Source organism: Terasakiispira papahanaumokuakeensis (genome assembly GCF_001709345.1).
GTDB lineage: Bacteria > Pseudomonadota > Gammaproteobacteria > Pseudomonadales > Halomonadaceae > Terasakiispira > Terasakiispira papahanaumokuakeensis.
On record NZ_MDTQ01000001.1, the window covers coordinates 920666 to 972716 of the forward strand.

General features: G+C 52.2%; 37 protein-coding genes and 1 riboswitch (1 of these 38 only partly in view). Of the genes, 29 read left to right on the forward strand and 8 right to left on the reverse strand.

Annotated features, from left to right (window positions below; all coding sequences use genetic code 11):
- The 3 genes in view from BFW38_RS04090 to araH are tightly spaced (at most 26 nt apart) and all read left to right on the forward strand, a layout consistent with a single transcriptional unit that may run on beyond the window.
- Nucleotides 1-921, forward strand: partial view of an arabinose ABC transporter substrate-binding protein gene (locus tag BFW38_RS04090; protein WP_068997249.1) — the 3' portion only. Its footprint begins 72 nt before the window's first position; only the last 921 of its 993 coding nucleotides appear in the window; its start codon lies off the left edge, out of view; the stop codon is at nt 919-921.
- A 26-nt stretch (nt 922-947) separates the two neighbouring features.
- Nucleotides 948-2441: an L-arabinose ABC transporter ATP-binding protein AraG gene (gene araG / locus BFW38_RS04095; RefSeq protein ID WP_069000189.1), complete on the forward strand. Its 1494-nt coding sequence runs from the start codon at nt 948-950 to the stop codon at nt 2439-2441.
- 24 nt (nt 2442-2465) lie between these two features.
- Entirely contained in the window at nt 2466-3476 is a 1011-nt protein-coding gene (gene araH / locus BFW38_RS04100) for an L-arabinose ABC transporter permease AraH (RefSeq protein WP_068997250.1), read from the forward strand.
- 112 nt (nt 3477-3588) lie between these two features.
- On the opposite strand, the gene BFW38_RS04105 is transcribed toward araH, so the two are convergent.
- A complete protein-coding gene (locus BFW38_RS04105; protein WP_068997251.1) occupies nt 3589-5601 on the reverse strand; it encodes a BCCT family transporter in 2013 nt (670 codons plus the stop codon).
- Between the two features lie 219 nt (nt 5602-5820).
- Between BFW38_RS04105 and BFW38_RS04110 the strand changes: the two genes are divergently transcribed.
- Entirely contained in the window at nt 5821-6720 is a 900-nt protein-coding gene (locus BFW38_RS04110) for a LysR substrate-binding domain-containing protein (RefSeq protein ID WP_068997252.1), read from the forward strand.
- Nucleotides 6721-6775: 55 nt separating this feature from the next.
- Here BFW38_RS04110 and BFW38_RS04115 read toward each other — a convergent pair whose 3' ends face one another.
- Nucleotides 6776-7219, reverse strand: coding sequence for a DciA family protein (locus tag BFW38_RS04115; RefSeq protein WP_068997253.1), 444 nt, complete (start codon nt 7217-7219; stop codon nt 6776-6778).
- A gap of 322 nt (nt 7220-7541) precedes the next feature.
- Here BFW38_RS04115 and BFW38_RS04120 point away from each other — a divergent pair, with 322 nt between their 5' ends.
- The 8 genes from BFW38_RS04120 (at nt 7542) to BFW38_RS04155 (ending at nt 20306) form a co-directional block, all read left to right on the forward strand.
- Nucleotides 7542-8474: a M23 family metallopeptidase gene (locus tag BFW38_RS04120; protein WP_139116553.1), complete on the forward strand. Its 933-nt coding sequence runs from the start codon at nt 7542-7544 to the stop codon at nt 8472-8474.
- 543 nt (nt 8475-9017) lie between these two features.
- Entirely contained in the window at nt 9018-11738 is a 2721-nt protein-coding gene (secA, locus tag BFW38_RS04125; RefSeq protein ID WP_068997254.1) for a preprotein translocase subunit SecA, read from the forward strand.
- 171 nt (nt 11739-11909) lie between these two features.
- Nucleotides 11910-13127, forward strand: a complete 1218-nt coding sequence (gene argJ, locus BFW38_RS04130; protein WP_068997255.1) for a bifunctional glutamate N-acetyltransferase/amino-acid acetyltransferase ArgJ — start codon at nt 11910-11912, stop codon at nt 13125-13127.
- 92 nt (nt 13128-13219) lie between these two features.
- Nucleotides 13220-14161 (forward strand): Nudix family hydrolase, encoded by a 942-nt coding sequence (locus BFW38_RS04135; protein ID WP_068997256.1) that lies wholly within the window; start codon nt 13220-13222, stop codon nt 14159-14161.
- A 242-nt stretch (nt 14162-14403) separates the two neighbouring features.
- Nucleotides 14404-17880 carry a type VI secretion system tip protein TssI/VgrG gene (locus tag BFW38_RS04140; protein WP_084004443.1) on the forward strand — a complete coding sequence of 1159 codons (3477 nt, stop codon included), beginning with the start codon at nt 14404-14406 and terminating at the stop codon, nt 17878-17880.
- Entirely contained in the window at nt 17877-18602 is a 726-nt protein-coding gene (locus BFW38_RS04145; RefSeq protein WP_068997257.1) for an ankyrin repeat domain-containing protein, read from the forward strand. The genes BFW38_RS04140 and BFW38_RS04145 overlap by 4 nt, the downstream gene beginning before the upstream one ends.
- 142 nt (nt 18603-18744) lie before the next feature.
- Nucleotides 18745-19461 (forward strand): ankyrin repeat domain-containing protein, encoded by a 717-nt coding sequence (locus BFW38_RS04150; RefSeq protein WP_068997258.1) that lies wholly within the window; start codon nt 18745-18747, stop codon nt 19459-19461.
- Nucleotides 19462-19589: 128 nt separating this feature from the next.
- Complete coding sequence (locus BFW38_RS04155) at nt 19590-20306, forward strand: ankyrin repeat domain-containing protein (RefSeq protein ID WP_068997259.1); 717 nt, start codon at nt 19590-19592, stop codon at nt 20304-20306.
- A gap of 65 nt (nt 20307-20371) precedes the next feature.
- Here BFW38_RS04155 and yacG read toward each other — a convergent pair whose 3' ends face one another.
- The 4 genes from yacG to BFW38_RS04175 form a co-directional block, all read right to left on the reverse strand.
- A complete protein-coding gene (yacG, locus tag BFW38_RS04160) occupies nt 20372-20593 on the reverse strand; it encodes a DNA gyrase inhibitor YacG (RefSeq protein WP_068997260.1) in 222 nt (73 codons plus the stop codon).
- A 39-nt stretch (nt 20594-20632) separates the two neighbouring features.
- Nucleotides 20633-21226, reverse strand: a complete 594-nt coding sequence (gene coaE / locus BFW38_RS04165) for a dephospho-CoA kinase (protein ID WP_068997261.1) — start codon at nt 21224-21226, stop codon at nt 20633-20635.
- Between the two features lie 199 nt (nt 21227-21425).
- Nucleotides 21426-22598, reverse strand: coding sequence for a type II secretion system F family protein (locus tag BFW38_RS04170; RefSeq protein WP_068997262.1), 1173 nt, complete (start codon nt 22596-22598; stop codon nt 21426-21428).
- Nucleotides 22598-24295 carry a GspE/PulE family protein gene (locus tag BFW38_RS04175; RefSeq protein WP_175400929.1) on the reverse strand — a complete coding sequence of 566 codons (1698 nt, stop codon included), beginning with the start codon at nt 24293-24295 and terminating at the stop codon, nt 22598-22600. The genes BFW38_RS04170 and BFW38_RS04175 overlap by 1 nt, the downstream gene beginning before the upstream one ends.
- A 309-nt stretch (nt 24296-24604) precedes the next feature.
- On the opposite strand from BFW38_RS04175, the gene BFW38_RS04180 reads away from it, so the two are divergent.
- The 10 genes from BFW38_RS04180 (at nt 24605) to BFW38_RS04225 (ending at nt 38105) form a co-directional block, all read left to right on the forward strand.
- A complete protein-coding gene (locus BFW38_RS04180) occupies nt 24605-25072 on the forward strand; it encodes a pilin (protein WP_068997263.1) in 468 nt (155 codons plus the stop codon).
- A 131-nt stretch (nt 25073-25203) separates the two neighbouring features.
- Entirely contained in the window at nt 25204-27876 is a 2673-nt protein-coding gene (ppc, locus tag BFW38_RS04185; protein ID WP_068997264.1) for a phosphoenolpyruvate carboxylase, read from the forward strand.
- 136 nt (nt 27877-28012) lie between these two features.
- Nucleotides 28013-28537, forward strand: coding sequence for a DUF2489 domain-containing protein (locus tag BFW38_RS04190; protein ID WP_175400930.1), 525 nt, complete (start codon nt 28013-28015; stop codon nt 28535-28537).
- A gap of 2 nt (nt 28538-28539) precedes the next feature.
- A complete protein-coding gene (locus tag BFW38_RS04195; protein WP_068997266.1) occupies nt 28540-29007 on the forward strand; it encodes a DUF327 family protein in 468 nt (155 codons plus the stop codon).
- A 7-nt stretch (nt 29008-29014) separates the two neighbouring features.
- Nucleotides 29015-29593, forward strand: a complete 579-nt coding sequence (locus BFW38_RS04200) for a GNAT family N-acetyltransferase (RefSeq protein ID WP_068997267.1) — start codon at nt 29015-29017, stop codon at nt 29591-29593.
- 283 nt (nt 29594-29876) lie between these two features.
- The gene (gene cysM, locus BFW38_RS04205) at nt 29877-30779 is read left to right on the forward strand and encodes a cysteine synthase CysM (RefSeq protein WP_068997268.1); all 903 of its coding nucleotides are present in this window, start codon (nt 29877-29879) and stop codon (nt 30777-30779) included.
- 227 nt (nt 30780-31006) lie between these two features.
- The gene (gene relA, locus BFW38_RS04210; RefSeq protein ID WP_068997269.1) at nt 31007-33268 is read left to right on the forward strand and encodes a GTP diphosphokinase; all 2262 of its coding nucleotides are present in this window, start codon (nt 31007-31009) and stop codon (nt 33266-33268) included.
- A 45-nt stretch (nt 33269-33313) separates the two neighbouring features.
- Entirely contained in the window at nt 33314-34216 is a 903-nt protein-coding gene (mazG, locus tag BFW38_RS04215) for a nucleoside triphosphate pyrophosphohydrolase (RefSeq protein WP_068997270.1), read from the forward strand.
- Nucleotides 34217-34305: 89 nt separating this feature from the next.
- The gene (locus BFW38_RS04220) at nt 34306-37161 is read left to right on the forward strand and encodes a response regulator (protein WP_068997271.1); all 2856 of its coding nucleotides are present in this window, start codon (nt 34306-34308) and stop codon (nt 37159-37161) included.
- The gene (locus BFW38_RS04225) at nt 37161-38105 is read left to right on the forward strand and encodes a cobalamin-binding protein (protein ID WP_084004445.1); all 945 of its coding nucleotides are present in this window, start codon (nt 37161-37163) and stop codon (nt 38103-38105) included. The genes BFW38_RS04220 and BFW38_RS04225 overlap by 1 nt, the downstream gene beginning before the upstream one ends.
- 129 nt (nt 38106-38234) lie before the next feature.
- Here BFW38_RS04225 and BFW38_RS04230 read toward each other — a convergent pair whose 3' ends face one another.
- Entirely contained in the window at nt 38235-40049 is a 1815-nt protein-coding gene (locus BFW38_RS04230) for a TonB-dependent receptor domain-containing protein (RefSeq protein ID WP_068997272.1), read from the reverse strand.
- 121 nt (nt 40050-40170) lie between these two features.
- A riboswitch (cobalamin riboswitch) is annotated at nt 40171-40462 on the reverse strand.
- A 342-nt stretch (nt 40463-40804) separates the two neighbouring features.
- Between BFW38_RS04230 and BFW38_RS04235 the strand changes: the two genes are divergently transcribed.
- Nucleotides 40805-42094: a D-amino acid dehydrogenase gene (locus BFW38_RS04235; protein WP_068997273.1), complete on the forward strand. Its 1290-nt coding sequence runs from the start codon at nt 40805-40807 to the stop codon at nt 42092-42094.
- Between the two features lie 183 nt (nt 42095-42277).
- On the opposite strand, the gene pabB is transcribed toward BFW38_RS04235, so the two are convergent.
- A complete protein-coding gene (gene pabB / locus BFW38_RS04240) occupies nt 42278-43639 on the reverse strand; it encodes an aminodeoxychorismate synthase component I (protein WP_069000193.1) in 1362 nt (453 codons plus the stop codon).
- Nucleotides 43640-43869: 230 nt separating this feature from the next.
- On the opposite strand from pabB, the gene BFW38_RS04245 reads away from it, so the two are divergent.
- The 6 genes from BFW38_RS04245 to prpF all read left to right on the forward strand — a co-directional run bounded on the left by BFW38_RS04245 (nt 43870) and on the right by prpF (nt 51960).
- Complete coding sequence (locus BFW38_RS04245; RefSeq protein ID WP_068997274.1) at nt 43870-44754, forward strand: alpha/beta fold hydrolase; 885 nt, start codon at nt 43870-43872, stop codon at nt 44752-44754.
- A gap of 179 nt (nt 44755-44933) precedes the next feature.
- Nucleotides 44934-45665, forward strand: coding sequence for a GntR family transcriptional regulator (locus tag BFW38_RS04250; RefSeq protein WP_068997275.1), 732 nt, complete (start codon nt 44934-44936; stop codon nt 45663-45665).
- A gap of 164 nt (nt 45666-45829) precedes the next feature.
- A complete protein-coding gene (prpB, locus tag BFW38_RS04255; RefSeq protein WP_068997276.1) occupies nt 45830-46735 on the forward strand; it encodes a methylisocitrate lyase in 906 nt (301 codons plus the stop codon).
- 69 nt (nt 46736-46804) lie between these two features.
- Entirely contained in the window at nt 46805-47935 is a 1131-nt protein-coding gene (gene prpC / locus BFW38_RS04260) for a bifunctional 2-methylcitrate synthase/citrate synthase (RefSeq protein ID WP_068997277.1), read from the forward strand.
- A 199-nt stretch (nt 47936-48134) separates the two neighbouring features.
- A complete protein-coding gene (acnD, locus tag BFW38_RS04265) occupies nt 48135-50753 on the forward strand; it encodes a Fe/S-dependent 2-methylisocitrate dehydratase AcnD (protein WP_068997278.1) in 2619 nt (872 codons plus the stop codon).
- 34 nt (nt 50754-50787) lie between these two features.
- On the forward strand, nt 50788-51960 hold the full coding sequence (gene prpF, locus BFW38_RS04270; RefSeq protein ID WP_068997279.1) for a 2-methylaconitate cis-trans isomerase PrpF: 1173 nt from the start codon (nt 50788-50790) through the stop codon (nt 51958-51960).
- Nucleotides 51961-52051: the final 91 nt, after the last annotated feature.

A 52051-nucleotide genomic window follows, 5' to 3' on the forward strand; every position in this document is an offset into this window, starting at 1 on the left:
CAGGCACAAGAGGATATCAAGATAGGCTTTATCGTGAAGAAACCCGAGCAGGCGTGGTTTATCAATGAACAGCGGGCTGCGAGCGAAATGGGTAACAAATTAGGGTTCGAGGTGGTCCGTCTAGGTGGTGAGGATGGCCAAGCAGTATTAAGCGCGATTGATAACTTGTATGCCCAAAATGCACAGGGATTTGTCATTTGCCCGCCCGATGTCCGTCTTGGGCCTGCGATTATGCATCGGGCCAGACAATATGACATGAAAGTCATTACCGTGGACGATCAGTTTGTGACCGCTGATGGTCAGCCGATCGAGGATGTGCCTCACCTCGGGATGTCGGGGACTAAAATTGGTCAACAGGTGGGCGAGGCCATTGTTGTCGAAATGAAGACCCGAGGCTGGGATCCTAAAGAAGTCGCAGCCTTACGTATCTCCAATAATGAATTACCGACTGCTGTTGAGCGTACCGATGGTGCGACCCAGTCGTTATTAGCCGCAGGCTTCCCTGAAGATCATATTTTTGATGCGCCTCAGCAAAATACCGATACCAGTAGCGCTTTTTCTGCCGCATCGCCGGTATTGGCGCAACACAGTGATTATAAACACTGGGTGATTTATGCGCTGAATGAAGAAAGTGTACTCGGTGGTGTACGGGCGACTGAGCAGTATGGCCTGGACGCACAAGATGTTATCGGTGTGGGGATTAACGGTTCTGGGGCCGCTTTTGCTGAGTTCTCCCGGGAAAAACCGACCGGTTTTTTTGGCACTGTGGCAGTGAGTTCGACCATGCATGGCCGTCAAACGGCTGAAAATCTCTACTACTGGATTACCGAAGGCAAAGTACCTAAGGCCAATACTGAAACCGCAGGGACCTTGATGACGCGTGACAACTGGCAGGCGGTGCGCAAAGCACTGGGCCTGTAATTGAGACATCAATGGAGGCGGCCGGTATGTCTGATCCTTATCTGCGTTTTGATCATATCAGTGTGATCTTTCCCGGTGTACGTGCTTTGGATGGTGTGAGCTTCGCTGCCCATGCCGGGCAAGTCCATGCCCTGATGGGCGAAAATGGGGCCGGAAAATCGACCTTATTGAAAGTCTTAAGTGGTGTTAATCAACCGGCAGAAGGCGCGCTCTGGATTGATGGGCACCGCCATGTCTTTAGCAATACCCGAGAAGCCTTGAGTGAAGGGGTTGCCATCATTTATCAGGAGTTGACGCTCTCCCCCAATATGTCGGTTGCTGAGAACCTGTTATTAGGCCAATTACCGGCTCGGCAAGGCCTGATTGATCGGCAGCAGCTGCGGCAGCGTGCACTTGAAGTCTTGAACGATTTGGGAGAGACCTCGATTGATCCGGCAATGAAGGTACGTGATTTATCGATTGGCCAGCAGCAAATGATCGAAATTGGGCGTGCCTTGCTACGGGATGCGCGAATTATTGCCTTTGATGAGCCCACCAGTAGTTTATCAGTGCAGGAAACCCAGCAACTCAAACGTATCGTCAAACGGTTACGCGATGAAGGGCGGGTCGTGCTCTATGTGACGCACCGGATGGAAGAGGTGTTTGATCTATGTGATGCGGTCACCATCTTCCGCGATGGTCAGCACATTCGGACCCATGAGGACATGAGTGAACTGACACATGACCTTCTGGTGAGCGAAATGGTGGGGCGTGATATTGACGATGTCTATGGCTATCGGCCTCGTCAGGTTGGCGACATTGTGCTTGATGTGGCCGGTATTGAGGGGCGTGGGTTGCGTTCGCCTGCGAGCTTCACCGTGAAGCGGGGCGAGGTGTTGGGCTTTTTTGGCTTGGTGGGCGCCGGGCGGAGTGAGTTGTTGCGGCTGGTGTGTGGTGTTGAGCAACCGAAGGCTGGTCAGATCCATTTTCGGAATGAGTCCTGTCAATTTCAACATCCCGCCGAAGCGATTCGGTCGGGGATTGCCATGTGCCCGGAGGACCGTAAAGCGCAGGGGATCTTCCCTGTCGCCAGTGTCGCCGACAATTTGAATATCAGCTGTCGCCGTTTTTTTAAGCGCTGGGGGATTTTTCGGCATGGGCGCCGGGAACGGCGTAATGCCGAGTCCTACATCCAGCAGCTTCGGATTAAAACCCCCAGTGCTAAAACACCGATCAGTACCTTGTCTGGCGGCAATCAGCAAAAAGTGATTCTGGCGCGCTGGCTGGCTGAAGAGATTGACCTTTTGATCATGGATGAACCGACTCGAGGGATCGATGTCGGGGCCCGTCGAGACATCTATAGCCTGCTCTATGACCTAGCTGAAGCGGGCAAAAGTGTTGTGGTGATCTCCAGTGATCTGGCCGAAGTGAGTGCTATATGTGATCGCATTGCGGTCATGCGCGGTGGTGAATTGATTGATGTCGTTGCGCGGGATGCGGCAACACCTGAACGTCTGCTTGGGCTGGCGCTACCGGCCTGATAGCTAACTCTTAGGATAAGTAAAATGACTGCAAACCGATTGACTGAAGAAGTGGGGATGTCGGCGCAACCAGCGGGTCAACAAGGGCTGATGAAATTGCTACGGACCTTGTTGGATACCTCAGGTTTGATTGCGATTTTCGTGCTGCTGTTTATGGCGCTGGCCCTATTAATTCCTGACTTTATGACGGGGCGTAATATGGTTGGGCTGCTGCTGTCGATTACCCTCATTGGCAGTTTAGCGACAACGATGATGCTGGTACTGGCTTTGGGCGAGGTCGATTTATCTGTGGCCTCCATTGTGGCTTTTGCCGGTGTCGTGGCCGCAGTGGCAACGACCAGTAGTGGCAGTGTCTTGATCGGAGTGATCAGTGGCATTCTGGCCGGTGGGGCTGTTGGCGCTTTCAATGGATTGGTGATCGCCAAATTCGGCATCAACTCGTTGATCGCGACTTTGGCCGCGATGGAGTTCGTTCGTGGGCTGGCCTATATCACCTCCGGTGGTGATGCGGTGATGATTACCGTACCGGCATTTTTTGAGTTGGGCAGTGCAGCGTTTCTAGGGCTGACGTTACCGGTATGGACGATGTTGGCTTGTTTTCTGATCTTTGGTGTTGTACTCAATATGACGGTATTTGGCCGTAACGTGCTGGCCACTGGTGGCAATGCTGAAGCGGCGGCATTAGCTGGCGTGAATGTCCGGCGTTTAAAAATTATTGTATTTGGCCTTCAGGGCGTTGTCGCGGGTATCGTCGGCGTGCTGCTAGCGTCCCGTATGGGGTTAGGTGACCCGAATACTTCGATGGGGCTTGAGCTCGCGGTGATTTCGGCTTGCGTGCTAGGCGGTGTTGCATTATCGGGGGGTGTCGCGACGATTACCGGTGTCGTGGTTGGGGTGCTGATTATGGGGTGTGTTCAAAATGCGATGGGCCTTTTGAATGTACCGACCTTCTATCAGTACCTGGTGCGTGGCGCTATTTTGCTGTTGGCCGTCATGTTTGACCGCTGGAAGCAAACCCGTCGCCAGTCTCATTAGGGGCAGTATTGATGATTAGCTTATATTAACGATGTGATGCGCCTGGAGAAGCCGTGATCACGGCTTCTCCAGGCTTGGATGTTGTTTAAAGCGACATTATCAAGTGCTGCTTTTATTGGGTTAGATGCAGAAAGTGAAGGTGGCTTTCGTATTGACTCAATAGGTTGGTAATCACTTGTGACTTACTGTAATTATCAATGGTGTAGTGTTGGCCACCCTCATATAAGAAAACTTCTGCACGGTAGCTGACCTTATCAGACCTATCCTGAATGTCTTGTAGACTGTTCATGGTATAAATAGGTGCATTGAGGGCACGCACTCGAACGCCGTAAATAAAGTCAGGGGCGTTGCCATGATCGACCCGGATATAACAATGCTCATCTGTTTCGACTATCTTCACATCCAATGATTGTTTCTCAAACTCCTTCGCAACTTCCTGCATGGCGGGAATAACCGTTTTTTTGATGAATTGCTGAATCTGTTGGCGTTGCGGCGTTGACATCATCTTTTGTAGCCGACTCTGCCAATCTTGATTCTGGTTGGGGTCGACCCCACTGGGGATTGAATTCAAATGATGGATACTATCGCGTTTGATCACTTCCATCCGTAATGATTTAAATAATCCAAACCCAACAAGAATGATAATGGGTGCAAAAGGCAATGCTGAAGCCAGTGATGCCGCTTGTAATGCGGATAAAACATCTTGACCGCCTGCCAGAATCAGTGCAGCTGCAACGAGGCCTTCAGAGACCGCCCAGAAAACACGTTGCCAAGTTGGAGACTCTCCATTATCGCGAGAAGTCAGTGTATCGATCACCATAGAGCCTGAATCAGCGGAGGTCACAAAAAAGGTGATGACTAATAATGTCGCGAGCACTGACGATACTGTGGCCAGAGGGAGTGTATCCAGGAATTTGAAGAGTGATGTGGAGACATCATTAAAGACCTGATCGACCAAGTTCGGCATGCTGCCGGAGAGGATGCCATGCAGTGCGGTATCGCCAAAGGCTGTTAACCAAATGATGGTGACACCAACAGGTACAAACAGCACGCCTAAAACAAACTCACGAATAGTACGTCCGCGTGAAATTCGCGCAACAAACATGCCGACAAAAGGCGACCAAGCGATGAACCAAGCCCAATAGAACAGCGTCCAGCCTCCGAGGAAACTATCGGTTTTGTCGTTACCGGTATAGGCATAAAGGTTAAATGTCATATCGACGATTGAAGACACGTAAGTGCCGACATTTTGCGCTAGCGACTGGAAGATAAATAAAGTCGGGCCGACGATAATTACAAATACCAACAGTGTCAGTGCTAGCTTCAGGTTCCATTCTGAGAGGCGCCGAATACCATTATCCAATCCCAAGACGACCGAGAGCGTCGCCATGGCCGTTACGGCAATCACTAAAATCAATTGTACGACGACATTTGCTGGAATATTAAACAGATAGTTTAAGCCTGAGTTTATCTGTAGAACACCAAGCCCTAGAGAGGTGGCGATTCCGAACATCGTGCCGAACACAGCAATGACATCAACCAAATGGCCGATCGGGCCATAAATGCGTTGGCCTATCAGTGGATACAGAGCAGAACTAATACGCAGTGGAAGCCCATGACGGAAGCTGAAATAGGCCAATGCCAAAGCCACAATGGCATAAACCCCCCAGGCATGAAGGCCCCAATGGAAAAAGGTGAGGCGCATTGCACTCTGAGCTGCGACGGCTGTTTCGGCTGAACCTACGGGTGGGGTCGCAAAATGAAAGACGGGTTCGGCGACGCCGTAAAAGATCAATCCAATCCCCATGCCAGCTGAAAACAACATGGCAAACCAAGACGTATAGCTATAATCCGGTTCGCTATGATCAGGGCCTAGTTTGAATTCACCGAAGCGGCTTAAGGCCAGAATCAACGCCAGGATTAAATAGACTCCCATGGCCACCAAATAAAACCAGCCAAAAGTTTCGATAATCCAGCCTTGTACCTGGCTGAATAGATGTCCCGCTAATGTAGGCATGGCAATGGTGAAGGTTAGAAAGGCGAGAATGAGCAGTGCCGAAGGATAAAAGACAGCAGGATGAATGCTCTCTGTATGCTGAGATAATCTTGATCGATGTGATTTCATGGACAGCTTATTGAGTCTTTGTTGATGAGAGGTGGGCGTTGATCGTGCAAAAGTGGGATCAGGAACCTCTTCTCATATTTTGATAAACGGTTTTAATGGGCTTTGAATGCTTTAAAGAAAGAGAAGCGATTGGTCCTTGTACCCAATGAGCGGTGCATTATGTGGAGCGGTTATTTATTATGAAAATGATTTTATATGATGAGGGGATTATGAATCGTAATGAGTGATTCTGTTGTTCGATATTTAGACCCGCTTTTACTGAACACTTTTGTCCATGTCGTTGACCACGGCGGCTTTACGGCGGCAGCACAAGTGCTGCATATGGCCCAACCCACTGTGAGTGCTCATATTCGTCGTCTGGAAGGTGTTTTAGCGCAGCCTTTGTTAGAGCGTCATCATCCAATGCCGGTACTGACGCATATGGGGGAACGTGTATTAAGTCATGCGCGTCAATTACTGACGTTACACCGGTTGGCTTGGCAAGATTTGAATGAAACACGTCTAGAAGGGGTGGTGAGACTCGGAATTCCGGATGATTATGTCGTCTATCTACCCGAAGTGTTAGCCGTTTTTGAACAACAATTTCCCGCGGTTCGATTGGAGGTGTTATGTGGTTTAAGTGTTGAGCTGTTGGATCAGCTGCAAATGGGGTGCCTGGATTTAGCCATCACCACACGCCAGCCGAATAGTCCTGGCGGTGAAGTATTATGTCGTGAACCGTCACTTTGGGTGTGCGGGGCGGGTCATGCTCCTCACCTACGACGGCCTATCCCATTGGCGGTCTCCCGAGATGGTGTGTGTATCTTTCGTGAGCGGGCGATTCAAGCATTAGATATGGCCGGAATTGACTGGCATATTGCTTATACTAGCGCCAGTTTATCTGGCTTGTCTGCTGCTGTTAAAGCAGGGTTGGCGATGACAGTGATGACACCCTCCATGTTGGGAGGAGGGCTGAAGTTTCTGGATGCCGCTGCAGGGTTGCCGATGTTGCCAGATACTGAAATTGCTATTCATTATCGTGCTGATGCTTTGAATGAAGCCTCAAAACAACTCGCTATGATGCTGAAGTCTCATATGCAAAGACGGGATGAATTGAAACATTCATCGCATGGAGTATGAATGACAGCAGGTGTTTACCCTATTCAATGGGACGCTTTACCGTCGGATCGGGACACTATTGTTTCGACAAGCTGTCGAGCATGTCGCGGATGACGGGGTCTTCAACTGCTTGAGCGCAATCTTTCAAAACTGAACGGGTGTGATCGGCGAGTTCACGCGGACCTGGTGTCGGCGGTGGGGGCGGTGGCAGTGGACGCACCCGCGTGGTTAATTGTTCCACTTCTGGTAGGTCTCGGCGTATTGCACTGAGCAATTGTGGTTTTAAAAAACGCAAATGAGTGGCGTGTTGAGCTGAATCGACCAGGAGTGTGATCTGCCCGTCGGCAAAGGCGGACAAACGGCAATGCTCTACCATGTGGGGAGGTAAGTGACGTTTAATAATTGTTTCTACATGTTGCAATTGCTCCGCTTTTTTGAAGATTAACTGCCATCGTGAAGATTCTTTGTTAATCACATCACGTAATGATTTTGTTCTGCCTGCTCTTGCCCGTATACTCATTGCAGCCTCGTTAATACTGTGGCCCTCAACCGGAAATAGAGATGATAAGTCCGTCCGGTACACCTGATGAGATGTGTGCTTCTTGAAGGTTTAAACCGTTTGAAATGGGATGGCAAAGCTTTTATTTAAAGGTATTCGCATATTCCGTATAAAGGGCCTGCATCACGCGCCCCAACAACGGTTTCAACTTTCGGCTTAACATGATCTGTAGCAGGTGCCGACATCATCACGGATTAAAACATGACGTGATCACGATGTATGTCAAAGAGGGAGAGTACCTTAAGGCCTATAACGACACCAAGGGGCAGGAACAGGAAAAGGCATGATAAATCTGGTCATTTTTAATGGACGGCATGGCGCCTCCCGGACAATTGAACTGAAGCGTCCACTGGTGGCGGCAGCGCTCTCGGTTGCTTTGGCAGTGCCCATGGCATTGGGCGGTGCAGCAGTGTATTGGTGGACGGATGCGCATAATCGTGATCTCAATGCGAGTCTGACCCACCAACTACAGCAGGAGCTGGAAGCGCAAAGGGAAAAGGTGGCGGATGTGCGCCTGCAAACAGGTGAGCATCTTGATGCATTGACCGCTAAGTTAGGCGAGATGCAGGCGCGGCTGTTACGTCTTGATGCCTTAGGTAAACGGCTGACGACGCTGGCAGATCTGGATGAAGACGAATTTAACTTTGACCAGCCACCGGCGGTCGGTGGGCCGGAGTTGGACTCGGAGCCCGTCGGGACTTCATCCGATGATCTGATGAAATCGCTGGATGATTTAAGCCATCAGATTGAAGACCGACAGCAGCAATTACAGGTCATTGAGTCATTATTATCAAACCGCCAATTCGAAGATCAGGTCTTTATTGCGGGTCGTCCGATTCGCAAAGGATGGTTATCGTCCCATTTTGGTCGTCGTATTGATCCTTTCACTGGACGGCCTGCCTGGCATGAAGGCGTCGATATGGCGGGTAAGGATGGCTCCGATATTATCGCTTCTGCTGCCGGTGTGGTCGTTTGGGCGGGGCCACGTTATGGCTACGGCAACCTGGTCGAGATAGATCATGGTAACGGCTATACCACGCGCTACGGCCATGCCAAAGAAGTCGTCGTGAATAAAGGCGACATTGTGAAGAAAGGACAAGTGATTGCCTTGATGGGCAGTACGGGACGTTCGACCGGCCCGCATGTTCACTATGAGGTTCGGCATAATGGCCGAGCGCTTGATCCGGCAAAATTTATTTATCGCAGTAGTCGTTAAGCTCGATAAGATTACAACACCCGCTTCGGCGGGTGTTGTGCGTTTAGGCGGAGGGTTTTGAGTCAAAAACTGCCTCACATAGCCTGTTTAGAGGCTTCTTCGATTTTCTTCCTTACCCTGAAGTCTGGTAGCATACAGTGCATTTTATTGATATGCCGTCTGTTGGTGAGTGTCTATTTGATGGCTGATGCGGTGGGTGAAGATGAGATAGCCCCTGTCATATGGGGTGTTTTATAAGACCCGATGACTTGGATCATATGAGATGAAGCATGATGCCCAATGATGACTGGATCAGCTGTACAAATAGATACCCCCCGATCAGGTCTCGGCTCGAAAGCAACTTGAGTGCACGGTGAAGCTGGGTGATTTGAGTGTGAAGCATCAGAACTTAAGTCATCAAAACTTTAAGTGCTTGGCTGTCAATGGCTTAGGTTATAATCGCTTAGGTTTCAGGTGTGCCCGCCCGACGTTAAGCGTTCTCCCTGGTATAGGGAGCGCCCATGTTTGCGGTTTGGCTGCGCTTACTGGTTTTAAGGACAACGCATGATTGCCCCTTTGTTCAAGAAGATCTTTGGTACAAAAAACGATCGTGATATCAAACGCATGCGACGCGTTGTCGCGCGCATCAATGCGTTGGAAGACGATGTTAAAGCCCTGTCTGATAATGCTCTGACAGGGAAAACTGAAGAGTTCCGGCAGCGCCTGAGTGATGGTGAAGCCCTGGATCAGTTGCTGCCAGAAGCCTTTGCGGTTGTGCGTGAAGCCAGCCACCGAGTGTTGGGGATGCGTCACTTTGACGTACAGCTGATTGGCGGCATGGTACTCAACTCCGGGAAAATTGCGGAAATGCGCACCGGGGAAGGTAAAACGCTGGTCGCGACCTTGGCGGTGTACCTGAATGCATTACCCGGTCAAGGGGCGCATGTGGTCACGGTTAACGACTATCTGGCGCGACGTGATGCGGAGTGGATGGGCCGCCTGTATCGCTTTTTAGGGCTTGAAGTCGGTGTCATTTACAGCGGTCAGAGCACTGAAGAAAAACGTTTGGCCTATCAAGCCGATATTACCTACGGCACCAATAACGAATTTGGCTTTGATTACCTGCGCGATAATATGGCGTTTAGCCTGTCGGATCGTGTTCAGCGCGACTTGAATTTTGCCGTCGTCGATGAGGTCGACTCTATCCTGATTGATGAGGCCCGGACGCCGCTGATTATTTCCGGAGCCGCTCAGGATAGCTCCCAGCTTTACCTGCAGACTAACCGCTTAGTGCCGTCGCTGAGCCCTTGGGATGAAGAAAGCGAAGCCGGTCATTTTATTATTGATGAAAAACAGCGCTCTATTGAGTTGACTGAAGAAGGCCACCAGCGGGTTGAAGAGTTGTTGGTCAAGCAGGGTCTGCTTAATGAAGGGGATACCCTTTATTCTCCCGCCAACCTGAACTTACTGCACCATGTGCAAGCCGCCCTTCGAGCTCACCACCTGTATCAACGCGATGATCACTATATCGTACAGGATGGTCAGGTCATTATCGTGGATGAGCATACCGGCCGGACCATGGCCGGTCGACGCTGGGGTGAAGGCCTGCATCAAGCCGTTGAGGCCAAAGAAGGGGTGAAAATTCAGGCCGAAAGTCAGACTTTGGCTTCGACCACCTTCCAGAATTTTTTCCGCCTCTATAACAAGCTGTCGGGGATGACCGGAACGGCTGATACGGAAGCAGTTGAATTTAATCAGATTTATGGCTTAGATGTGGTGGTCATTCCGACCAATCGCAAAGTGCAGCGTATTGACCATAATGACCTGATTTTTATGTCATTTGCGGACAAACTCAAAGCGATCGTGGAAGAAGTGAAAGCCACGGTCGAGGCTGAACGTCCGGTGCTGGTGGGGACTGCCTCGATTGAAGCGTCCGAAGTGGTCAGTCAGGTGCTGACCAAAGCGGGTATTGAGCACAATATGCTGAACGCTAAAAACCACGAGCGTGAGGCCGAAATTATTGCTCAGGCCGGTCGGCCAGGCACAGTGACGATAGCGACCAATATGGCCGGCCGAGGTACGGATATTGTGCTGGGCGGTAACTGGGAAGCTGAAGTGGCCGCACTTGAGCAGCCTACCGATGAGCAAGTCGAAGCGGCTAAAGCCGCTTGGCAAGCGCGTCATGATGCCGTGATCAATGCCGGTGGGCTCCATGTTATCGGCACAGAACGTCACGAGTCTCGTCGTATCGATAACCAGCTACGTGGACGCTCTGGACGTCAGGGTGACCCTGGCTCTACCCGTTTCTTCCTATCGTTAGATGATCCCTTGATGCGTATTTTTGCTTCCGACTGGGTGCGGGGCATGATGCAAAAACTGGGGATGGAAGAAGGTGAAGCGATTGAGCACCGGATGGTAACCAATGCCGTTGAGAAGGCTCAGCGTAAAGTTGAAGGCCGCAACTTTGATATTCGTAAGCAGCTGCTTGAATATGATGATGTGGCAAACGATCAGCGTCAGGTGGTGTATAGCCAGCGAGACGAAATCCTCAAGTCTGAAGATCTGTCTGAAGAAGTGGCGCAGATGCGGGATGATGTGCTGGATGACTCCATCAATGAGTTTGTACCGCCGCAATCCATGCCCGAACAGTGGGATATGGCGGGATTAGAGCAACTACTGTCCGGTGAGTTTAATTTACAGTTGCCGGTACAACAGTGGTTTGACGATGATAAGAGCCTGACCGAAGAAACATTGCGAGCGCGTGTTCATGACGCGTTGAATCAGGCTTATCAAGAAAAAGAAGCGTTGGTGGGGGCTGAGCTGCTGCGTCGCTTTGAACAGCAAGCCATGTTGCAGGTTTTGGATACACGCTGGAAAGAACACTTGGCGATGATGGATCATCTGCGTCAAGGGATTCACCTGCGCGGTTACGCCCAGAAGAATCCAAAACAGGAATATAAGCGTGAATCTTTCAATTTATTCCAACAGTTCCTGTCCAATGTGCGTCGCGATGTTGTCCGTATTCTCAGCCATGTCCAGGTGCGCCAGAGCGAAGACGTTGATGAAATAGAGCGTCGCCGACGTGAAGAAGCTCAGCGGATGGCGCAGCAGTATCAGCATGAAGCACCGCCTGCTAACGGCTTGAATGAGACGCCTGCGGACGAGTCGCAGAAAGATGAAGGTGATAAAACCTTTGTCCGTGAGCAACCCAAAGTTGGTCGTAATGACCCCTGTCCTTGTGGTTCAGGGCGTAAATACAAGCATTGTCATGGCCAATTGCAGTAATTCGTTGCGGTCATCCGTTACGTTAAGGCTGCGATAGCTCAGCATGATGATCATCAATATGAGGATGGCCCGGTGTGTACCGGGCCGTCGTGTTTCGGACCCGGATCTGATCTCGCTGATGAGCGCAGAGATTGATCTTCGGGTCTGTTTTGTTGAAAGGAGGAAAGGCTAATGCCTGTGGGTGATCTGTCATTACCGGAGTTTCCTGTCATTGAAGGTATTCGTCTGGGTGTTGCTCAGGCGGGCATCAAAAAGCCGGGTCGTGATGATGTGGTGGTCATTGAGCTATCACCGAAGACTCAGGTGGCGGGTGTGTTCACTCGTAATGCCTTTTGTGCGGCTCCTGTACAGGTTGCTCGACGACATTTATCGACCGCCTCTCCTCGCTATTTATTGATCAATACCGGTAATGCCAATGCAGGGACTGGAGCGCCGGGTCTTGATGACTGTCAGCGCAGTTGTGATCTTTTAGCACAGGCGGCAGGTGTCGAGCCGAATCAGGTGTTACCTTTCTCGACGGGCGTGATTGGTGAGCGACTACCCATGGAACGTTTTGAAAAAGCGGTTCCTGAGGCCGTGGCGGCTTTAGAGGCCACCGGCTGGGCGCGTGCCGCTTCGGGTATCTTAACGACGGATGTTGTGCCTAAAGGGGCTGTCGCACGTTGTGAAATTCAGGGTCAAGTGGTGAATATTGCGGGTATTGCCAAAGGGTCAGGTATGATTCGCCCGAATATGGCCACCATGTTGGGCTATGTCGCGACCGATGCTGAAATTGCGCAGCCGCTGCTACAACAGCTGCTGCATGAAGTCAGTGACCAGAGTTTCAACCGCATCAGTGTTGATGGTGATACTTCAACCAATGACGCTGTGATGTTAATGGCTACCGGCGCGTCAGCGGTATTAAGTGAACAAGATAGTGCCGGGCTGGCGGTGTTCCGAGAAGCGCTGCTTAGCGTGATGCAGACATTAGCCCATGCCATTGTGCGTGATGGTGAAGGGGCCACCAAGTTCGTGACGGTCAAGGTGACCGGTGGGCGTACTGGGGCTGAAGCGCTGGAAACCGCATATACAGTCGCGCATTCTCCTTTGGTGAAAACGGCCCTTTATGCCTCTGATGCCAACTGGGGGCGGATTCTGGCGGCGGTCGGACGAACTCCAGGTCTGGAAGACTTAGACGTCGAAGGCGTCACGGTGCATTTGAACGATGTGTGCATTGTGGCTTTAGGAGGGCGTGCTGCTGATTATACCGAAGAGGCGGGCGCTGCCGTGATGGCGCAGGATGAGATCACCATTCATATCGACCTTGGTCGGGGAGAAGCGGTCGATACGGTGTGGACTTGTGATTTTTCTCACCAATATGTCTCAATCAATGCGGATTACCGCAGCTGATTGACGATAGAATATTAAACTCAATTATTGACCTCGCGGGCCTGAGATTAGGCTCGCTTTCTTTGGACTGTCTAGCAAGAGCGTGAGTTTCCATGCCAAATCGAGTACAGGTCGCGGCAGCGGCCATCGTCAACGAAGCGGGTCAGGTGCTGATAGCACGTCGTCCAGCCACTGTCGATCAGGGCGGGCTCTGGGAATTTCCTGGAGGTAAACTGGCACCCTACGAGACGGGCCGGCAGGCATTGAAGCGAGAGTTACGTGAAGAGCTGGGCATTGAGGTGACCGAGGCGCGTCCCTTGATTCGGGTGCATCACGATTATCCCGATCGTACGATCGTGCTCGATGTGTGGAAAGTGCTGGCCTTTACCGGTGAACCTTATGGTCGTGAAGGCCAGCCGGTGCGCTGGGTGGATATGAAAGACCTGAACGATTATACCTTCCCGGCGGCGAATCAACCGATTGTGAAATCAATTCAGTTACCGGGCGAGTATTGTATTACGATGCCGGCTGAGTCTATTGAGGCTTATATTGAACAGGTTCAGCAACGCTTGTCCCAAGGTCTGAATCTTATTCAGCTACGTGCCCCTGAGTTGAATGAAGAGGACTACCTCGCATTAGCCGAAGCGGTTTTACCCTTGTGCCGTGAAGCCGATGCACGTTTAATTTTGAATGCCGTGCCTGATATTTTATCTAAAGTCGCTGCTGATGGCGTGCACCTGACGCATGAGCGTTTAATGGCGTTGGATAATCGCCCTATTTCTCACGATAAATGGCTCAGTGTGGCATGCCATGATCCGAGTAGCTTGTCGCAAGCGAAGCGGATTGGCGCGGATGTCGCGACCTTATCCCCAGTGTGTCCGACCCAGAGTCATCCAGAAGCTAAGCCGCTGGGTTGGCACCGTTTCCAAAGCTGGGTGGAACAAGCGGGTATTCCGGTGTTTGCCTTGGGCGGCATGTCTCGTCACGATGCGCGCCGCGCTCAAGCGCTAGGGGGCCAAGGTATTGCAGGAATGAGCGTGTTTAAGACTTCCTGAATATGATGTGATGTGAATCGACATCGCACTGATGCTTGCGAAATAAAGCCCGCCATTAATGGCGGGCTTTTTGTTTTTTTGATTCTTGAGCCGCTTTGAGCGCTTTCGGTTGTTGTCTTTTGCTGAGGCAATCGGTGTCTCATATCGGCGCATTTTAACTGTTGCTTATATGTGACAGTTGTTTGTGGTCTTAGGAGAGGGCTTGATAGTGCTTTAATCTAGCATTCAGGGAAGAATCAGGTATGGCTGCGTCTTCATTTGTCGACACCTTGCTTGAGCAGTTCGATATTGCCTTGTCTCAGCATCAGCGTTTACTGAAATTGGATGTCCCGGCCGCAGGCCCGATGCTGCCGCACCGCCTGGTCGGGCAAGAGGCGATGGGCCAGCCGTTTCGTTATCGTTTGGATTGCATCTCCCAGCGCGGTGACATCGAGCTGAAAACCTTGATGGCGCAACCGGCCACCCTCTCGCTGATGCAGGCCGATGGTAGTTATCGTGACCTCAATGGCTTGGTCGAAGAAGCGGCTCTGCTGGGTGAAGATGGTGGCGTTTATTACTATCAGCTGACGTTGGTGCCCTGGTTCTCCCTGCTCAAACTTGGCCGTGACAGCCGCATCTTTCAAAACCTTAATGTGGTCGATATTGCCACTCAGGTGTTTGATGCCCATGCCGAAGCTGCCGGGCGCTATCGTTTTGATACCCGCCGTGAATACCCGCCGCGCAGCTACTGCGTTCAGTATCGAGAAAGCGACTACCACTTTGTCAGCCGATTATTCGAAGAAGAAGGGCTCTTTTACTACTTCGAACAAAGCGACGGTCAGCACACCCTCGTCATCACCGATGATGTCGACACCTGCACCCCGGTCAGCCCGCAACAAATCCGCTTTCACCGTCAGGATGCCACCGAAAGCGAAGACGCTATCACCCAATGGCGCGGCCTACGCCAATTGCAGCCGACGCGCGTCACCATGGGCACCTTCGATTACAAACAGCCCTCGCTGACCAAACGCTCGGCCCTGAACACCGTCGACGAACAAGGCAATGTGCCTGATGCTGAGCTTTACGATTACGCCGGTGAATACTACTACCACGAATTTGATCGCGGCGAACGGCTCAGCGAAAACCGCCTGGAAGCCCATGAATCCAAAGCCAAACGCTTCCACGGTGCGGGCGGCACACGACAACTGCAAGCCGGTTACTGGTTCGAACTGACCCAACATAGCCGCCACGACCAAGGCGGTGCGGAAGAGCGCGAATTTTTAGTCCTGGGCATGACCGTTCATGCCGAAAACAGCCTGCCGATCACCGCCCAACTCAAGCCCTTACCGGGCAGCTTGCAGCCGGAACTGGACGCCGCCAAAACTGCTCATGGTCTCGACGTTGACGCCGAAGAGATGGCCGATGGTCATATCGCCGCCTACCGCACCGGCGGCACCGGCCACTTCCTGATCGACTTCGAAGCCCAGCGCCGGACACAACCCTTCCGCAATGCCCGACGCCACCCACGTCCTGTTGTCGGTGGACCGCAAACCGCTTTGATCGTCGGCCCCGAAGGCGAAGAAATTCATACCGACCACCTCAATCGCGTGCGCGCCCAATTCCACTGGGATCGTCAAGGCCAGCTGGACGAAAACTCCAGCTGCTGGTTAAGGGTCGCCCAGCCCAATGCAGGCTCGGGTTGGGGCGGGGTCTTCACCCCCCGTGTTGGCCAAGAAGTCATCGTCGACTTTCTCGAAGGCGACCCCGACCGCCCCTTGATCACCGGCCGCGTCTACAACGGCGACCAAACCCCCGAATGGCACAGCAACGGCCTCTTCTCCGGCCTCAAGAGCAAAACCTACCGGGGTAGCAAATACAACGAACTGCTGTTTGATGACGCCACCGACCAAGAACGGGTGCGGCTGAACTCCGAACACCAGAAATCCCAGCTCAACCTGGGCTACCTGATCCACCAAAACGGCAACTACCGAGGCGCCTTCCGTGGTACCGGCTTCGAACTGCGCACCGATGCCTATGGCACCGTCCGCGCCAACCAAGGCCTCTACCTGACCAGCTGGGGCCAGATCGGCGCCAGTGGCGAACAACTGGCCTTGGACCCGGCGAAAACCCAGCTGGATGCGGCTTACGAACTGACCGACACCCTCAGCCAAGTCTCCGCCGATCACAACGCCGAAACCCTCGACGCCAAAGACAACCTGAAAAAAGCCAGCGACGACACCGACGCCCCTTACGGCAACAGCGAACAAGACGCCGACGCCGATCAAAGCAACGCCTCAGCCGCCACCGCCAGCGGTGGGCGCGGGCAAGTCCAAGGCCTCAAAGCGCCCTGGCTGCACCTGGCCTCACCGGCTGGGACTACAATCAGCACCCCGGAATCAACTCACCTGGCTCAGGGCCAACACCTCAGCGTCAGCACCGGAGAAAACCTCAACCTGACCAGCGGCAAAAACCTCGTCGCGGCGATTCGGGAAAAACTCTCCCTGTTTGCCTACAACGCCGGGATCAAACTCTTTGCCGCCAAAGGCAAAGTCGAGATCCAAGCCCAAAGCGACACCCTCGAAATGACCGCCGAAAAAGACGTCAAAATCAGCTCGACAGAACACCGTATTGAGGTGAATGCCAAAAATGGCATCGTGCTGACCAGTGGTGGTGCCTACATTCAAGTTAAAGACGGCAATATTCAAGTGCATGCCCCGGGTACGGTGGATGTCAAAGCGGCCCTACATTTGTTCTCCGGGCCGACCCAATTGGATATTCCTTTGCCCGACTTACCTCAGGGGGGCTTATCTCAAGCCCGTGCGGCCCAAACGGTCAGCCCGAAAAACTCGATGACGCTTAATCATCCCTCGTCAACTGGGAGTAGCGGCGCTACTGCGGTTCAAACAGGTGCTGCGGTTGAAGTGGGAGGAGCGGGGACTTCAGCAGGTGATGTGACCGCTGAGGCTTCGGCCACGCCGTCTTTTGCTGAGCAAATGCGGGGCACCGCGGCGCAAGCGATGGATTATCAAATGGCCCAGATGGCTCAGGCTGTTTATACCGATGAAGCGGTGGGGGATTGGAAGCCGTTGGATAAGGCGGCACTGGAAAGCGCCGAGATCAAGCCAAAGATGATGAACGATCAAACCACTGGTTTTCAGTCGGCGATTTATAGCAATGGCCAAGGGGATTACGTTTTAGCTTATGCCGGTACGGATTTCAGTGATTGGAAGGGCGATTGGATGCAAGCCAATATCCCGCAGGCGATGGGGCGGGAATCCGAACAGTATCAGCAGGCGTTACATTTGGCTGAGATGGCGAAGCAAGCCTATGGTGATCATTTGGTGATTACGGGGCACTCTTTGGGTGGCGGTTTGGCTTCGGTGGCATCGCTGGCGACTGATACTCCGGCGGTGACGTTTAATGCGGCCGGGATTGCCGATGGAACTTTGGAGCGCTTGCCGCTTGATCCTGAGGTTGCGGCTAAAAAAGCCAGTGGCGGCTTAATCCGCCGATATAATGTTGACGGTGAAATCCTGACCTGGGAACAAGAGGATGCCTGGGGTGATCGTTGGTTGTTCCCTGATGCACTCGGTAAGGAAATTACATTGGCTGACCCTACCCCGGTAGAAGGCTGGAGTCAGTTGAACCCTGTCACCATGGGTAAAGATCGGATCAATGATCACGGTATGGATACGGTATTGGATGCACTGGATAAAGCGAAACCCTGGAGATCACGATGAGTCGATTGAGGTGGCAACCGGTAGGGCTGATTGTTGTTGTATTGATGCTGTGGGCATGCAGTGATGCTCGTTCATTAGAGGTGGAAAACATGTCTTCAAAACAGGCCGAAGCCCTTCTGGCAGAAGCAATCCAAGAGGGCGATCAAGCACGTATGGAGCAACTGATTCAGGCTGGCGTTGATGTGAATGCGACGAATAAGGCCGGGACATCGATGCTGATGTGGGCTTTCTTTAGCCAACGCTTGCCCGAGTTTAAGCGCTTATTGGCCGAAGGGGCTGACCCTACAATTCAGGATGATAATGGGAAGACGGTGATTCATTATGCGGCGGCGCTGAACTCCATCGATTACTTAGAGGTGTTATTGGCCGAGGGTGTGCCGGTTGATATTGAAAGCGAGTTGGGTGCCACTCCGCTGTTTGAAGCCATTGGGGACAACCCCAGGCGTGTGGATTTATTGTTGCAGCATGGCGCGGATGTCAATCATCAGGATGTTATGGGCAACACCCCCTTACATATTGCGGCCGCCGTGAATGATTACGACAGCCTGCTGAAACTGCTGCACCGTGGCGCTGATCCCCGCTTGAAAAATAAGCAAGGGGCCACCTTTCAAAACGCTTTAGCTACAGGCCCGGCCGAAGAGGTTTATACCCAGAAGGGCCAGCAACAACGGAATACCTTTCGCCAATGGCTGCGCGACCATGATGTTGAGGTGACGTTTTAATCGTGACCTTTTAATAACCCCACTGTGACCCTAGGGCTATGGTGGGCTCATGCTTCCCTGTTGTCAGGATCTCGACGATCATGGTTGGGCTCTTGCTCGTTGAGCGCTTTTTCACTTGACTGAATCCTGAGGTTATTCCCTGATGAAGTGGCAACCGGTAGGGCTGATTGTTGTTGTCTTGATGCTGTGGGCATGCAGTGATGCTCGTTCATTAGAGATCGAGAGTATGTCTCCGGAACAGGCCGAAGCCCTTCTGGCAGAAGCGATTCAAGAGGGCGATCAAGCGCGTATGGAGCAACTCATTCAGGCTGGTGTGGATGTGAATGCGACGAATAAGGCCGGGACATCGATGTTGATGTGGGCTTTCTTTAGCCAACGCTTGCCCGAGTTTAAACGCTTATTGGCCGAAGGGGCTGATCCCACAATTCAGGATGATAATGGGAAGACAGTGATTCATTACGCGGCGGGGTTGAACTCAATCGATTACCTAGAGGTGTTATTGGCCGCTGGCGTACCGGTTGATATTGAAAACCGAGCAGGCGAGACACCGCTGTTTGAAGCCATTGGGGACAACCCCAGGCGTGTGGATTTATTGCTGCAGCATGGTGCGGATATCAATCATCAGGCGCGGATGGGCAACACCCCCTTACATATTGCGGCCGCCGTGAATGATTACGATAGCCTGTTGAAACTGCTGCACCGTGGGGCTGATCCCCGCTTGAAAAATAAGCAAGGGGCGACCTTTCAATACGCTTTGGCCACAGGTCCGGCCGAAGAGGCCTATACCCAGAAGGCTCAGCAACAACGGAATACTTTTCGCCAATGGCTGCGCGACCATGATGTTGAGGTGACCTTTTAATAACCCCACTGTGACCCTAGGGCTATGGTGGGCTCTCGCTTCTCTGTCGCCAGGGTCTCGGCGATCACGGTTGGGCTCTTGCTTGTTGAGCGCTTTTTCACTTTGCTGAATCCGGAGGTTATTCCCTGATGAAGTGGCAACCGGTAGGGCTGATTGTTGTTGTCTTGATGCTGTGGGCATGCAGTGATGCTCGTTCATTAGAGATCGAGAGTATGTCTCCGGAACAGGCCGAAGCCCTTCTGGCAGAAGCAATCCAAGAGGGCGATCAAGCACGTATGGAGCAACTGATTAAGGCCGGCGTGGATGTGAATGCGACGAATAAGGCCGGGACATCGATGTTGATGTGGGCTTTCTTTAGCCAACGCTTGCCCGAGTTTAAACGCTTATTGGCCGAAGGGGCTGACCCCACAATTCAGGATGATGATGGGGAGACGGTGGTCCATTACGCGGCGGGGTTAAACTCCATCGATTACTTAGAGGTATTATTGGCCGAGGGTGTGCCGGTTGATATTGAAAACCGAGCAGGCGACACACCGCTGTTTGAAGCCATTGGCAGCGGCCGCGAACGTGTGGATTTATTGCTGCAGCATGGCGCGGATGTCAATCATCAGGCGCGGATGGGCAACACGCCCTTACATGTCGCGGCTGCCGTGAATGACTACGACAGTCTGTTGAAACTGCTGCACCGTGGGGCTGATCCCCGCTTGAAAAATAAGCGAGGGGCCACCTTTCAAAACGCTTTAACCTCAGGCCTAGCTGAAGAGGACTATACCCAAAAGGCCCAGCAACAACGGAATACCTTTCGCCAATGGCTACGCGACCATGATGTTGAGGTGACGTTTTAATCGTGACTTTTTAACCGTGGCTTTTGATCGCTCCGCCCCGCCGTGGCCCTAGGGGCATGGTGGGCTTATTCTTCCCAGTCGTCAGGATCTTTGCGATAACTGTTGGGGTCTTGCTCATCAAGCGCTTTTTCTCCGGGGATGCGGTGATCTTCCGCCGCCCAAGCGCCCAGGTCGATCATGCGACAACGCTCACTACAAAAAGGGCGGTTGGGGTTGTCTGTCGTCCAAGCAATGGATTGACGGCAGGTGGGACAGGCCACCAGTCGGGTGGTTGTGGCTTCAGGCATGGGGTGCTCCACAGGTGAGAGGGTCTACAGGCGGTTTGTCTAAGCTGATCGGGCCTGCAAGTAGTGTTGATGAAGTTGTTCAACCTGTGCTTCAAGTTGATTTAAATTCCCTTGATTATCAATGACATCATCTGCTTTGGCCAGTCGTGTGGCGCGATCGCACTGGGAGGCCATAATACGATCGACTTGGGCCTGGGTGTTGCCATCTCGTTGTATGGTGCGCGACCGTTGGAGCGCCTCGGGGACATCAACGACGATAATGCGGTCGACCAGTTTATCCTGACCCGACTCAATGAGTAAGGGGGAGGCTAATAAAGTGTAAGCGGAGCGACTGTCTTGCAGGGCTTGCAAAATTGCTTCCCGGACTCGAGGGTGCGTTTGCGACTCAAGCCATTGTCGTGCTTCGGGATCATTAAAGACACGTTGTCTTAACGCCGCACGATCAATGACCCCTGCCGCCGCTGCAATACTTTGGCCAAAGTGTGCAATCACGTGTTGGCTCAAGGGCGTACCGGGGGCTAATAGACCTCGAGCGATGACATCGGCATCGACCACGGTAATGCCGCGCGCAGCAAATGCATCGCTCGCAGCGGTTTTACCACTGCCAATGCCGCCGGTGAGGCCTACAATCATGCGCTTTCCCCTTGTTTTATCGCCCTATGAGTCATCGCTCTATTAGTCATCGCCCTATGAATCATCCCCATATGAGTCATGGCGCTATTGATATTGATCGCCGTTCAATCGGTTGTACCGATGGAGTTTCCTAGTCTTACGACCACAATGGCGACGTTCAATAGCCCACCGTGCGCATTAAAAACGAATTGGCGGCAGATTAAAATAGCGTGCCTAGCTGAAAGAGTGGCATATAGATCGCGAGTATCATTGTCCCCACTAGGATCGCCAATAAGACCAGGGTGATCGGTTCCAATAGCGTGAGCCATTGCTGGACGCGATGATTCAGGGCGCTTTCATAATCCTCTGCGGCTTTATTGAGCATTTTGGGCAGGGTGCCAGTTTGTTCCCCCATTTGAATCATATCCAGCATTAAAGGAGGCAGAATGCCTGCCTCTGACAGGCTGTGATGCAGCGATTGTCCGGCTTGGAGTGATTGTGTAATGAACGGCCACTGGCATCGCCAAAGCGGTTGATCAGCAATACCGATGGCGTTGTCCAAGGCCTTTAACAGCGGAAGTCCTGAGTCGAGCAAGATGGCCAAAGTATGGGCGAAGCGTACCCATGCGGCTTGTTGTCGTAATGAGTGAATCAACGGCCAAGGGCGGCGACGACCGAGATAACCCCCGCCCGCGATGATCAGCACGAGGTATCCTCCCCATTCTCTGACCCAGTGGGCACACTGGAATAAGGTCTCCGTTAATGGGGGGAGTGGTGCTTCTAGCTGCATAAACAGTTGCTCAAAGCGCGGCATCAGCCCCAGCAGCAATCCCAGCATCACAAGAGCACCGACGCTGATGATACATAAAGGATAAAGCAGTGCCTGTTGCAGCCTTTGGCGAAGCTGCTGTTGTTTGGCTTGGTGCTGTGATATCCGTGTGAGCATCAAAGGCAGTTGTCCGGAGGCTTCTCCTGCATTGATCAATGCTTGGTAAAGCCCGCCGAAGTATAAGGAGAAAGGCGTCAATGCTTGGCTGAGGGTGTGACCTTGTTGAACCTCGCCTAGGACTTGACTGAGCAATTGGCGTAAAGGCGGTTGGGTTTGGCGTTGAATCGTGATTTCCAGGGCCTGGCCCAGCGGTAAACCCGCCTGAAGCAAGGTGCCTAAGTGGCGTGTTGTCCAGTGTAAGGTGGCGGGTTTGATCCGTGATCGCCATGGCGGCTCGCGGTAAACTGTTTTGGGTTGTAACCCTTGCGCCTGCAAGTATTGTTTAACGTGTGTGGCACTCTGGGCCCAATAGTGACCTCGGCAAGCGGCTCCATGATTGAAGTGGGCTTGCCAATAAAATAGGCGAGTGTTTGGGCTTGTCGTTGTCGTCGATGTGATGTTCATCAGACTGGCACCACTCGATCGATTTCCGCTAGGCTGGTCAACCCTGCTATGACCTGTTGCAACCCTTGATAGCGTAAAGGCTTCGTCTCGTGTTCGTTCAGTTGAGCCTCCAGTGCCGCCGGGGATGCATCATTGAGGATTAAGGCCCGCAGTTCGGGTGTCATGGGGGCAAGATGATAAAGCCCTAAGCGCCCCTGATAGCCGCCATAGCATTGCGGGCATCCCTGAGCTTTGTAAATGATCTTGGGAGGGGCTTGCTCCGGCAGATATTCACGCCATTGGGGCGTCGGCGTTACCGGTTGGCGGCAGGCCTGACACAGGCGTCGTACCAGCCGTTGTGCCATCAGCAGCTGTAAGCTACTGGCCAGCTGTTCCCCCTCAAGGTGCCAATGCCTGAGTCTTAATAAGGTTTCGGCAATGGCACCTGTGTGCAACGTTGAGAGTACCAGGTGTCCGGTTTGGGCGGCGCGAATCGCCATTTCTGCCGTTTCCTGGTCACGCATTTCGCCAATCATGATGACATCGGGATCTTGTCGTAAGAAAGCGCGTAGGGCTTGGGCAAAGGTAAAGCCAATTTGAGGCTGAAGGCTGACTTGGCTCACCCCGGTGAGATGCACTTCAATGGGGTCTTCAGCGGTGACTAGGTGGCGCTCTGGCTGATTCAGGTATTGTAAGGCGCTATATAGCGTTGTGCTTTTACCGCTTCCTGTGGGGCCTGTGACCAGGATGAGGCCTTGCGGTTGATCTAGCGCCTGCTTGAGTTGTGTATATTGCGTCGAGGTCATGCCCAGCTGAGAGAGAGCATCCTGATGTAAGGCCAGATGGTTTGCGGTTGTGCCCAGTAGCCTGAGAACCAGATGTTCCCCCCAGGGCGTCGGCAATGTACTGATGCGCATGTCAGTTGCGGCATGATGATCTTTGAAATGCATTTGACCATCTTGCGGACGTCGAGTCTCGGCGATATCCAACTGGGCCATGATCTTGATCCGGTTAATCCATCGCGTCAGCGTGTCTCGATCCAGCATCTGCCATTCGTGGAGTTGTCCATCGATACGTAAGCGAACCCGGCAGTGGTTTTGATAGGGCTCCAAATGAATGTCTGAAGCCTGATGCCAGCAGGCTTCGGCCAATAAATGGTTGAGTTCTGCCTCTGGCGCTATCGGTTGCTGAGTTGTTCGATCTTGTCGCGGGGCTATCGAATCGATGGTCGCGCTGCTGTTGACATGTAATTTTAACGTGGCCTCAAGGCGTGAGGCGGGCACCATGACGGGTCGAATATCGACGCCAAGTTGGAAACGCAATGACTCCAGGATGGCCAGTTGGTGGGTCGATTTGATGCCAATCGTCAATTGTTCCGCTGTTCGCTGCAGTGGCACCACATGATGCTGAAGTGCCCAGCCCGCCGGTAAGTCAGTAATATCCGGTAAATGAGGGGGTAAGGTGTCTAGTGCGTCATAAGGCAGGGCATAGGCTTTGGCGGCGGCTTGTGCCAATTGCTGCTCATTTAATGGGGTATGTCGTTGTAACCAGTCCATTAGTGGCACACGTTGCTGGTGCGCCTGTTGAACCGCTTGTTGGCAGTCTTCTAATGAAAGCTGACCAGACTGCCATAGCTGATGGGCCAAAGGGGCTTGAGCTAAGGGTGAGCCGGTATGGGATTGGTGTTCTAGGGTGATCGCTGCGGGTAAATAACTCATCGCAAAGCATCCTTTCTTTGAGATGAATGAAGTCGGTGGCTCGCGATGACTGATCACGATGCCTCGTTGTCTTGGTATATGAATCGTTTTGGTGTGTGAATCGTCTTGCTGTATGAATAACATGAATTATGAGGGAGATAAGTATCCATTAAGCATTGATTTAAGTGTTTTAAGTAAATGAACAATCGTCATTTTTTGAGTTTCTTAATGAGTTTATTCAATCTGTTTTTATTGCAATGACATGCATTGTGTTTCAAATGATGCAGTGGCATTAGTGAGGCTTTCGGACCGTTAATCAGGGAGGATGACATGCCGAAAGCCAAAGGATTTACATTGATTGAACTCATGGTGGTGATGGTCATTATTGGCGTATTAGCCTCAATCGCCATGCCGCAATATCAGGATTATATTGGTCGAGCGCAAGCGGCTGAAGCCATTACGGCAACGGCCGGACTACGTGCTGAACTGGCGCTTTATCATGCCGAAAACGGCAGCTTTCAGGGATATGCAGATCAAGCGGGTGTGTTAGCGCCTCAGGCGGCTTTATTACAGGGGCAATATATTGCGGCAGGTGGGGTCACGCTATTAGGTGATCAAACCGGTGGATTTCAAATCATGTTCAATCGTGGTGTTCATCAAGGGCTCGGTTTAATTATGCAGCCTTTAATTAATGGGCAATTAGCCAGTGGCCAGCAAGTGGGGCAATTATCGGGTTGGCGATGCCAGGGGCAAGGTTTGGCACCGCGTTTTTTACCGTCAGCGTGTCAGCAGCCTTAACGCCGTTGTTAAATGTGGTGCGCAATGACCTTTTGGACGAGGGACACAGCGGCTTCTCTATGCCATGCTAAGACTTCAATATTGCGGTGCAGTGCATCACGAATAGGGTCATGACGAGGTCAGGAGGCATTATGGATGATTTTGATGCATCTTTGCGTGAGCAGGTACGTGTTTTAGGTGATCGCTTGGGGAATATTATGCAAGCGGATCTGGGCGCGCCTTTTTTGCAAACCATTGAACGTATTCGCACCCTGGCGAAGGAGGTTCGTCAGGGCAAGGCTGATGCGAGCGCCTTGCACGATGAACTCAATGCCGTGCCGGATCATGAGCTGTTACCTGTTGCGCGGGCGTTTAATCAGTTTTTGAATTTGACCAATAGTGCTGAGCAGCATTTTCGCGCTCGTAAACGCATGGTGGAAGATTATCGTCAGGGCCAGCAGCCTGGGTTTTCGCGTCTTTTGACAGAGTTAAGTGCCCGTTCGGTTGATATTGAGACGGTGTGGAGAACGCTCTGTGAGCAACAGGTCGAACTGGTGTTGACCGCTCATCCCACCGAGGTCACTCGACGGACTTTAATCCAGAAATACGACAATATTGACAGCATGTTGGGTGTGCTGGATGGCTGTGAAGGCCCGCAGCAAAAAGGGCAAGCGGTTCGACGGCTGGAAGAATTGATTGCTCAGGCTTGGCACACGAACGAAATTCGCCAACAACGACCGACCCCCATTGATGAGGCGAAATGGGGGTTTACCGTGATTGAGAACTCGTTGTGGCAAGCGGTACCGGCGTTTTATCGTCAGCTGGATGAACAGCTGGTCGCCGCCGGGGCTCGCCCATTGCCTTTGGATGTGGCCCCGATTCAATTTGCCAGTTGGATGGGCGGGGATCGCGATGGTAATCCACGAGTGACTGCCAAAATTACCCAGCAGGTGCTGTGGTTGGGGCGCTGGGTGGCGGCAGATTTATTGCATCAAGATATTGATAGGCTCAAATCTGAGCTTTCCATGAATCATGCGAGTGAAGCCTTGCGCGAACGCGTCGGGCCTGGGCAAGAGCCTTATCGCATGCTTTTAGGCGAAGTGCGTGATCGTCTGCGAGAAACCTTGTCCACCCTAAAAGCGCGTATCGAAGGGCGTACCTCAGACAGTGCGACGGATCGCTTTATCGACAGTGTCGGTCAGGATGATCATGTGCCGTTAGTGTCGACACAGGAGCTGCGTGAAGCTTTGATGCTGTGTTATGACTCCTTGTCAGAGTGCGGCATGCAAGTCATTGCGGATGGCCATCTGCGTGATACGTTACGGCGTTTGAGTGTGTTTGGTACCAGCCTGGTCCGTTTGGATATTCGCCAAGAGGCACCACGCCATGCGCAGGTGCTCTCTGAAGTGACCCGCTATCTGGGTATCGGTGATTATAACGAGTGGGATGAAGCGGCTCGTCAGGCTTTTCTGCTCCGGGAGTTAAGTAATCCGCGCCCGTTACTGCCGCATCACTGGCCTTGCTCGGAAGAGACTCGTGAGGTCTTGGATACTTGCTACGTGATCGCAGAGGAAGAGGCTAACGCCTTAGGCGCTTACGTGATCTCGATGGCGGGGCAGTCGTCAGATGTCTTGGCGGTGGCCTTATTGCTGAAGTCTTGTGGCTTGGAACGGTCGATGCGGATTGTGCCACTGTTTGAGACATTGGATGATCTTGAGCGGGCGCCGCAAGTGATCGAGTCGTTGTTATCGGTGCCTTGGTACCGGGGATGGTGTCGTGGACGCCAAGAAGTGATGATCGGTTACTCCGATTCCTCCAAAGATGCCGGTCAGCTCGCTGCGGCCTGGGCGCAATATCGTGCTCAAGAGGCCTTGGCGCAAGTGTGTCGTGAGCAGGAAATCCACCTGACATTGTTTCATGGCCGTGGCGGAACGGTGGGCCGTGGTGGTGGGCCGACGCATGCGGCGATTTTGGCACAGCCCCCAGGCTCAGTCAGTGGGCGCATTCGGGTGACTGAACAAGGCGAGATGATTCGCTTTAAATTCGGGCTTCCGGCACTGGCGGAACGGGCTTTAGAGGTTTATACCGCCGCAGTGCTGGAAGCGACCTTGATTCCACCACCGACCCCCAAACCTGAGTGGCGGGCGTTGATGGATCAATTGGCGGATACGGGGTTGAACAGTTATCGACAGCTAGTGCGTGAGACGCCTGACTTTGTCCGTTACTTCCGTCAGCAAACCCCTGAACAAGAGCTCAGCAAGCTGCCATTGGGCAGTCGCCCAGCGAAGCGTCGAGCGGATGGCGGAGTTGAGAGCTTGCGTGCGATTCCCTGGATTTTTGCCTGGACACAAGTGCGCTTGATGTTGCCTGCGTGGTTAGGCAGTGATGAAGCGCTCGCGGAAGCGGCGGAAAAAGGCCAGTTGCCTGTACTGCGCACCATGATGAGTGATTGGCCTTTCTTCGCGTCTTACATGAATATGCTAGAGATGGTGTTGACCAAAGCGGATTTACGCACAGCTGAGGCCTATGAACAGCGATTAGTTGACTCCAACTTACAGCATTTAGGTGCTCAGTTGCGTCAGCGCTTGAATGGGCTGATTGAGTTAGTGCCGACGATTCGTGAGCAGCCTCTGTTGGCGGATATGCCATTAACTCGTCAAGCCATTAAGGTGCGCAACCCTTACCTGGACCCATTACACCATTTACAAGTCGAACTGTTGGCTCGAGCACGTCAGCCGCATGACGAGGCGGATGATAGCGCACTAGAGCGGGCTTTGATGGTCACCATGGCCGGTATCGCGGCAGGGCTGCGTAATACGGGGTGATGAGCTAGGCCATGCGTTTGATGTTGATCGGTCATGCCTTCCCTTGGGATGGAGCAGTAAAGAGTTACTGCTTCCCGGGTCGCTTCTGATATCCTGTATGTCAGCGCGTAAGACCGATGGTTTTGAGGAGGTCTGTATGGCGGAAAATACCGCTTGGATATTATTGGCTGTGGCGTTAGTGATTGTCGCAATCCTGGGTGGATATGCGTTGATATTACGCCGACGTTTAGCCAAAAGACGAGTCGCCATGGCGGCTCAATGGGCTGATGAAGCGCAGCGGGCACAACATAACTTGTTGGAAAATTTGCAGGTGATTGCCCAGTGTATGCTGGATGATCAAATGAACCTGACTGAAGGCTGTTTGCGTGCGCGATTGCTGCTGGACCTGTTAGAAGAAGGACGTTATGTCTTTCAGGAAGAGTTTGTGGTGTTTGATACGGTGCATCAACGTGCCCGGCATTTGGATACCCATGAAGCCCGTGAAGCGCTTTCCAAAAAAGAGCGCCGCCAGCAAGATGCAGAGCGTCGTGCAATTGAGGAGCAGCATGAATCCTCTATTCGTGAAGGTGCGCGTTCGTTGTTTAATTTTTGCGTGAAAAAAAGGGCTCAGCAGACACCTGATGAGGCTTTGTTTCATGATGCAACCCAACCGGTGAAGTGATTATGGCGTTTCCAATTAACTCCATGTTAAAGCAATTACGGGATGACCGACGCACCAGTAAACCGCTGAAGCCTCGATCTGGCGCAGCGGTGGGTAAGGTCTCTTTCAATGATCACTTCACCCAACAAACTCAGGTATCGGATCGACAGGCTTATCGAGCTGAGCTGGATCACTTGCGGAGCTTGCTGGATGAAGCCGGTGAAGATCTGGAGCGTAATCCCACGGTCGGTAATTTTGAAGTTTTCCGAACCTTGATGGGATCTTTGATTAGCCGGGTGCTGGAAGGTGGGTTTCAGGTTGAAAATGTGGGGCCTGGCTGGCATCCCGCTGATCGTCATCAGATTATTCGTAAGATTGATGCTGAAGCTGAAGCTCTGCTCGAAATGGTATTAGAGGAGCATAAAGACCGAACTCAGCTGCATAAACGGATCTCCACCCTGAAAGGGTTGGTGATCGACATGATGTCATGAGGATGTGATGACTGCTTTAACGGCTTGTATTCCCGCGGTGATGACTCGGCGACATGCGACAGAGGCGGATCTACCGCGCATTGTTGAGATTTATAATGCGGCCATTCCGGGTCGTTTAGCTACGGCTGATACGGCGCCGGTCACGCTGGCAGATCGTTTGCCTTGGTTTGAACGACATCAGCCCGATCGACGCCCGCTGTGGGTGTTGGAATCTGATCAGCCCACATCGACTGAAGGTGCATCTTCGATCGTCGGGTGGCTGAGCTTTGAGGATTTTTATGGTCGGCCAGCCTATAGCATTACTTCTGAGCTCAGTATTTATGTGGCGCCTGAAGCTCAGGGTCAAGGGGTTGGGCGGCGGTTATTGGAAGCGGCGCTAGCCGAAGCGCCAGGGTTGGGGCTGGAAAAATTGGTGGCTTATATCTTCAGCCATAATCATCCCAGCTTGTCGTTGTTTCGCCGTTACGGCTTTGAGACTTGGGGCTCATTGCCGGAAGTGGCTGTGCTCGATGATCAGTCTGTAGGGTTGAGTATTTTGGGGCTGACGTTACCAGCGGTATCCACTGATGACGATTCGAGACCATGACATATAAGTGTTGCAGGATAGGTGCTGAAATATAAGTGCTGAAATGAAAACACTGAGATCAGCTGAACCCCGATCAGGCGCCAATGGACTGAGCGCCTGATTCCCTCATTTCCACACATGCCTTCAAGCGACTGCTTTTGCGTTTTTGATTACCTTGATGGCATATTACATCGCACCCTAGTGATTTCGACGATAGCCTAAGTGCATTTGGTTATTTCCGATTATCCGTTGGGCTGTTTAGGCTAACGCGTTTGATATGCCGTCTGATCTGAAAGAGCCTCACATGTCATCTGAATACGATAATCTACAGTTTCCCACCGTGGCTGATATCATCGGCCAAACCCCCTTGGTACGCTTACAGCGCCTTCAGGCCGGGCGTAACAACACGATTTTAGCCAAGTTAGAAGGCCACAACCCCGCAGGCTCGGTAAAAGATCGACCCGCTTTATCTATGATTCAACACGCTCAGGCTCGTGGGGATATCTCACCGGGCGATACGTTAATTGAAGCCACTTCAGGCAATACGGGTATTGCCTTGGCCATGGCTGCAGGTGTGATGGGGTATCAGATGATTCTGATCATGCCTGAAAACAGTTCTGAAGAACGTAAGCAAGCGATGGCGGCCTATGGCGCTGAGTTGATTTTAACCGAGGGGATGGAAAGTGCGCGTGACCTCGCGCTAAAGCTGGAGTCCGAGGGGCGCGGCAAAGTACTGAATCAATTTGGTAATGTCGATAACCCCCAGGCCCACTATGAGACGACAGGACCGGAGATCTGGCAGCAGACGCATGGGACAATTACTCATTTTGTCAGTGCCATGGGAACCACGGGCACTATTATGGGGGTCTCACGTTATCTAAAAGAGCAGAATCCCCAAGTGCAGGTTGTCGGTTTACAGCCTTCTGAAGGCGCCAGTATTCCAGGCATTCGGCGCTGGCCTGAAGCCTATTTACCGACCATTTTTGAACCGCAACGTGTTGATCAGGTCGTGGATATTCAGCAGCATGAAGCCGAGCAAATGACGCGACGTTTGGCTCGAGAGGAAGGCATTATGGCCGGGATCTCTTCTGGTGGGGCGATTGCAGGCGCATTGCGTTTGGCTGAAACACTGGAAAATGCAGTGATTGTCGCCATTATTTGTGATCGTGGTGATCGTTATCTGTCGACCGGTATTTTTGCCCATTAGGGGCGCGCTTGAGGTGTGATGATTGCCCTCAAGGCGGTGAAACGATGTGAGTCATTGATTTTATGATGAACTCGGATAATACATGCGATGATGCTGGCTAAACACTATCATCCATGTGGGTATACATTAGAGTGGATAGGCATAATAACCGTACGCTAGAACGAGTACGATATAACAACATGAATATAAGTCGCGGGTGACTGCGGCCGCCAAGGCAAAGGTGTGCAATGGTTAAGGTTCGAGATGATCAGCCGGTACGGGCTGATGGTAGCGTTGATATTCCCGGTTGGTTGGATCATCTGAAATCAGAGGTGGCACTGGCTCATCCCGACTGTATTGAAGCGGCTTGTGAGTTTGCTGCTGAGTTGGAGCGTGAAGCGGAATCCGCCAATCGTCAGTGGTATGAAGGTGCGAGCAGCTTTCGTACTGGGTTGGAAATGGCCGATATCTTGGCTGAACTCCGCATGGATGAGGACACGCTGGTGGCAGCGATTCTTTATCGTGCTGTGCGTGAAGAGCAAGTCTCGTTAGCGACCATTGGTGAGCGTTTTGGTGATGTGATTGCCCAATTGATTGATGGCGTTCAGCAAATGGCGACCATCAGTCAAATTCAGCCGGTGGGTGATGGTCCCGCGCTCGGGCAGCCTCAAGGTCAGCTTGAACAGCTCCGTAAGATGATTGTGACGTTGGTCGATGATGTGCGAGTGGCATTGATCAAGTTGGCCGAGCGTACCTGTGCGATTCGTCAGGTTAAAACAGCACCACGAGAGAAACGCTTGCGGGTGGCCCGTGAAGTGGCTGAGATTTATGCGCCACTGGCCCATCGTCTTGGGGTGGGGTATATCAAGTGGGAGCTGGAAGATCTGTCTTTCCGCTACCTTGAGGAAGACAGTTATAAATATATTGCCAAGCTGTTGGCAGAAAAACGTAAAGATCGTGATGAGTATATTGCCCGTGTCTTGAACCTGTTGCAGGAATCGATTGAAGCCCATGGGATTCAAGGGGCTGAAATGAGTGGCCGGGCTAAGCATATTTATTCGATCTGGCGCAAGATGAAGCGTAAGCGGATCGACTTTTCTCAGGTTTACGATGTTCGAGCGGTGCGCGTGCTGGTGCCCGAGGTGCGCGATTGTTATGCCGTATTGGGCGTTGTGCACGCCATGTTCCGCCATATTCCCAACGAATTTGATGATTACATTGCGACCCCAAAGGAGAACGGCTATCGCTCCTTGCATACGGCGGTGATTGGTCCGGAAGGTAAGGTACTCGAAATACAGATTCGTACTTTTGCCATGCATGATGAGGCTGAGTTGGGCGTTTGTGCTCATTGGCTTTATAAAGGCACTGATTCGGATAAGAAAAGCCGGGCTTACGAAGAGAAAATTGCTTGGTTGCGTCAGGTCTTGGAATGGCATGAAGAAGTGGGCGATGCGGGCGGTTTACGCGAAGAGTTGCGTAATGACGTGGCGCCAGACCGAATCTATGTGTTTACCCCAGATGGTCATGTGGTGGATTTGCCTGAGATGGCCACGCCTGTCGATTTCGCTTATCGGGTGCACACGGAGGTCGGGCATCGCTGTCGTGGTGCAAAAATTAATGGGCGGATTGTGCCGCTGACCTATCAGCTGAAAACGGGCGAACAGGTTGAAATTCTGACGGCGAATGAAGGGGGGCCAAGCCGTGATTGGCTGAATCCTGCTTTAGGTTATGTGTTGACGTCTAAAGCACGGGCAAAAGTGCAGCACTGGTTTAAATTGCAGGCTCGTGATCAGAATATTGATGAGGGTCGCGCGCTAATCGAGAAAGAATTTAAACGCTTAGGGCTGGAAGGGTTGGATCAGGAAGCCTTGGCCAAAGCGCATAATTTGCAAACGGCTGAAGATATGTATGCCGCCCTTGGCGCTGGTGATTTAAGGCCTGGCCAAGTGCTGTCCATGGCCCAGCATCTGTTCGGTGAAACGGATGATCAGGAGCAGTTGGAACGGCTATTGGCACGGCCCAGTCGTCAACCCGCCGGTGGTGCCGATGATGTCACCATTTTGGGCGTTGGTAACTTGATGACGCAGATGGCCAAATGTTGTCAGCCGCTGCCAGGTGATGACATTGTCGGTTACATCACCGTGGGACGTGGGGTGACGATCCACCGCCAGGATTGTAATAACCTGCAAGCTTTGCGTTCGGAAGACCCTCATCGGTTAGTGAATGTGGAATGGGGACATCGCGAGGAACAGCTGTATCCGGTGGATGTTCGGATCAAGGCTTGGGATCGGACTGGGCTCTTGCGTGATATTACGTCACTGTTGGCGCATGAAAAGGCCAATGTCTTATCGGTGAATACCTTGACCGATCAGAAAGAAAATCTGGCCAATATCATTATTACGTTGGAAATTGCGGGCTTGGAAAAACTAGGCCGGTTGCTGGGGCTGTTGAACCAGTTACCTAATGTGGTGGATGTGCATCGCCTGCGTGAAAAGAATGTGAAACGTTGAGTTTAGGGCGTTGGTCATCGTGAATAAAAGTGAGTAATTCGATTAATGGCACAGACGCGTTATCACCTGGATGATCTCATCACTTTAATGGCCCGTCTGCGGGACCCTCAGGCGGGCTGTCCATGGGATTTAAAGCAAACCTGGGATAGCATCGTGCCTCATACGCTGGAAGAAGCGTATGAGGTGGCGGACTGTATTGAGCAAGCTGATTTTGAGCATCTGCGCTCTGAATTGGGGGACTTGTTGTTTCAGGTGGTCTATTACAGCCGGTTTGCTGAAGAAGAACAGCGTTTTGATTTACACGATGTGGTCGATGGCCTCACCCGCAAGATGATCCGCCGCCACCCTCATGTCTTTCCTGATGGAACTTTAAAGGGCCATGGTGATGAGTCTTTGAGTACTGATGCTGATGGCGCTTTGCATCGCGACGCTTTGAATAGCGATTCTTTGCGTGAAGGGCCTTCAGCGGTTGATGAAGCTCAAGTGAAATCACGTTGGGAGTCGATCAAGGCTGAGGAACGCGCATCTCAATCTGGAGCTGTTTCAGTCTTAGATGATGTGCCCCGTGCTTTACCGGCGATCACGCGTGCGATTAAGCTACAAAAGCGAGCAGCCAGTGTCGGCTTCGACTGGGATCAACCGCTCCAAGTGATGGATAAGCTGGAAGAAGAGCTGGCTGAAATTCGTGAGGCATTAAGCCAAGGCGATCAAGCGGCGGTGGCCGATGAAGTCGGCGATTTAATGTTTGCGGTGGCGAATCTCGCGCGCCATTTGAAGGTTGATCCTGAGCAGGCGCTCAGAGGCACCAACCATAAGTTTGAGCGACGTTTTCGGTTTATCGAACAAGCTTTTAAGGCCCAGGGACGGTCGTTAAGTGATGCTGATTTAGAAGCGATGGAGGCTCAATGGCAAGCAGCAAAAGCCCTGGAGTCGTCAACCTCTTCGTAATATGACCCGCCATGAGCACCATGCGTTTAGGCCCTGAACTTCCCTATGCCTCCTGAATAGGAGGAAATCTGTCGTGATGAGGAGTTTTCATGCAGATGCCATTGCGACGATGGATTTTTTTGCTCGGTTTTTTGCCGTTGGCCCTGGTATTTTCGCTGCTGGCCGCCATTGTGCTGCATGCCCATTTCAACAGCCTTGATCAACAACTACGCGAGCGTGGCGAGAATATCATGCGTCAGCTGACGGTCTCGCTGTCGTTGTATATGCGCCAAGATGACAATCAGAATGCGTTGCGTCGTTTATCTGAGCAGCTGTTAGAAATTCGTGATGTGCGATCTTTTGCTCTTTATGACAGTAATCGCATTAATTTACTGCACAGCGGGCCGAGTATGCTGCCCTTACAGCCGCCCTATCAAAAACGTTGGAGTGGGTCGGCTCAAGTGTTTGAAAATGGCGATACGTTACGCTTCATTCAACCGGTGAATGAGTTATTAGGACAACGTAATTCTGTCCGTCAGCGATTGGGCGATTCTGGCCAGGTGTTGGGTTGGGCTGAGCTGGAGCTTTCGCAAACGCCGATGATGCTGGAACGGTATCGACTCGGCTTGATGAGCGGTGGTGTGTTGCTATTGCTGGCCTTGCTGTGGTGGTTGACCGGTCATGTTTTAGCCAACCGGCTTTTACAGCCGTTGGAGGCGTTACATCGCGGTTTAAAGCAGTTGCGTGATGATGAACCGGTACAACCCGAGCCGCTTGAATCTCCAGGTGTGACCGAGTTTAAGCCCTTGAACCAGGTTTTGGTCGGGTTTGCTCAGTCACAGCAAGAGCACCTAGAGCAGCTGTATCAGTCCATTGAAGAAACCCGTGAAGATGCTCAGCATAGCCTTGAAACCATTGAGATCAAGAATATTGAGCTGGATCGTGCACGTAAGGAAGCTTTGCAAGCCAGCCGTATCAAGTCTGAGTTTTTGGCGAATATGAGTCATGAAATCCGGACGCCACTGAATGGCATTATCGGATTCTCCAACCTCCTCAGTCGAACCGCCTTGGATGCGCGTCAGCGTGAGTATCTAACTCATGTCCACAATGCTTCAGAAAGCATGCTGGGCATCATCAATGATATTTTGGATTTTTCGAAAATCGAAGCCGGCATGATGGTGCTAGAGCAGGAACCGGTAAATCTTCAGCAGCTGCTAGATGAAATGTTGACACTGTTCGGGCCTCAGGCTCATCGGCGGCATCTGGATTTGGTGGCGATGTTGTATGACGATGTGCCCCGCACCTTGATCGCAGACCCTCTGCGCTTAAAGCAAGTCCTCAGCAATTTGGTGAACAATGCCCTGAAGTTCACGGAGACGGGGGAAGTGGTGGTCCGGGTCATGCTTGATGACGCTTTGGACGCTGATGCGCCTCCAGAAGACTCGGACCAAGTGCGGTTACGTTTTTCAGTGACGGATACTGGGATTGGCTTGAATGAAGTGCAGAAGGAACAGCTGTTCAGAGCCTTCACTCAGGTTGAACCTCACTATAGTCGCCAGCAGGGTGGAACGGGGCTGGGACTGGCCATCTGTAAACAGCTCGTGCAGCGGATGGGGGGTCATATTGACCTCGACAGCTTACCGGGAGAAGGCTCTACTTTTTGGTTTACGGTGCAGTTGGAGATGCCGCCTGCTTCTCAGGTGTCGGTTGAGGCTCGTCCGCAATGGTCGGGGCGAGTGTTACTCATCGAGTCTCATCGCTTAACGGCTCAGTTGATTCGTCATCAATTGGAACAGTGTGGGTTGCAGGTTGTTGTCCATGATCATTTGACGACTCAGGCGCTGGCGCCCGAGTCGTCGTTGACCGATGCGTTAAAGGAAGCCTTGAATCTTGAGGGATCGGCTAATCACGCGGCTCCTTTTGAGGCGCTGGTGCTTGGGTTGAAGGAGGCTCAGGCCCGTAGCCCAGAGTATCAGTCGTTGATTATCCAAGCCCGTCAACAGTCGCTGCCGGTCATGGTATTACTCAATAGCAGTGATCCTGAGTTACATGCTGTTTTGCAACAGCAAGGCGTAATGTTATTGACGAAACCCGTTGCCGAACAGAGTCTGTTACGTGCTTTTGGTCAAATGCTAGATACTCCTCAATCCGCAGTACTCAGTGCGACGGAGGGTGAGCTGATTCAGACTGAGTGCGCTTCAGCACAGCCGCGGATTTTGGCGGTTGATGATACCCCATCCAATTTATTGTTAGTGACGACTCTGCTGGAGCAAATGGGGGTTGAGGTCTTACAGGCATGCGATGGCTTGGAAGCACTGGACGTCGTTAAGCAAGAGCACGTTGATCTCATCTTAATGGATGTTCAGATGCCGCGCATGGGGGGAGAGGAGGCGACTCGCCGTATTCGAGCATTAGGTCATCGTTATCGAACTCTGCCGATTATTGCACTGACCGCGCATGCGGTCACCCATGAACGGGATCAGTTGTTACAAAGCGGTATGAGTGATCATATTATTAAGCCGCTTGATGAAGACCAGTTGCGTGAACTTTTGGAGCGCTGGTTGGGCGCCAGCATGGTACGGCCGCTGGTGACCGATTCGATCCAGGAATCTGTAGAGTTGGATAATCAAACGCCTGTAGATATGGAGCTGGGGTTACGTTTGGCGGCGGGTAAGCCTGACTTAGCGCAGGATATGCTGGCCATGTTGCTGGCTTCGTTGGATGAGAGCGAGTCGGCGATTGATGCGGCTCATCAGCAAGCGGATAACGCGGCATTAAAGGCTGCTGTGCATAAGCTACACGGGGCAACCCGATATTGTGGCGTGCCTGATTTGGCGCAAGTGACTGAAGCGTTGGAGACGCAGCTGAAAGCGGGAGAACAGCAACTCGTTGAACGGACGCTGAAGCGGCTGAAGCATGAAATGGCGCGATTACGCCAGTGGCAGGCCGAACAAACGGAGGCTTGATGCTGTCGATTTTCGGGGGGCATGGTGTGTGCTCACAAGGTCGCGGAGAGCACCTATTGATTCGGCTTTGTGCTGTGGTGGTGATGGTGTTGGGCTCGCTCTGGGTCGGCATTGCGCCGGTGCGGGCTGAATGCTGTGCGGTGATTGATGATTCCGGTCGTTGGGTTCGGTTGTCGGAACCGGCGAAGAGAGTGGTGTCGTTAGCCCCTCATCTTACTGAATCACTTTACGCGATCGGTGCCGGTGATGTGATCGTGGGTCGGGATGCGGCCAGTGATTATCCTGAGTCTGCACTTTCTTTGCCGATCATGGGACGTTTGCCGCATTTAGATCGGGAAGCGGTGCTCGCACAACAGCCTGATTTACTGCTGGTTTGGCAGAGTGGGGCACCCGATGCGGCATTGGATTGGTTGCATCAATCCGGGATTCCGGTCTATCGGAGTGAGCCTCAGGATATTGAGATGATTGCTTCGACCTTGGAGCGGTTAGGGACCCTCACGGGTCATGAAGCCAAGGCTCATGGGTTGGCTGAGCAGCTCTCTCAGCGCTGGGAAATGCTGGGTGAGCGCTATGGGTCAAAGCGACCCTTGTCTGTGTTTGTGCAGGTCTGGGCGCAACCCCTCATTACGCTGGGGGGGGGTCAGGCCATGACACGGGCTTTAAATCAATGCGGTGGTGTGAACCTTTTTGCTGACCAATCCACGTTAGCACCTAGAGTCTCGCTGGAGTCGGTATTAGCGCGCGAGCCGGAGGTTATTTTAGGCAGTGCTGATCAGAGGGTGAGTTTGCAGAAATGGCGGCAGTGGCCTCAGCTGCCCGCGATTCGTTCGGGTAATCTTATGCTATTACCTAAAGACTTGCTCTCTCGGATGGGGCCGCGATTTATTGAAGGCGCTGGGCGGTTATGCCGCCAGCTGGATCAAGCCCGTCAGCGGCTTTTTTAGTAACCATTTTGCAAGTCGCGGTTTTTTTAATGCTGAATGATGAGTGACGAGTTTCTTCGTTCGATGGTCAAGTCAGAGGCCCGCCATATGATGGGGTGCCTCTGACCTGAATGGAGGCAAAAAACGCGTTTAGAAGCGCAGCGCTACGCTGGCCTCCCAGTAGCGGCCTCGAATATTGTAGCCTTTGGCCGTTTCGTAGGTTTTGTCGCTCAGATTTTCCAGTTTGCCTCTCAAGACCCAGCGATCATTTAATGTCCAGCTGGCACGTAAATCATAAGTGGTATATCCCCCCATATGGGCACCACCGAAATCATCACGATCACCACTACTTCTCACGGTGGCACCTACACTCGCTTGTTGCCAGCGATAATCGAGATCCAGCCGGGCAAATAGGTCGGCCCGTTTGAGTAACCGTTCACCCGTATCTCGGTCTTCAGCATCTTGCCAGGTCGTCGCTAGGTTGAGCAGCCATGGGTCCCATTGTTGCCGTGCCTGAAGTTCAACGCCATCAATTCTGGCTTCGCCAACGTTGTAATAGTTAAATTGACTGTCGGTGCCGATCAGGTCATCAATGTCATTACGAAAAGCGGTTAGGCGCAGTTGTTGAGTGTCATCCGGCGCCCATTGCCAATAGGCTTCGTAATTGACCGATTCTTCAGGGTCGAGATCAGGATTACCGCCCCAGGCAGGTTTATAGAGTTCTTGAAAGCTGGGCGCACGAAAACCTTGGGCAACACTGGCACCGACCGATTGAGTTGGGGTGAACTGCCACTGAGTCCCTATATGTCCGGTCGTGTGATGGCCGAAGAACTCGTCATCATCAAATCGAATGCCGCTGGAAAGCGCCCAGTCGTGGGTGAGGTAATAGCGCATTTGCGCGTAAGCGCCGTAATTTTCTCGACGATCACGCTCAAACCCTTCTGTCTCTAGTAAGCGATCCAGGCGGTAATCAATCCCGAGTGTTGCACTGTAATCCTGGTCTTGAAATAAATGCTGAATGCCATATTCCTGACGCCGAGTGCGCACAGGGTCAGGACGTTCAGCTGTGGTGTAATCCCGCGATTCGGTGTCGGTCTGGCCGGCCAGTAAGCGCACCATCCAGTGACTATTCAGTTGGATGTCCAGGTGACTGGCGATTTGAGTGCTGTCCTGCTCGTAATACACATCATCTTCATCTGTATAAAGGGCATCATAATCCCCTTTATTATCCGTATGCAGAATACTGAGATGGCCTTTTAATTGTTGGTTGAAGCGATGATCCAACCCTAGATTGAGCGAGGTTTGCTCAAATCCATCGCGTTCGCCACTCACATCAGCGCCTTGCGCATTAAAGCCATCAGTTTCTTCTCGGCTGGCGGCCAGATTCAGTTGGGTCTGTTCATTTCCCGCCGAAGTATTGGCTTCTAGTTTCCAGCTATCGTATCGCCCGCGGCTATATTGAACTTGGCTGCCTTCAGCCCCTTGCCGTGTGATGATATTAATCACGCCCCCCAGGGCATCGGCCCCCCAGGCGCTAGACTGTGGACCGCGCACAATTTCGACGCGTTCAATCATGGCTGGATTAATCAGTTCCCAGCGGAAGCCGCCGCTTTGTAACTGGTTTTGGCGAATACCATTAATCAGCACTAGGACATGGTCCGATTCCGTCCCGCGCATAAACAGGGAGGTGACACTCCCTTGCCCTCCATTGGCGGTCACCTCAATGCCCGCTCGCCCGGCCAGTAAGTCGCCTAAACTCTCGGGCTGTAGGCGATCAATATCCTCACGGCTGATCACGGTCACTGATTCCAACGTATCATTGACGGACTGTGGCATTCGGTTTGCCGTCACCACCATGGGTGTGAGTACCGTATTATCGGCCACTGAGTCACTGGCTTGTGCGGGTGTGACTAAAGCCGGAAGGGGGAGCGATAAGGCTGCAAGGCCCCATAATGAATATTTCATTGCTATGATTGCCTCGTTGCTGACATGCGAGGTAAGAGGAGTAGGCAAACAGAGGCTAAGGCCGTTGATTCATCTCAAGATGGCTTCGTCTGTTCACGGTGACGCCCTCCGCATCACCTCATGAATAATGAATCGTCAGGCCGGTCTCCGGGCTTGATGGGGCGAAATTCTCGCGAATACACCACGCCTTCCCACCGATAAGCCAGTATTTCTTTCTTGTGATCTGGATGCTGAATTAAAACCGGTTTAATCAAACATCAGATTCGGCCAGAAAGCACTGGTGTGACAGCAGTGGCTGATAGTGGTGTCCTCATCCTACCGTTGCGGGGGCAGCACTGGAGGGGCCATAGGCCTGCCAGTTTCCCGTTTAACTATGGTGTTTTATCGCTTTGGTCTAACTGTATGGATTTAAGCGGATTTCTTTCACCAGAGTGGGCATTGCGTGGATAAACCCCACAATCCCCTTGATACCTGACGACAGGTGTATTGTCTCTGTTAGTCAACGTAGGTCAAGGTCTGTGTCAGCATGTGATATTTTTTGTGCTTGGTTGATGGGGCTAAAAGTTTGTTTGCTTTGTAGTTTTTTAAACTGCTTTAGGTGTAAAAGTAAGCATCTATTGCTAAAAGATGGCTTTAGTACAAGCTAAAAAACTTCATTGTATCCGTATAATTCTCCCTATATGAATCGCCAGTAAGAGCACTGCTGGGATCATCTATCACCAATAAAAAAGCGATCGAATGATAAGGAGCAAAGCATGAAAGTGCTGGTTCTGGGGAGTGGGGTTGTCGGTGTCACATCGGCCTGGTATCTCGCAGCGCAAGGGCATGAAGTGACCGTGGTTGATCGTCAGCCCGAAGCGGCTGAGGAAACTAGCTTTGGTAATGCCGGTCAGCTCTCGTTTGGCATGAGTTCTCCCTGGGCGGCGCCTGGGATTCCGTATAAGGCGATGAAATGGTTGTTTGAACGACACGCGCCTTTAAAAATGCGGTTGTCCACTAACCCAGCGCAATGGCGCTTTATGTTGAGTATGCTGCGCAACTGTAATGCCAAAGATTATAGTGTGAATAAATCCCGCATGGTTCGGGTATCCGAATACAGCCGCAGCAGCATTAATGAGTTACGCCAGACACTGGATTTCAACTTTGATGAGCGCCAGAAAGGGCTGTTGCAAGTCTTTCGTACTCAGAAGCAAGTTGCCGATGCTGAAAAAGATATGGCCGTGCTGCGTGAATTTGGTGTGCATCATAAGTTACTGAGCACCGAAGAGTGTCTTCAAGTTGAACCAGCGTTGGCCCGTGTTAAATCTCGCATTGTCGCGGGCCTGCATTTCCCGGACGATCAGACGGGGGATTGCAATCTCTTTACCAAACGGTTGGCGGCACAGTGTCGCAGTCAAGGCGTTGAGTTCCGCTTTAATACGAAAATTCATGACCTGCTGCTGGATGGTCAGAGCGTGATTGGTGCTCGGACTTCTGCGGGGGATCTAAAAGCGGATCAAGTGGTGCTGGCGTTGGGTAGTTATTCTTCCTTTATGGTCAAAAAATTAGGGATTCGTTTGCCAATTTACCCGATTAAAGGGTATTCCCTGACTATTCCGGTGACCGACGATCAAGCGGCGCCTCAATCAACCGTTATGGATGAAACCTATAAAGTGGCGATTACCCGATTGGGTGACCGTATCCGGGCGGCGGGGACTGCTGAGTTGGCAAACTTTAATGATGATTTACCTGAAGCTCGCCGCGAGACTATCAGTTTATCAGTCAGTGAAATGTTCCCTGAGGGCGGTGATCTGCCTCAAGCTGAGTTCTGGTGTGGTTTCCGTCCGATGACGCCTGATGGCACGCCGATTATTGGGCCGACGGCTTACCGTAACCTATGGCTTAATACGGGACATGGCACGCTGGGGTGGACCATGAGCTGTGGGTCATCTCGGCTACTGGCGGATTTAATTTCCGGACGTCGCCCAGAAATCGATCCTGATGGGCTTTCGGTCGCGCGTTACAGTGGTCAGAAAGTGATTGACCCGGTATTGAAACACGCTTGATCACGCCGTCTCATCAGTGATGTAGCCCCCATCAGCGATCGTTGAGATGGGCGTTGAATTGAAGTGGTAAGGTTTGATAGCCAGCTCAGGAGTGAGCTGGCTTTTTTTATCTGGCTTTCTTGTCTGCCTTTTTGGTATAGCAGGCTGGTATTGCCGGTTAACCTTTAAGCCTATTGGATCCTCTTAAGCTAACGCTTTTGGATCAAAGTCGGGATCAAGCGCTTGAATCAAGCGACTGATTTTATTGAGTGTTTCGGTGTATTCGCTCTCACACTCTGAATCCGCGACTAAGCCGCCACCCCCCCAAACATGGAGTTGGCCTTGATCGGCGATTAAAGTACGAATCGCAATATTGAAATCCATTCTTCCGGTGACGTCGATATAGCCGATTGCACCGCAGTAGGCGCTTCGTTGGCAGGGTTCCAGCTCGTCAATCAGTGTCATCGCTCTTACTTTCGGCGCGCCTGTGATCGAGCCGCCAGGAAAGCACGCCTTGAGCACATCTAGGGCACTCAGTTCGGGGCTCAATTGGCTGGTGATGGTGCTCACCAGATGGTGGACATTGGCAAAGCTTTCGATCCGGAATAGGTCCGGTACTCGAACACTTCCCGGCACGCTGACGCGTCCCAGATCATTGCGCAATAGGTCGACAATCATCAGGTTCTCGGCACGATCTTTCGGGCTCTGTTGTAATGCTATGCGAGCGTGTTGATCTTGATGGGGGTCAGGAGATCGAGGTGCTGTTCCCTTGATTGGGCGCGTGTCTAATTGTCCAGTACGGTTGAGCTCGATGAAACGCTCAGGTGAGAGCGATAAAAGCGTTTGCTCGCCTTGGGCCAAATAGGCTGCGAAAGGCGTTGGCGTTGCCTGCCGAAGTTTTAAATAAGCTGTCCAGGGGTTGCCTTGATAATGGGCAGAAAAGCGCTGTGCTAGATTAATTTGATAGCAATCACCGGCTTGAATATAAGCCATGACTTGATCAAAGCGTTCGCGATAGTCGGCTTGACTGAAATCCGGCTGGAAGCCTTGGGTCAGTTGAAACGTGTGCCTTGAATTGGCAATGGCGACAGTCGGTGTTGGGCTTCGGGTTTGTAACTGTTGCGCTAACGCCTCGGGCCAATCATGCCCAACAAGCCATGTGACCTGTTGATCATGGTCGGTCACCAATGCCCAGGGATAGTCGCCCATACGGATCCACGGTACTGATGTGACTGGATTGGCGTGGACGGGCAGGGTTTCAAACAAGCGCCCTGCATCATAACTCCAATGACCGAGCCAGCCTCCCACAAAAGGCAGGTGGGCAATCGTGGAGGGGAGTGTGATTTTCTTTCGGGGGGCGGCTAAAAGACTCAGTTGTTCGACATCGGCTTCAGACTGAATCGTCAGTGTGCGCTGTGGGGCCGCGACAGCAATATCAAAGCGTCCAGAGGGGCTATCTGGATAACCGCTATCCAGCAATGCGGGCCATTCTAGATGCTGGATGGCGTCGAATAAATCTGGGGCTAATAAGTAAGGTAACCGTAAGTATTGAATGTCAGGGCTCATATCACAACGACGATTAATAGAGGGCACGTAATAGAGGGCACGTCATGATCAAAAATGACAAAGTGCGCCATATTAGCATTCAATCATTGTGATTGCCTGAGGTTTGCAAAAAGGCCATTCGGAGTAGAATAGTCGGCTGCTTGTTATGACCTTGGCTCATGACATGGGCCATGGCACAGGGTCATGGCCTTTTCATCGATATATAGCCTCTTCATCGATATAAGGTTGTTATGGCTCACCATTGGCATCATCACACTCAGGTATTCTCTCTTCCCGATCAGCAGCTGACCTACCATCTTTTTACTCGCCCCCCGGCTCAATGTAAGACCCCTGGCCGCTTATTGTTATTGCATGGCGCGGGTGTAGCGGGTGAACTCACCTGGTCTGGTATCTTGCGCCGTTTATCGCATTGGCATGAAGTATTGGTCCCTGATTTACGCGGAATGGGCGACACTCGTTTTCCTGATGGGGTCGAGCGTCCCTTTACTGTCGAGCAAGTTCGAGATGACGTGTTGCAGTTGTTAGATCAACGCGGCTGGTTTGAGTTTGATCTGGCCGGTTATTCTTTTGGGGGCTTGATTGCCATGTTGGTGGCTCAGTCTCGTCCGGGTGTGGTTAAGCATACAGCCTTGCTGGAGCCGGCGTTGATGGAACGCGCCGATTTAACAACATTACGGCGGATTCGTCAGGATTACTCTGATGCGGCACAAGCCATGCGCAGTGAGAATATGGCCCACCGACATGCGGGGATTGTGAAGTTTTTGGATCGGGTTTCACCGCATCGTTCATCCAGTAGGCGTGTTGAGCAAGCGACGATCCACCGTTTGGCCCATCGACCGGAAGGTTTTTCATACGCATTGGATGCTGTCACTGATGCCGTGCATCGCCTAGACCGTGAGGCTTTATTTGCGGTACAGCGTCAGGTCATGACATTTTATGGTGGGCGAAGCCCTGAACCATTGAAGCAGTTTCACCGGCAGATGGCTGCAACCCGCACGGATTGGCAGTGTGTGGAAGTGCCGGGAACGGATCATGCTTTGCCTTATCAAAAGCCACAGCGTATTGCATATGGATTGGATCATTTTTACAGGATTGTTGACAATGGAGTGGCATGAACGTTTATTAACCCATGAGGTTTTCTTTAGATAAAATAACGAAAATAAAACTAACTTGATGATTTTGATGTGTTTTTTGAATAAGTATAAGCTTGGCGTTAGGTCGCGTTAGACCATAGTCGCCATTGACGCTAATGGTTGTAGTGTCTACATTTTGGGTGTTAACGGGATTGTCGACAATGTTGAGTGCAAATGAGAAGGCCGTGAACGACGCAACGGGTGAGCCCCAGCAAGATAGTCGGACGATTGCAGACCGTGTCTTTGAGGTGCTGCAGGATGCCATTGTCAAAGGTGATATCGAACCCGGGAGCAAAATCACCGAGCCGGGGTTGGCCAAGCAATATGGCATTTCTCGGGGCCCATTACGTGAAGCGATTCGCCGCCTTGAGGGGCGTCGTCTGGTGACACGCATCCCGCATGTTGGGGCCCGAGTCGTGGCGTTGTCACTGAAAGAGTTGTTGGATCTTTATGATGTCCGTGAAGCAATGGAAGGTATGGCCTGTCGATTGGCTGCACGTTCCATGCCCATAGCTGAAATTGAGCAGCTTAAGGGGTTACTGGCCTATCATGAAGCTCAAGCAGAACTCCAGGATAATGTAGCCTACTATCAGGAAGGCGGTGATCTTGATTTGCACTACCGTATTATTCGCGGCAGTGGTAATGAGAAGCTGACTGAATTGCTGTGTGGCGACCTTTATTACTTGGTGCGGATGTACCGCTATCGCTTCAGTGCGACTCAGGGGCGTCCTAAGCAGGCCTTCAAAGAGCATTACCGCATTGTCGATGCCATTGAACAACGTGATGAAGAGTTGGCTGAGATGCTGATGCGTCGCCATATCAGGGCTTCGCGCCAAAACATTGAAGCTCGTTTTAGTGAGGCTGACCCTGCCGATGAGGTGATTAAACCGTAATCGGTGATGCTTCAGCAAGTGATGCCAAGTACCGCCAGAGGAGGCTGTCGTCTTGCGCGGTGCCGAGCATAGTGCTGGACGGTGCTGAATGAGCACGCAGGTGTCCATGGCCAACCTTCATCGGTTTATTGCAACCGCTTATTGCAACCGGAAGGATTCAGGCCATGACACAACACCATTCTGCGCTTCAGTCTGCAGGTCAACGTTTTCGCCAAGCACTTGAGGCTAATCAGCCGCTACAGATTGTCGGTACGATTAATGCTTATACGGCCTTGATGGCGAAAAAAACCGGCCATCAAGCCATTTATCTTTCTGGAGGCGGCGTCGCCAATGCCTCTTATGGTTTGCCTGATCTGGGCATGACTTCGATGAATGATGTCTTGGAAGATGTCCGTCGGATTACCAGTGCGGTTGATACACCGTTGCTGGTCGATATTGATACCGGTTGGGGCGGTGCTTTTAATATTGCCCGTACTGTCAAAGAAATGATCAAAGCTGGCGCTGCGGCTGTTCACCTGGAAGATCAGGTGGCCCAAAAACGCTGCGGTCATCGCCCCAATAAAGAAATTGTCTCTCAAGCCGAAATGGTGGATCGCATTAAAGCGGCCGCTGATGCCAAAACCGATCCTGACTTTTTCATTATTGCGCGTACGGATGCTTTCCAGAAAGAGGGCTTGAATGCCGCTGTTGATCGTGCGCAGGCCTGCTTGGAAGCGGGCGCTGATGCGATCTTCGCCGAAGCTGTTCATACGCTTGATGACTATCAGGCTTTCTCCAAGGGCATTAATGGTGCTCACTTGTTGGCCAATATCACCGAGTTCGGGGCGACTCCTCTATTTAATAAGCAAGAGCTAGCGACCCATGGTGCGACGATGGTGCTGTATCCGTTGTCTGCTTTTCGTGCCATGAATCAAGCTGCACTGACCGTTTATCAGAGCATTCTTGAACATGGTGATCAGAAAGCAGTGGTCGACATGATGCAAACACGTGCCGATCTCTATGATTTTCTCGATTATCACGAGTTTGAACAAAAGCTTGATGCGCTGTTTGCTGAAGGTAAAAACAAATAAAGGTAAAACACATAAAGGTAAAACACATCAACGCTGAAAGCATGCCGCGACAGAAGAGGAGGAGGTCATATGGCAGAGGCAAAACAACTCAGTGGTGCCGGGCTGCGTGGTCAGTCGGCCGGTGAAACGGCACTGTGTACTGTCGGCCAAAGTGGCTCAGGGCTGACTTATCGAGGTTATGACATCAAGGCGCTGGCCGATCAGGTCGAGTTCGAAGAAGTCGCCTATCTACTGCTCTATGGCAAGCTGCCGAATGTGCAGGAGTTGCAAGACTATAAAGCGCGCTTGAAAAGCATGCGCGGGCTCCCGGCAGCACTGAAAACCGTTTTGGAGCAGATTCCGGCCAATGCCCACCCGATGGACGTGATGCGCACGGGTTGCTCCATGTTGGGTAACTTGGAAACTGAAGCTGATTTTGGTCAGCAGCATCAACATATTGATCGGATGCTGGCCGTTTTCCCCTCCATCATCAATTACTGGTATAACTTCGCGCATTACGGCAAGCGCATCGAGACGGAAACGGATGCGGATTCCATTGGTGAGCATTTTCTTTGGACGTTACATGGCAAGCAGCCTGATCCGTTACATGTCAAGGTGATGCATGCCTCTCTGATCCTATATGCCGAGCACGAGTTTAATGCCTCGACTTTCACTGCACGCGTTTGTGCTTCCACGCTGTCGGATATTCATAGCTGTATTACCGGAGCGATAGGCTCACTTCGAGGCCCATTGCATGGCGGCGCTAATGAAGCGGCGATGGCGATGATCAGTCAGTGGCAAACGCCCGATGAGGCTGAAGACGCCATCATGGGTATGCTGGCCCGTAAAGATAAAATCATGGGCTTTGGCCATGCGATCTACCGCGATTCAGATCCGCGTAATGCCATCATCAAGGCTTGGTCCAAGCAGTTATCCGAACAAGTCGGTGATACGGTGTTGTTCCCGGTGTCTGAGCGTGTTGAAGCGGTGATGTGGCGTGAGAAAAAGTTGTTCTGTAATGCTGACTTTTTCCATGCTTCGGCTTATCACTTCATGGGGATTCCCACTGAGTTGTTTACGCCCATCTTCGTGTGTTCACGGGTCTCAGGTTGGGCCGCTCACGTCATCGAGCAAAGGGCTAATAACCGTATTATCCGCCCCAGTGCTGATTATACTGGGCCGGATGAGCGCCCAGTACCGGGCCTGGAAGACCGTGACTAATCACTGCGTCAGTCAACTTTGAGTGATTCAAGTTTGAGTGATTGACCTATAAAAGGGCGCAAGGGATGTAGCGCTCTTCGGTGAGTTGACCTCAAGACCATACACTGGGGTCGTTGTGACGATTGCCATCTTCGAATTGATGTTGTACGCGAGATGATGATGTTACACACAACGACCGCTTCACCTGATGATATTGGCCATGAATACAGATTATCGAAAACCCCTACCGGGTACGGATTTGGATTATTTTGATGTGCGTGAAGCCGTCGACGATATTCAACCCGATGCCTACGCTGGCCTGCCGTATACGTCTCGTGTGCTTGCCGAACAGCTGGTGCGTCGCTGTTCGCCTGAGCAGTTAACCGATGCATTGAAGCAGCTCATCGAGCGCAAGCGTGATCTGGATTTTCCTTGGTATCCGGCGCGGGTTGTGTGTCACGACATTTTAGGGCAAACCGCACTGGTGGATTTGGCTGGCCTGCGTGATGCCATTGCGGATAAAGGGGGCGATCCGGCAAAAGTTAACCCAGTTGTGCCCACGCAGCTGATCGTCGATCACTCGCTAGCGGTTGAGCATGCCGGGTTCGAGCCGGATGCGTTTGAGCAGAACCGAGCCATTGAAGATCGGCGCAATGAAGATCGATTCCACTTTATCGAGTGGACGAAGACAGCCTTCAGCAATGTGGATGTGATTCCCGCGGGGAATGGCATCATGCACCAGATTAACCTGGAGAAGATGTCGCCAGTGGTGCAGGCTCGACCGGATGAAAATGGTAAAGGTGTCGCCTTCCCTGATACCTGCGTCGGTACTGACAGCCATACGCCACACATTGATAGTCTGGGTGTGATTGCCATCGGTGTTGGCGGGTTAGAAGCCGAAACCGTGATGTTAGGTCGTCCTTCCATGATGCGCTTGCCTGACATCGTTGGGGTGAAACTGACCGGGCAACGTCAGCCGGGCATCACGGCGACCGATATTGTGCTGGCGCTGACAGAATTTCTGCGCCAACAGCGGGTGGTCTCGGCCTATTTGGAATTCTTTGGGGAAGGGGCTCGTCATTTGACCTTGGGGGATCGGGCGACGATCTCTAATATGACGCCGGAATTCGGTGCTTCAGCGGGTCTCTTTTATATTGATGAACAAACACTGGATTACCTCACCTTGACCGGGCGTGAGCCCGAGCAGGTTGCATTGGTGGAACAGTACGCCAAAACCGTTGGACTCTGGGCCGATGATTTGGTCGATGCTCAATATGAGCGAGTGCTCGAGTTTGATCTTTCCTCCGTCGATCGCACTATGGCAGGCCCCTCAAATCCGCATCGTCGTTTGCCAACGCATGATTTGCATGAGCGAGGGATCGCCGTCGATCTGGATAAAGCGCGTGCTGAAGAAAGTGCCGGTCAGTTACCGGATGGGGCTGTCATTATTGCGGCGATCACTTCTTGTACGAATACCTCTAACCCTCGCAATGTCGTGGCCGCCGGGTTGCTGGCGAAAAAGGCCAATGCGTTAGGGCTAATTCGTAAGCCTTGGGTGAAGTCCTCCTTTGCGCCAGGCTCCAAGGTCGCGCGCCTGTATTTGGAAGAATCAGGGTTGCTGCCGGAGCTGGAAAAACTGGGTTTTGGGATTGTCGCCTACGCCTGTACAACCTGTAATGGCATGTCAGGTGCGCTGGATCCGAAAATTCAGCAGGAGATTATTGATCGAGACTTGTACTCCACAGCGGTATTGTCCGGTAACCGCAACTTTGATGGACGTATCCACCCTTATGCCAAGCAAGCCTTTTTGGCTTCGCCGCCTTTGGTCGTGGCTTATGCCATTGCGGGAACGATCCGTTTTGATATCGAACAAGATGTGCTGGGTAATGGGCCAGATGGTCAGCCGATCACATTAAAAGATCTCTGGCCGAGCGATGAAGAGATTGATGAGATCGTCAATCAATATGTCAAACCGCAACAGTTCCGGGATGTCTATATCCCGATGTTCGATCTGGGCAAATTTGAGCAGGCACCGAGCCCCTTGTATGACTGGCGCCCGATGTCGACTTACATCCGTCGTCCGCCATACTGGGAAGGTGCCTCGGCTGCGGAGCGAACGCTCCAAGGCATGCGGCCGCTGGCTGTATTAGGCGATAACATCACCACAGATCACTTATCACCTTCTAATGCGATTCTGCCAGACAGTGCAGCTGGAGAATATTTGGCCAAAATGGGGCTTCCGGAAGAAGACTTTAATTCCTACGCGACCCACCGAGGCGATCATCTGACCGCCCAACGGGCGACCTTTGCCAACCCCAAGCTAGTCAATGAAATGGCTGTGGTCGACGGTGAAGTCAAGCAAGGCTCGCTCGCTCGCGTTGAGCCTGATGGGCAAGTGATGCGCATGTGGGAGGCGATTGAAACCTACCAACAACGTAAGCAGAACCTCATTATTGTTGCGGGGGCTGATTATGGGCAGGGCTCATCCCGTGACTGGGCGGCCAAAGGGGTACGTTTGGCTGGCGTGGAAGCGATCGTGGCAGAAGGCTTCGAGCGTATTCACCGCACGAACCTCGTGGGCATGGGGGTTCTACCCCTTCAATTCCATGAGGGGACCACGCGTCATACGCTGTCGATAGAGGGCACAGAAACCTTTGATGTGCTGGGCGACATTCGGGCTCGGGCTGAAATGACCTTGGTGATCCATCGCCATAACGGTGAAGCCATTAAAGTGCCGGTGCTATGCCGATTGGATACGCAAGAAGAAGTCTCCATTTATAACGCCGGTGGTGTTTTACAGCGCTTTGCCCAAGATTTTCTTGAGGCGGAAACGGCTTAAACTCGATTGATGATCAACAGAAAAGGAAGCCGGTATGGCGCAAATTAAAATTCCCGCCACTTATATGCGCGGCGGCACCAGTAAAGGGGTTTTCTTTAAATTATCTGACTTACCTGTCGCGGCACAAACCCCAGGCCCTATTCGTGATGCATTATTGTTGCGTGTAATAGGTAGCCCTGACCCTTATCGTAAGCAGGTCGATGGTATGGGGGGCGCGACTTCCAGCACCAGTAAAACGGTGATCCTGTCGCCCTCAACACAGCCTGATCACGACGTCGACTATCTCTTTGGACAAGTCTCCATTGATCAGCCTTTTGTCGATTGGAGTGGGAACTGCGGTAACCTGACTGCGGCTGTAGGGGCTTTTGCGATCCATTCTGGATTAGTTGATCCGACCCAGCTGCCTGATGACGGTGTGGCGACGATTCGGGTCTGGCAAGTGAATATCCAGAAAACGATTGTTGTGAAAGTGCCGATGCATCAAGGGCAGGTGCAAGAAACTGGGGACTTCGAACTGGATGGGGTGACTTTCCCGGCGGCTGAAATTGAAGTGGCCTTTATGGACCCCGCTGATGGTGAAGGGGCCATGTTCCCCACGGGCCAGATTGTGGATGAACTGAATGTGCCCGGTGTCGGTACGCTGTCAGCCACCTTGATTAATGCGGGGATTCCGACCATCTTCGTCAGAGCCGAAGATATCGGCTATACCGGTATGGAATTACAAGGCGATATCAACAGTGACCCCAAGGCACTGGCCACGTTTGAAGCGATTCGCGCTCAAGGTGCCGTTAAAATGGGGTTGGTTGAGCGACCCGAGGATGCTGCCCAGCGTCAGCATACGCCGAAAGTGGCTTTTGTTGCGCCACCACAGCGTTACTTGTCGAGTAGTGGTAAAACCGTTGAAGCCGAAGACATTGATGTGTTGGTGAGAGCACTCTCCATGGGTCAACTGCATCATGCCATGATGGGGACTGCTGCCGTCGCCATTAGTGTTGCGGCGGCGGTACCAGGTACTTTAGTCAACCTAGCGGCGGGTGGTGGGGATCGAACATCCGTCTGCTTTGGGCATCCCTCAGGAACACTGCGAGTGGGCGCTGAAGCGGTTTGTATCGATGGCCAATGGCAGGCCCGTCAAGCGGTGATGAGCCGCAGCGCGCGTATTTTGATGGAAGGCTGGGTACGAGTGCCGGAAGAAGTGCTCAGTTAAGTCAGCTCAGCTGAAGAGCGCTGAACCTTGCTGTTCGTAAAAAAAGCCCCGCGTGCGGGGCTTTTGTGAATCGAGTCTAAAATAAACCGAC

What these genes read in the sequence shown, in the direction of transcription:
- araG (WP_069000189.1), top strand. Translation starts at nt 948, where the DNA reads ATGTCTGATCCTTATCTGCGTTTTGATCATATCAGTGTGATCTTTCCC.
- araH (WP_068997250.1), top strand. Translation starts at nt 2,466, where the DNA reads ATGACTGCAAACCGATTGACTGAAGAAGTGGGGATGTCGGCGCAACCA.
- BFW38_RS04105 (WP_068997251.1), bottom strand. Translation starts at nt 5,601, where the DNA reads ATGAAATCACATCGATCAAGATTATCTCAGCATACAGAGAGCATTCAT.
- BFW38_RS04110 (WP_068997252.1), top strand. Translation starts at nt 5,821, where the DNA reads ATGAGTGATTCTGTTGTTCGATATTTAGACCCGCTTTTACTGAACACT.
- BFW38_RS04115 (WP_068997253.1), bottom strand. Translation starts at nt 7,219, where the DNA reads ATGAGTATACGGGCAAGAGCAGGCAGAACAAAATCATTACGTGATGTG.
- BFW38_RS04120 (WP_139116553.1), top strand. Translation starts at nt 7,542, where the DNA reads ATGATAAATCTGGTCATTTTTAATGGACGGCATGGCGCCTCCCGGACA.
- secA (WP_068997254.1), top strand. Translation starts at nt 9,018, where the DNA reads ATGATTGCCCCTTTGTTCAAGAAGATCTTTGGTACAAAAAACGATCGT.
- argJ (WP_068997255.1), top strand. Translation starts at nt 11,910, where the DNA reads ATGCCTGTGGGTGATCTGTCATTACCGGAGTTTCCTGTCATTGAAGGT.
- BFW38_RS04135 (WP_068997256.1), top strand. Translation starts at nt 13,220, where the DNA reads ATGCCAAATCGAGTACAGGTCGCGGCAGCGGCCATCGTCAACGAAGCG.
- BFW38_RS04140 (WP_084004443.1), top strand. Translation starts at nt 14,404, where the DNA reads ATGGCTGCGTCTTCATTTGTCGACACCTTGCTTGAGCAGTTCGATATT.
- BFW38_RS04145 (WP_068997257.1), top strand. Translation starts at nt 17,877, where the DNA reads ATGAGTCGATTGAGGTGGCAACCGGTAGGGCTGATTGTTGTTGTATTG.
- BFW38_RS04150 (WP_068997258.1), top strand. Translation starts at nt 18,745, where the DNA reads ATGAAGTGGCAACCGGTAGGGCTGATTGTTGTTGTCTTGATGCTGTGG.
- BFW38_RS04155 (WP_068997259.1), top strand. Translation starts at nt 19,590, where the DNA reads ATGAAGTGGCAACCGGTAGGGCTGATTGTTGTTGTCTTGATGCTGTGG.
- yacG (WP_068997260.1), bottom strand. Translation starts at nt 20,593, where the DNA reads ATGCCTGAAGCCACAACCACCCGACTGGTGGCCTGTCCCACCTGCCGT.
- coaE (WP_068997261.1), bottom strand. Translation starts at nt 21,226, where the DNA reads ATGATTGTAGGCCTCACCGGCGGCATTGGCAGTGGTAAAACCGCTGCG.
- BFW38_RS04170 (WP_068997262.1), bottom strand. Translation starts at nt 22,598, where the DNA reads ATGAACATCACATCGACGACAACGACAAGCCCAAACACTCGCCTATTT.
- BFW38_RS04175 (WP_175400929.1), bottom strand. Translation starts at nt 24,295, where the DNA reads ATGAGTTATTTACCCGCAGCGATCACCCTAGAACACCAATCCCATACC.
- BFW38_RS04180 (WP_068997263.1), top strand. Translation starts at nt 24,605, where the DNA reads ATGCCGAAAGCCAAAGGATTTACATTGATTGAACTCATGGTGGTGATG.
- ppc (WP_068997264.1), top strand. Translation starts at nt 25,204, where the DNA reads ATGGATGATTTTGATGCATCTTTGCGTGAGCAGGTACGTGTTTTAGGT.
- BFW38_RS04190 (WP_175400930.1), top strand. Translation starts at nt 28,013, where the DNA reads ATGGCGGAAAATACCGCTTGGATATTATTGGCTGTGGCGTTAGTGATT.
- BFW38_RS04195 (WP_068997266.1), top strand. Translation starts at nt 28,540, where the DNA reads ATGGCGTTTCCAATTAACTCCATGTTAAAGCAATTACGGGATGACCGA.
- BFW38_RS04200 (WP_068997267.1), top strand. Translation starts at nt 29,015, where the DNA reads ATGACTGCTTTAACGGCTTGTATTCCCGCGGTGATGACTCGGCGACAT.
- cysM (WP_068997268.1), top strand. Translation starts at nt 29,877, where the DNA reads ATGTCATCTGAATACGATAATCTACAGTTTCCCACCGTGGCTGATATC.
- relA (WP_068997269.1), top strand. Translation starts at nt 31,007, where the DNA reads ATGGTTAAGGTTCGAGATGATCAGCCGGTACGGGCTGATGGTAGCGTT.
- mazG (WP_068997270.1), top strand. Translation starts at nt 33,314, where the DNA reads ATGGCACAGACGCGTTATCACCTGGATGATCTCATCACTTTAATGGCC.
- BFW38_RS04220 (WP_068997271.1), top strand. Translation starts at nt 34,306, where the DNA reads ATGCAGATGCCATTGCGACGATGGATTTTTTTGCTCGGTTTTTTGCCG.
- BFW38_RS04225 (WP_084004445.1), top strand. Translation starts at nt 37,161, where the DNA reads ATGCTGTCGATTTTCGGGGGGCATGGTGTGTGCTCACAAGGTCGCGGA.
- BFW38_RS04230 (WP_068997272.1), bottom strand. Translation starts at nt 40,049, where the DNA reads ATGAAATATTCATTATGGGGCCTTGCAGCCTTATCGCTCCCCCTTCCG.
- BFW38_RS04235 (WP_068997273.1), top strand. Translation starts at nt 40,805, where the DNA reads ATGAAAGTGCTGGTTCTGGGGAGTGGGGTTGTCGGTGTCACATCGGCC.
- pabB (WP_069000193.1), bottom strand. Translation starts at nt 43,639, where the DNA reads ATGAGCCCTGACATTCAATACTTACGGTTACCTTACTTATTAGCCCCA.
- BFW38_RS04245 (WP_068997274.1), top strand. Translation starts at nt 43,870, where the DNA reads ATGGCTCACCATTGGCATCATCACACTCAGGTATTCTCTCTTCCCGAT.
- BFW38_RS04250 (WP_068997275.1), top strand. Translation starts at nt 44,934, where the DNA reads ATGTTGAGTGCAAATGAGAAGGCCGTGAACGACGCAACGGGTGAGCCC.
- prpB (WP_068997276.1), top strand. Translation starts at nt 45,830, where the DNA reads ATGACACAACACCATTCTGCGCTTCAGTCTGCAGGTCAACGTTTTCGC.
- prpC (WP_068997277.1), top strand. Translation starts at nt 46,805, where the DNA reads ATGGCAGAGGCAAAACAACTCAGTGGTGCCGGGCTGCGTGGTCAGTCG.
- acnD (WP_068997278.1), top strand. Translation starts at nt 48,135, where the DNA reads ATGAATACAGATTATCGAAAACCCCTACCGGGTACGGATTTGGATTAT.
- prpF (WP_068997279.1), top strand. Translation starts at nt 50,788, where the DNA reads ATGGCGCAAATTAAAATTCCCGCCACTTATATGCGCGGCGGCACCAGT.